The following is a 56,004-nucleotide window of genomic DNA, read 5'->3' on the forward strand; positions in this document are numbered from 1 at the left end:
CTCCTGGGCGGTGTCCGTGGCCACCCGGACCCTGGGGTCCGTCACCCAGGGCTCGCCGGCGGTCTCGGGCCCGTCGGCGTACTCGTCGTCGTAGTAACGCTCGTCGTTGTCCTCGACGAGTCCCAGCCAGGCACTCGCCTTGCGCACCGATCCCATGGACGCCTCCTTTCAGCGCGGTCACTTGTGGTTCCGCAATCCCTATCGTCCTTCATGATGCGGATCGCGCGCCAAGTGGATAGTCGGCGCGCAGGGGTTTCGTGACGGTACTGGTGCACAACGTGAGGCCCGATTTCTGGCGATACGTCAGGAAACTTGCGGTCTGCGGGGCCTGACGGAGTGGTCCGCAACTTAAAATATGAAAGTCGGGCCAGAAGGGTGACACTGGGCGCGTACGGGTGAACGAAACGGCTCGCTACGATGCCGTCACGCCGCACGACGGCGCTGCGCACGGCTCACGGGGGGCACTTCATGTTCGGCATCGTCAGACCCTGCACGCACCGGCTCACCGAAGGCCTCAAGACCGCGTGGATGGCCCACCTCTGCGGCCTCTGCCTGGCACTTCGCGCCGACCACGGCCAGTTCGCCCGGGTCGTCACCAACTACGACGGGCTCATCGTCTCGGTCCTGACGGAGGCTCAGACCGGGGTGACCGAGGCCGGGCGGCGCACGGCGGGACCCTGCGCGCTCCGCGCCCTGCGGACCGCGCCCGTCGCCCGCGGCGAGGGCGCCCGCCTCGCCGCCGCCGTCTCCCTCGTCCTCGCCTCGGCGAAGGTGCGCGACCACGTCGCCGACCGGGACGGCCTGTTGGCCCTGGGGCCGGTCGCCGCCGCGGCCCGCCGGGTCGCCCGCTCCTGGGACAGGGCCGGGGCCAGGACCGGCGCCGTGCTCGGCTTCGACACCGCCGTCCTCGTCGACGCCGTCGACCGCCAGGCCGGCATCGAGTCCCTCGCCGGAATCGGTACGCCCCTGCTCACGGTCACCGAGCCGACCGAGACCGCGACCGCCGCCGCCTTCGCGCACACCGCCGTCCTCGCCGGACGCCCGGACAACGCGGAGCCGCTCGCCGAGGCCGGCCGGCTCTTCGGCCGTCTCGCCCACCTCCTCGACGCCGTCGAGGACCAGGCCGCCGACGCGGCGGCGGGCGCCTGGAACCCGCTCACCGTGACCGGCACCTCCCGCGAGGAGGCCCGCAGGCTCGCCGACGACGCGCTCCACGGCATCCGCCTCGCGCTGAAGGACGCCGAGTTCGCCGACGGCCGGCTCGTCCACGTCCTCCTCGCCCACGAACTCCGCACCTCGGTCGACCGCGCCTTCGGCACGACGAGCTGCGCGCACGGCACGCACGCGTCGGGGCAGGGGCCGGTGCCCGGGAACCCGTACGCCACCCCCGGAGGCCCGCCGCCCGGCAACCCCTTCGCGAACCCCGGCGGTCCCGGCGGCCCCGGCGGGCCGTTCCCGCCCGAGCCGCCCAACCGCCGCGGCCTGCTCGCCGGGTGCGCCCTCTGGGTCGGCATGGCCTGCACCTGCCAGATGTGCTGCGGCACGTTCGAGGACCCCTGGAGCAGGCAGCGCCGCGAAGGGCTCTGCGGCCAGTGCGACCCCGGCAGCTGCTGCGACGGCTGCGAGTGCTGCTCCTCCTGCTGCGGCGACGGGGGCTGCTGCGGAGACGACGGCTGCTGCGGCGACTGCGGGTGCGGCTGCGACTGCAGCTGCTGACGCCGCGTCACGGCCGACCGGCCCGGCGCCGCTACTTCGTCGGCGCCGGGATCTCCGGCGGGGAGATCCGCGACCGCTCGATGCCCGAGGCCGTCACCCCCCACTTCCGCAGGATCCGGTCGTACGTCCCGTCGGCCTTCAGGCCGTTCACCGCCGCCTGGAAGGCGGGCGCGAGCGGGGTGCCCTTCCTGAAGGCGAAGCCCACGTCGAGCCGCCGGTACTCGTTCAGGAACCTCACGTTCTTCTGCTGCGTCACCGCGTACCGCACGCCGTTGATCGTGCTCATCACGACGTCGCTGCGCCCCTGCTGGAGCGACATCCACACCGCGCCCGTCTCGCTGAAGACGTTCACCTCGTACGGCTGCTTCCCGGCCTCCGCGCACCGGCCCCTGTGCTGCTCCAGGGTCCGTTCGAAGGTGGTGCCCGCGCCCGTCGCCACCTTCAGGCCGCACAGCTGTGTCAGCTCCGTGACCGCCTTCAGCGGCGAGTCGGCACGGGTGGCGAAGCCCTGGCCGTCGTTGACGTACGTGACGAAGTCGATGGTCTTGCGCCGCTCCTCTGTCACCCCGAAGTTGCCCGTGCCGACCTCGTACTTGCCGCTGCCGAGCGCGGGCAGGATCGCCTCGAAGCCGGCCACCTCGCGCTTCGCCCTCAGCCCGAGCGCCTTCGCGACGGCGTCCGCGAAGTCGATGTCCACCCCGGCGAGCGTCGTCCCGTCGGGCAGGTAGGCCGAGCTGGGCGGGGCACCCACCGCGGAGGCGATCGTGAAGGAGCCGCGCTGCCGCACCTCGGCGGGGAGCAGCTTCGCCGCGGCCTCGTTCTTCCGCACCTGCGTCACCACGTCCTCGGTGGGGAGGGTGCCCTTCGCCCCGCCGGAAGCGCCGGAAGCGCCCGGCGCCGCGGCCCCGGCCGGCTTCGTCGCCGGCTCGCCTCCGGCGCAGGCGGTGAGGGCGAGCGCGGCCGTGGTGATCAGGGCGAAGGCGAGGGTCGTGCGGGTGGTGCCGGAGCTCGTGCGTGTGCTCATGGTTTCGGGGTCTCCAGGAGTTTCTCGAACGGCAGCGGGCCGATCGACTCGGGATCGGCGGACACGTCGAAGAGCGGCCGGTAGCCGGTCGCCAGGTAGAGGCCCCTGGCCTCGGGCTGGCGCGGCCCGGTCGTGAGGTAGAGCCGGGAGTAGCCGCGGGCGGCGGCCTCCCGTTCGAGCACGGTGAGGACGCGGCGGGCCAGCCCGCGCCGGCGGTGGGCCGAGTGGGTCCAGATCCGCTTGAGTTCCGCGGTGTGCTCGTCGTACCGGCGGTAGGCGCCGCCCGCGACGGGCCTGCCCTGCTCCAGGAGGAGCAGGAAGGCGCCGTGCGGCGGGGTGAACTCCTCGGCCGGGTAGCGGCTCAGGTCGTCGGCGGTGCCGTAGCGGGTCGTGTACTCGTGTGCCAGCTCGTCGAGGAGCGGGCGGGCCAGGGGATCGGTGGTCGTGGTCCGGCGTACGGACAACGCGAAGGTCATGACGGCCCTTCGGGAGGAGAGAGGGCGGGGGCGACGCGGGGCATGCGCCCAGGGCAGTGCAGTGCGGTGCAGGGCAGTGCAGTGCGGTGCGGTGCAGGCAGGGCAGGGCAGGGCAAAACAGAGCAGGGCAGGAACAGGAACAGGCAGGACAGGGCGAGGGGAGGGATGAGCTCAGCGCTCGGGAACCCGCGAGGGGTACGCGTGTGAAGGCACCGCGGCGGACAGGGCGCGGTCAGGTCCCGAAAGGCCCGAAAGGCCCGAAAGGCGCGGAGGGCGCGAAAGGCGCGATGGGCACGAGGAACAGGGCGGACCGGTCAGGAGGGACCGGGGCAGCGCAGGGGTCGGCTCAACAGGAAGAGGACCACACGCGACCGAAGTCGATGTGGGAGCGCGTGACCAGCTGCTGCGGATGCATGGCCCCAGTGGAACAGGCATCCGATCCCGCGTCAACCACGATGAGACGCACGACTCACACTCTGGACACCCTTGACAGCGAACGGTGTTGACCGCATAGCCTCGAAGGGTGGACAGGGCTGAGGGGCCCGGTTCCGCGGCTCAGCTCTGTGCGCGTGAAGGCGCATCCCGTGTTCGATCCGTCGTCTTCCGGCATCCACGGAGCCTTCGCATGTCCGCGACCACCCTCGTCGAAACCGCCTCCACGGCCCCGCCCGTCGAACCGCCGCCCCGCGTCGTCCCCACCCGCCGCGCGGGCCAGTGGACCGCCGCCGGCGTCGTCCTCGTCCTCCTCGGGCTCGGCCTCGTCTCCGTCGTCCGCAACAAGGCCTTCCAGTGGGACGTCGTCGCCGAGTACTTCACCTCCGCGTCCGTCCTGCGCGGCCTCGGCCTCACCCTGTGGCTGACGGCCGTCGTCATGGCCCTCGGCTTCGTCCTCGGGACCCTGCTCGCCGTCCTCCGCATGTCCGCCAACCCGGTTCTCCGCGCGGTCAGTTGGGGGTACGTGTGGTTCTTCCGCTCCACGCCGATCCTGGTCCAGCTGCTCTTCTGGTTCAACGTCGGCGCGCTCTACCCGACCGTCCTCGGCGTCCACACCGTCAACCTCCTCGGCCCGGTCTCCGTCGCCGTCATCGGACTCACGCTGCACGAGGCCGCGTACGCCGCCGAGGTCGTCCGCGGCGGCATCCTCTCCGTCGACCGCGGCCAGATCGAGGCCGCCCACTCCCTCGGCCTCGGCCGGTGGCGCCGGCTCGGCCGGATCGTGCTGCCGCAGGCGATGCGCGCGATCGTCCCGCCCGCCGGGAACATGCTGATCGGCACCCTCAAGGGCACCTCCATCGTCTCCGTCATCGCCGTGCAGGACCTGCTCTACTCGACCCAGCTCGTCTACCACCGCACGTACGAGGTCATCCCGCTGCTCCTCGTCGCCACCCTCTGGTACGTCGCCGTGACCTCCGTCCTCAGCCTCGGACAGCACTACGTCGAGCGGTACTACGCCCGCGGGGCGGGGGATGCGCGATGAGCGGGCCCGCGACGGACACCGCCTCGGTCGTCATCGTCGGCGCCGGGCCGCGCGGCACCGGGTTCCTCGAACGGCTCGCCGCCAACCTGCCCGAGCTGTACGGGGACGAGCCCCTCGACCTCCACCTCGTCGACCCCTACCCGCCGGGCCCCGGCCGGATCTGGCGCACGGCACAGTCCCCGCTGCTCTGGATGAACTCCCGGGCCGAGGACGTCACCATGTTCACCGACGAGACCGTCCGCCTCGACGGCCCCGTCCGCCCGGGCCCCACCCTCGCCGACTGGGCCGGCATCGAGGGCCGCGGCTTCCCCACCCGTCCCCGCCAGGGCGCCTACCTCCGCTGGGTCTACGAACGGGCCCTCGCCGCCCTGCCCGACACCGTCACCGTCCACGAGCACCGCACCAGCGCGCTGCGGATCGGCGGCCCCCGCGACGGACGCCAGCGCGTGTGGCTGGAGACCGGCGCCGAACCGCTCCACGCCGACGTCGTCGTCCTCACCGTCGGCCACCTCGGCGCCGAACCCGACCCGGAGCAGCGGTCGCTCACCGCCTTCGCCGCCCGCCACCGGCTCCTCCACATCCCGCCCGGCTTCACCGCCGACACCGACCTCTCCGCCCTGCCCGCCGGCGAGCCCGTCCTCGTCCGCGGCTTCGGCCTCGCCTTCGTCGACCTGGCGGTCCTCCTCACCGAGGGCCGCGGCGGGCGGTACGAGGAGCGGGGCGGCGACCTCGTCTACGTACCCTCGGGGCGGGAGCCGGTGCTGTACGTCGGATCGCGGCGTGGCGTCCCGTACCACGCGAAGATCGGGTACGTCCTCGACGGCGAAGCGCCCCCGCTGCCGCGGTTCTTCGGGTCCGAGCAGACCGACGCGCTCCTCGGCCGGGACGGTCCGCTCGACCTGCGCCGCGACCTGTGGCCGCACATCCGCAAGGAGCTCGGCTGGGCCCACTACCACCGGCTCTTCACCGCCCACCCCGAGCGGACCTCCCTCCCGTGGGACGCCTTCGAGAAGGCGTACGCGCAGGCATCGCCGCACGGTCCCGAGATCGCCGCACTCGTCGCCGACGCCGTCCCCGACACCGCCGACCGGATCGACCCCGACGCCCTCGACCACCCCCTCGACGGAGTCCGGTACGGCTCGGCCCAGGAGCTCCAGGACGGCCTGCGCGACTACATCGCCGAGGACCTGACCCGCCGCAACGACCCCGACCGCAGCCCCGACGCCGCCGTCTTCGCCGCCCTCCTCTCCGTCTACGGACAGCTCGCGCGACTCGGCGACCGCGTCGACACCGACGGCTGGTGGCACGGCTTCTTCAGCTACCTCGCCTCCGGGCCGCCGGGACCCCGGCTGCGCCAGCTCCTCGCGCTCTCCCGCGCCGGGATCGTCCGCTTCCTCGGCCCCCGGGTCACCGTCGAGGCCGACGAGGGGCGCGGGGTCTTCCGGGCCGCTTCCGCCGCCCTGCCGGGGGAGTGGACCGAGGCCCGCGCCCTCGTCGAGGCCCGCCTCCCCGACCCCACCGTCGAGCACACCGACAGCCCGCTGCTGCGCGCGCTCCACGAGGACGGCGCACTGGCCACCGCCGGCGGACTCCTCGTCGTCGACCCCGCCGACGGCCGGGTCGTCGAGCGGGAGGAGGGCCCGCACCCGCGGCGCTTCGCGCTCGGCCCGCACACCACCGCGCGGGCCGGAGCGGCCTTCACCCGGCCCCGTACGGGCGGACTCGCCTTCGGCCAGAACGACGCCGCGGCGCGGGCGGCACTCGCCTTCCTCCGGGAGGGGAGCTGTCGTCTCCCCGTCCCCCTGAGCGCCTGACCCCCGCCCTCCTCCTCCCGACCCGCTTCCGAGGAACCGCCATGTCTCTCACCAGCGATCCGCCCGTCACCCGCCCGGTGACGAGAGCCGAACCGGAGACGCTCGTCGTCGTCCCCGTCCGCCACCCCTGGCGCTGGGTCGCCGTCGTCGTCACCGCCGTGCTGCTCGCCCAGTTCGTCCACGGCCTCGCCACCAACCCCGGCTGGGAGTGGGACGTCTTCGCCGCCTTCTTCACCACCGAGACGATCCTGCACGCCGTCCTGATCACCCTCCAGCTCACCCTGTACGGCACCGTCCTCGGCTTCGCGCTCGGCGTCGTCCTCGCCTTCATGCGGCTCTCGGCCAGCCCGTTCCTGCGCACGGTCGCCTTCGGCTACATCTGGGCCTTCCGCTCCATCCCGCTCATCGTCCAGCTCCTCTTCTGGTTCAACCTCGCCTACCTCTACAAAGAGATCAGCATCGGCATCCCCTTCGGTCCCGGCTTCTTCGCCTTCGACACGATGGGGCTCGTCGGCGAGATGAGCGCGGCCGTCCTCGGACTGGCCCTGCACCAGGCGGCGTACGCGGCGGAGATCGTCCGGGGCGGTGTCCTCTCCGTCGACGAGGGTCAGTTGGAGGCGGCCTCGTCCCTCGGCATCCCGAAGATCCGCCGGTTGCGCCGGATCGTCCTGCCGCAGGCGATGCGGTCGATCCTGCCCAACGCCGCCAACGAGATCATCTCGCTCTTCAAGGGGACCTCGATCGTCTCCGTCATGGCGATCGGCGAACTCTTCTACCAGGTCCAGGTGATCTACGGCCGCAACGGCCGGGTCGTCCCCCTCCTGATGGTCGCCACCGCCTGGTACGTCCTGCTCACCACCGCGCTCTCCGTCGTCCAGCACTACGTGGAACGCCACTACGCGAAGGGGAGCACCCGATGAGCTCCGCCGCCACCACGACCGCCACGACCGCCAAGGTCGAGATCCGCTCCGTCCACAAGCACTTCGGCCAGCTCCACGTCCTGCGCGGCATCGACCTCGACGTCCGCGCCGGCGAGGTCACCGTCGTCCTCGGCCCCTCGGGCTCCGGCAAGTCCACCCTCCTGCGGACCGTCAACCACCTGGAGAAGGTCGACAGCGGCACGGTCAGCGTCGACGGCGTCCTCGTCGGCTACCGCCGCTCCGGGAACAAGCTGTACGAGCTCCGCGAGCGCGAGATCCTCAAGCAGCGCACCCGGATCGGCTTCGTCTTCCAGAACTTCCACCTCTTCCCGCACCTCACGGTCCTCGCCAACATCGTCGAGGCGCCCGTCTCCGCCCTGGGGCGCCCCCGCAAGGAGGCAGAGGCCGCCGCCCGCGCCCTCCTCGAACGGGTCGGGCTCGCCGACAAGGCGGACGCGTACCCCAAGCAGCTCTCCGGCGGACAGCAGCAGCGGGTGGCCATCGCCCGCGCGCTCGCCCTCGAACCGGCGCTGCTCCTCTTCGACGAGCCGACGTCCGCGCTCGACCCCGAACTGGTCGGCGAGGTCCTCGACGTCATCAAGGACCTGGCGGCCTCCGGTACGACGATGATCGTCGTCACCCACGAGATCGGCTTCGCGCGCGAGGTCGCCGACACGGTGGTCTTCATGGACGAGGGCCGGATCGTCGAGCAGGGCCCGCCGGCCGAGGTCCTCGACAGCCCGCGCCACGAGCGCACCCGCGCCTTCCTCTCCAAGGTCCTCTGACCTTTCCGTTTCCCGCCCTTCCCCCTCACGTACAGGAGCATGGTCATGACGACCCGCCGCACCCTCCTCACCGCCCTCGCCTCGCTCACCGCCCTCGGGCTCCTCACCGCCTGCGGAGAAGGGGACGCCTCCAGCGCCATCACGTCCGGGACCTCCGACCAGAAGAAGGAGGGCGGCCTCAACCTGGGTCCGGAGCAGAACCGCGTCCGCACCGCCAAGGTCGACGCCCTCGCTGCCGAGCTGCCCGAGGCCGTCCGCAAGAGAGGGACGCTCGTCCTCGGCGTCTCCTCGGGCGGCGCCGCGCCACTGGCCTTCCGCGCCACCGACGACAAGACGCTCATCGGCGTCGAGCTCGACCTCGCCTCCCTGGTCGCCGACGCCCTCGGCCTGAAGCCCGAGTTCAACGCGGTCTCCTGGGAGAACCTCTTCGTCGGTCTCGACAGCGGCAAGTACGACGGGGTCTTCTCCAACGTGACGGTCACCGAGGAGCGCAAGGACAAGTACGACTTCGCCACCTACCGTCTCGACGACCTGGCCTTCGAGGCGAAGAAGGGCTCCGGCTGGAAGGTGAAGGGCCCCGGGGACGTGGCCGGGAAGACGATCGCCGTCGACTCCGGCACCAACCAGGAGAAGATCCTCGTCGACTGGTCCGCGCAGAACGAGAAGGCCGGCCGCGAGCCCGTGGACATCAAGTACTTCCAGACGCCCTCGGACTACTACCTGGCGCTCCAGTCCGGCCGGATCGACGCCTACCTCGGCCCGAACCCGGTCGCCGCCTACCACGTGCTCTCGGCCGGGCAGAGCGAGATCGTCGGCAAGCTCTCCGGCGCGGGCGACAAGCTCCAGGGCAAGATCGCGGCCACCACGAAGAAGGACAGCGGTCTCGTCGAGGCCTACGCGGGGGCGATCGACCACATCGTCGGGAACGGGACGTACGCGCAGGTCCTCAAGCGCTGGGGTCTTGACAGCGAGGCGGTGCCGAAGTCGGAGATCAACCCGCCCGGCCTGCCCCGTACCCGGAACTGACGCACCGTCGCACGCAGGGCTCCCCGCGCCCGTATGGAAAGGTGAAAACCATGAGCACGGATCCCCAGCAGGACTGGCAGCACTGGCACGAGCAGCGTGAGGCCGCGGTCGCCTCGTCGTACGGCCCGCTCTCCCTCACGGGCACCCACTGGCTCGCGGACCACCCGGGGGGTCGCGTTCCCGCCATTCCCGGTGAGTGGCGGGAGGACGGGGACGAGGTGGTCCTGACGGCGGGTGCCGAGGAAGCGATCACCGTCGACGGCAAGCCGCTGATCGGCACGGTCCGGCTGACCGCCGACCACGGCCCGATCCACGAGTCCCGGGTGGAGTCCGCCGGGCGGCGGCTCGTCGTCCTGAGCCGCGAAGGCCTCTGGGCGGTAAGGGACTTCGACCCCGACTCGACCGCGCGGCGCGCCTTCGCGGGCATCGACGCCACCCCGTACGACGCGCGCTGGGTCGTCCCCGGCGTCTACCGGCCGTACGGGGAGCGGCGCAGCGTGCGCGTCGAGAACGCGGACGGCAAGGAGCGCGGACTCGGGCTCGCCGGGGAGCTGGCCTTCGAGCTGAACGGCGGTGAGCACACGCTCCAGGTGGCCGTCGAGGACGACGGTTCGCTGTGGGCGGTCTTCGCGGACGCCACCAGCGGCCGGGGCAGCTACCGCTTCCGCTTCCTGCGGCCCGCGGCGCCCGCGGCGGACGGCTCGGTGACGGTGGACTTCAACCGCGCGCTGCTGCCGCCGTGCGCCTTCGCGGAGCACTTCATCTGCCCGTTCCCGCCGCCGGGGAACACGCTCGACACCGCCGTCCCGGCGGGGGAGCGGCTCCTCAACCCCATCTGAGCTGGTTCTTCCCCGTGGACGTGCGGGTGACGGGCGCCCCCGGCCTTCGTGGCCGGGGGCGCCCGTCCGTGCGGCGGTCTTGTGCGTGAGGGGCGGGAGGGTCACTATCACTGGCGGCGCATGTCAGGAACACGTCACCGAATGCGTCGCGGGCCCGACATCCACGGGCCCCTCCGCTTTTCGAAGGGAGCACTGTGAGGAACATTCGCACGCGCCTGCTCGCCGTCGCCGCCGGCATCGCCGCCGTCACGGCCCTCGGACTCCCCGGCGCCCAGGCGGCCCCCGCCCCCGGCCCGGCCGCGGCCGCCCAGCTGGCCCGCGCCGACGCCGCCGTCGACGCCGCCGGAGTCGGCGGCACCGCCTGGTACGTGGACAAGGCGGCGGGCAAGGTCGTCGTCACCGCCGACTCCACCGTCACGGAGGCGGGGATGGCGAAGATCCGCGCGGCGGCCGGTGCCGACGCCGGTGCCCTCCGCGTCCAGCGCACGCCCGGCGTCTTCAAGCCCCTGCTCTCGGCCGGCGACGCCATCTACGGCGGCGGCTACCGCTGCTCGCTCGGCTTCAACGTGCGCAGCGGCTCCACGTACTACTTCCTCACCGCGGGCCACTGCGGCAACGCGGTGAGCACCTGGTACACCAACTCGGCGCAGTCGACGCTCATCGGCGCCACCGTCGGTTCCAGCTTCCCGGGCAACGACTACGCCCTGGTCCGCTACGACAACACCTCGCTCTCCCACACCGGCGGCTTCACCGCGGCCGACGCGTACGTGGGCGAGTCCGTCAAGCGCTCCGGCTCCACCACCGGCACCCGCGGCGGTACGGTCACGGGCCTCAACGCCACCGTCCGCTACTCCGGCGGCGGCACGGTCAAGGGCATGATCCAGACCAACGTCTGCGCCGAGCCCGGCGACTCCGGCGGCGCGCTCTACGACGGCACGAAGGCGCTCGGACTCACCTCCGGCGGCAGCGGCAACTGCTCCACCGGCGGCACGACCTTCTACCAGCCGGTGCCCGAGGCCCTCGCCAAGTACAACGTCACCCTGCTCTGACCTTCCCCCCGTCCTCCCCAGCCACCCCCCACGCCAGGAGGAGCACGAAGTGAAGACCACGAAGAAGTTACGGCTGCTCGCCCTCACCGCCGGCCTCGTCGCCGCCGCCGCGACGCTCGGCGTCCCGTCCGCCAGCGCCGACCCCGCGGGCTCCGGCGCCGCGGGGACGTACGGCGCCACCGCGCTCACCGCCGCGAGCGACGCCGTCCTCGCCGCCGACGTCGCCGGTACCGCCTGGCGCGTGGACGGCGCCACGGGCCGGGTCGTCGTCACGGTCGACTCCCGGGTCTCCCCGGCCGACATCGCGAAGATCAAGCGCCAGGCGGGCGCCCAGGCCGGTGCGCTGCGCATCGAGCGCACCCCCGGCCGGTTCAACAAGCTGATCTCGGGCGGCGACGCCATCTACGCGAGCGGCTGGCGCTGCTCGCTGGGCTTCAACGTCAGGGACGGCGCGGGCAACTACTACTTCCTGACCGCCGGGCACTGCACCGACGGCGCCGGAACGTGGTGGTCCAACTCGGCGCGCACGACCGTGCTCGGTTCCACGGCCGGGTCGAGCTTCCCGACCAACGACTACGGCATCGTGCGCTACACGAACAGCTCGGTGACCAAGTCCGGCAGCGTCGGCAGCGTCGACATCACCAGTGCCGCCAACGCCACCGTCGGGATGTCCGTCACCCGCCGGGGCTCCACCACCGGCACCCACAGCGGCTCGGTGACCGGTCTGAACGCCACCGTGAACTACGGCGGCGGCGACATCGTCTACGGCATGATCCAGACGAACGTCTGCGCCGAGCCGGGCGACTCCGGCGGCCCGCTCTACTCCGGCAGCAGGGCGATCGGCCTCACCTCCGGCGGCAGCGGCAACTGCTCCTCCGGCGGGACGACCTTCTTCCAGCCGGTGACCGAGGCGCTGAGCGCGTACGGCGTGAACGTCTTCTAAACCCCCTCCGCGCGCGGGGAAGTCTCTTTGTGAATGCATTCACAAAGGGACTTCCGGCCCCTCCCCGCAGGCCCTTTTCCGATCCTTTCCGCAGCTCATCGGGTGTCGAATGGAGACATCAGAGACATAGGGATCCGATAAAAGGAGAGCCTGCGATGGACGCCAAGGAGATGGTCGACGGACTGGTCGAAAGGGCCCTCGCGGCGCTCACCCGGTTCGAGACCCTCGACCAGGAGCAGGTCGACCACATCGTCAAGAAGGCGTCGCTCGCCGCGCTGAGCGCCCACGGCGAGCTGGCGAAGCTCGCCGTCGAGGAGACCGGCCGCGGCCTCTTCGAGGACAAGGCCGTCAAGAACCTCTTCGCCTGCGAGCACGTCACGAACTCGATGGCCGGTCTCAGGACCGCCGGAGTCATCCGCCGCGACGAGCTGAACGGCATCACCGAGATCGCCGAGCCCGTCGGCGTCGTCTGCGCGATGACCCCGGTCACCAACCCCACCTCGACGACGGTCTTCAAGGCGCTGATCGCCCTGAAGACCCGCAACCCCATCGTCTTCGCCTTCCACCCCTCCGCGCAGCACTGCTCCGCCGAGGCCGCCCGGATCGTCCGTGACGCCGCCGTCGCCGCCGGCGCCCCCGCGGACTGCGTGCAGTGGGTCGAGGAGCCCTCCATGGAGGCCACCGGCCTCCTCATGAACCACGAGGGCGTCTCCACCATCCTCGCCACCGGCGGAAACGCGATGGTCCGCGCCGCCTACTCGTGCGGCAAGCCCGCCCTCGGCGTCGGCGCCGGCAACGTCCCCGCGTACGTCACCAAGAGCGGCAAGCTCCAGCGCGCGATCCACGACATCGTGCTCTCCAAGGCCTTCGACAACGGCATGATCTGCGCCTCCGAACAGGCCGTCATCCTCGACGAGGAGGTGTACGAGGAGGGCATCGCCGAGTTCGAGCGGCTCGGCGCCCACGTCGTCACCGCCGCCGAGAAGACCAAGCTGGAGGAGTACGTCTTCGGCGCCACGGCCTACGGCAGCAACTGCGGCGGCGCCAAGCTCAACGCGGCCGTCGTCGGCAAGTCCCCCCGGTGGATCGCCGAGCAGGCCGGCTTCGAGGTCCCCGAGAACACCTCCATCCTCCTCGCCGAGTGCGCCGAGGTCGGCGAGGCCGAGCCGCTCACCCGCGAGAAGCTCTCCCCGATCCTGGCCGCCCTCAAGGCGGAGTCGACCGAGCACGGCCTCGAACTCTCCGCCGCCATGGTCGAGTTCCACGGCCTCGGCCACAGCGCCGCCATCCACACCGAGGACGAGGAGCTCGCCGAGGAGTTCGGCAAGCGGGTCAAGGCGATCCGCGTCATCGTCAACGCCCCCTCCACCTTCGGCGGCATCGGCGACGTCTACAACTCCTTCCTCCCCTCGCTCACGCTCGGCTGCGGCTCGTACGGACACAACTCCGTCTCCAACAACGTCACCGCGGTCAACATGATCAACGTCAAGCGGATCGGACGGCGCAACAACAACATGCAGTGGTACAAGATCCCGCCGAAGATCTACTTCGAGCGCAACGCCATCCGCTACCTCGGCGAGATGGACGACGTCCACCGGGTCACGATCGTCACCGACAAGACCATGGGCGCCATCGGCTTCGTCCAGAAGGTCACGGACATCCTCAACGGGCGCCAGGAGCCGGTCACCATCCAGGTCATCGACAACGTCGAGCCCAACCCGGAGCTCTCCACCGTCCAGGCCGGCGCCGCCGCCATGCGGGACTTCCGCCCGGACACCATCGTCGCCCTCGGCGGCGGCTCCCCGATGGACGCGGCCAAGATCATGTGGCTGATGTACGAGCGGCCCGAGGTCGAGTTCGCGGACACGAAGGAGAAGTTCTTCGACATCCGCAAGCGCGCCTACCGCTTCCCGCAGCTCGGCGAGAAGGCCAAGCTCGTCGCCGTCCCGACCACCTCGGGCACGGGCAGCGAGGTCACCCCCTTCGCGGTGATCTCCGACCCCGAGGCCGCGCAGAAGTACCCGCTCGCCGACTACGCGCTCACCCCGAACGTCGCCATCGTCGACCCGGTCCTCCCGCTCCACCTCCCGGCCACGGTCACCGCCGACTCCGGCTTCGACGCCCTGACCCACGCCACCGAGGCGTACGTCTCCGCCTACGCCAACGACTTCACCGACGGCCAGTGCCTCCAGGCCATCAAGCTGATCTTCGAGAACCTGGAGACCTGCGTGAAGGAGGGCGGCAAGGCGCCCGAGGCCCGCGAGAAGATGCACAACGCGTCCACCATCGCCGGCATGGCCTTCGCCAACGCCTTCCTCGGCCTGGTCCACGCCATGGCCCACACCCTCGGCAACACCTTCCACGTCGCCCACGGCCGCACCAACGCGCTGCTGCTCCCGCACGTGATCCGCCACAACGGCACCGTGACCCACAAGGCCGTGCCGTGGCCGAAGGCCGAGGTCTACAAGGCCCCGGAGCGCTTCCAGGAGATCGCGCGGATGCTCGGTCTGCCGGCCGCGACCCCGGAGGAGGGCGTGGAGTCCTACGCCCGCGCTGTCGAGGAGCTCCGCACCCGCTGCGGCATCCCGGCCTCCTTCCAGGAGGAGGGCGTCGACGAGGCGGCCTTCCTGGAGGCCCTCCCGCAGCAGGCGATGAACGCCTACGCCGACCAGTGCGCGCCCGCCAACCCGCGGATGCCGATGATCGACGACATGAAGGCGCTGATGACCCGGGCGTACTACGGCAAGTAGGCCGCACGAGGTCCGTACGGGACGCGGAGAGGGCCCCCACGGCCGGTGGGGGCCCTCTCCGCGTACGCGCTCGTTCCTACGCCTTGACCTCGCCCACCTCGGCGGCGAGCGCGCTCTCCTCGGACTTGGGCTTCAACGAGGACATCACGAGGGTCACGGCGGTGCCGACCACCGCCCAGGCCGAGAGGACCAGCATCGAGGCGGTCATGTCGTTGCCCTTGAAGTACGCGATCGAGCGCGCCGCCCAGGTGCCCGCGCCCGGCGGCAGGTAGGGGCCGATCGCCTTCCAGAACGGCGGGAGCATCGGCAGCGGGAAGGCGCCGCCGGCACTCGGGTTGCCCGCGACGACGATCAGCAGGATCGCGAGGCCGATGCCGACGATCCCGAAGACCGACTGGAGGGCCAGGGTCGCGGCGCCGACGGCGAAGACCACCAGGGTGCCCAGGCCCCACAGCGCGGCGATGCTGCCCGGCAGGGCGTTGAGGATCGGGCCGACGATGATCGCGCCGCCGAGGCCGCCGAGGGCGGAGTAGAGCGCCAGGACGCCGAGGCGGATGACCGCGCGCTCGCGGTTCGCGGGCCGGGAGCCGGCGCTGATCGCCAGGATGGCGGCGCAGATGTAACCGCCGACGCACCAGCCGACGACGAGGTAGAAGGCGGAGAGCCCGTCGAAGTCCTCCGGCGAGGCGGGCGCCACGTCGACGGTCCTCACGGTCCGCTGCTGGGTCGCCTCCACCTTCGTGAAGATCGTCTCCAGAGCGCTGGAGAGCACGGTTCCGCCGCCGGAGGCGACGAGCAGGGTGTCGGTACGGCCCGTCGGGTCGACGATCAGGGCGCCGTCGATGTCCCGGTTCAGGATCTGCTCCCGCGCCTCGGCCTCGTCGGTGACCGTCCGGGTGTCGAGCGGGTCGCCCGGGAGCTTCTCCAGCTGTCCGACGAGCTGCGCCGAGACCCGCTGCGGGGCGACGACGCCGAAGGGCACGTCGGTCGGCTTCGGATGGTGCAGAGCCCCGACGTACGAGGTGATGAACAGCAGCTGGAGGGCGAAGACGCCGACCACGAGCAGGGCGGCCCGGGGTGTGACGGCGCTTTTCAGTTCATCGACGAGGCTCATGCCCCCCAGGTTCCGGGGGAGGGGGCGTTTCCGCAGGTGGGAGGGGTCCGAACGGGTTATCGCACGAACGTTCGAAGTTAAGCTACGCTGGGTTCCGGGGGATGGGAACGTATGTACGAATACGAGAGCGGGAAGGCGGAGGTGGCCATGCCGGGATTCACGCACCTGCACACCGCCTCGGGTTTCTCCGTGCGGTACGGGGCCTCCCACCCCGAACGGCTGGCGACGCGCGCCGCCGAGCGGGGCATGGACGCACTCGCCCTGACCGACCGCGACACCCTCGCGGGCGCGGTCCGCTTCGCCCGCGCCTGCGCGAAGGAGGGCGTCCGCCCCCTCTTCGGCGTGGACCTGGCCTACGAGGAGACCCCCGCCCCCGACGGAACCCCGACACCCCGACACCCGTCGGGGCGGGGCTCGTCGGGCGGGGACGCGACCGGTACGGGCCGGCCCGGCGCGAGGCGTCCTGGCTCGGACCCTTCGGGCCGGGGCTCGTCCGGCCGGGGTTTCTCCGGCCGGGGTTTCTCCGGCTCGTCCTTGTCCGGCCCGGGCTCATCCGGTGCGGTCTCGTCCGGCCTTGGCCCGTCCGGCCTTGGCCCGTCCGGCCTTGGCTCATCCGAGCCGGGCTCGTCCGGTCGGGGTCTGTCGTCCGGGCGAGGCGCGGCCGGGCAGGGGTCCGCTCGGCGGGTGCCCGTGCGGGGCGGGGCCTTCGTGGACGAGTCCGCGCCCCGCGCCCTCTTCCTCGCCCGTTCCCGCGCCGGCTGGGCCACGCTCTGCGCGCTGGTCACCGCCGCCCATGCGGGGGGAGGGGAACGACCCGTGCTGTCCTGGCCGGCCCTGGACGGGGCCGGCGCCGACGGCGTGTTCGTCCTCCTCGGCCCCGACTCCGACGTCGGCCGCGCCCTCGCCGCCGGCCGCCCCGACCGGGCCGCCCGCCTGCTCGCCCCCTGGCGCGAGCGGTACGGCGACGCGCTGCGCCTGGAAGCCGTCCACCACGGATGCCCCGGCGCGGGCCCCGGCTCGCTGCGGCTCGCCGCCCGTACCGTCGGCTTCGCCGCCGAGCAGGGCGTCCGGCCCGTCCTCGCCCACGCCGTCCGCTACGCCGACCCCGGTCAGGGGCCCGTCGCCGACGTCCTCGACTCCGCCCGCCGCCTCGTCCCGATCGACCCCCGCAAGGGCCTCGACAGCGGAGAGGCCTGGCTCAAGGGCGCCGACGACATGCGGGCCGCGGCCGAGCGGATCGTCGAGGCCGCGGGCTTCGACCGGGGCGCCGCCCGCCACCTGCTCGAACAGACCGCGGCGGTCGCCGACGCCTGCCGCGTCGACCCCGAGGACGACCTCGGCATCGGCTCCGCGCACTTCCCGGAGCCGTACCTCGTCGGCGCCGAGCACCGCACCGCCCAACGCGTCCTCGCCTCGCGGGCCGCCGCCGGGATGATCCTCAAGGGGTACGAGAAGCGGCGCGCCTACTGGGACCGGATGCACCACGAGCTGGACATCATCGCCCACCACGGCTTCGCCACGTACTTCCTGACGGTCGCCCAGGTCGTCGACGACGTAAGGGGCATGGGGATCCGGGTCGCCGCCCGCGGCTCGGGCGCCGGCTCCCTCGTCAACCACCTCCTCGGCATCGCCCACGCCGACCCGGTCGAGCACGGCCTGCTCATGGAGCGCTTCCTCTCCAAGCGCCGCACCGCCCTGCCCGACATCGACATCGACGTGGAGTCCGCCCGCCGCCTGGAGGTCTACCGGGCGATCATCGACCGCTTCGGCACCGAGCGGGTCGCCACCGTCGCCATGCCCGAGACCTACCGGGTCCGTCACGCCGTACGGGACGTGGGCGCCGCCCTCTCCCTGGACCCGGCCGAGATCGGCCGGATCGCCAAGGCCTTCCCGCACATCCGCGCCCGGGACGCGCTCGCCGCCCTCGACGAACTCCCCGAGCTGCGCGAACTCGCGGGGGAGCGGGAGAGGTACGGACGCCTCTGGGAGCTGGTCGAGGCGCTCGACGCGCTGCCCCGCGGCACCGCCATGCACCCCTGCGGGGTCCTCCTCTCGGACGCCTCGCTGCTCACCCGTACCCCCGTGGTGCCCACCAGCGGCGAGGGGTTCCCCATGTCCCAGTTCGACAAGGACGACGTGGAGGAGCTCGGGCTGCTCAAGCTCGACGTCCTCGGCGTGCGGATGCAGTCCGCGATGGCCCACGCCGTCGCCGAGGTCGAACGCGCCACCGGCACCCGGCCGGACGTCGACGCGGTCCCGGACGGCGACCCCGAGACGTACCGGCTCATCCAGTCCACCGAGACCCTCGGCTGCTTCCAGATCGAGTCGCCCGGCCAGCGCGACCTCGTCGGACGCCTCCAGCCCGCGACCTTCCATGACCTCGTCGTCGACATCTCGCTCTTCCGGCCGGGCCCGGTCGCCGCCGACATGGTCCGCCCCTTCATCGAGGCCCGGCACGGCCGCGCCCCCGTCCGCTACCCGCACCCCGACCTGGAGGAGGCGCTGCGGGAGACGTACGGCGTGGTCGTCTTCCACGAGCAGATCATCGAGATCGTCCGGATCATGACCGGCTGCGACCGGGCGGAGGCCGACCAGGTGCGGCGCGGGCTCTCCGACCCCGGGTCGCAGGGCCGGATCGAGGTCTGGTTCGCGCGGCGGGCGGCGGAGCGCGGTTACGGCGCCGAGGTCGTCGCCCGTGCGTGGGAGATCGTCGCGGCCTTCGGTTCGTACGGCTTCTGCAAGGCGCACGCCGTGGCCTTCGCCGTGCCCACCTACCAGTCGGCCTGGCTCAAGGCGCACCACCCGGCGGCCTTCTACGCGGGGCTGCTCACCCACGACCCGGGCATGTACCCCAAGCGGCTGCTGCTCGCGGACGCGCGGCGGCGCGGGGTGCCGGTGCTGCCGCTGGACGTGAACCGCTCGGCGGTCGCCCATCGCATCGAACTGGTGTCCGAAAAGCCTGACGGCTCGCCGCTCTGGGGTCTCCGCCTCGGCCTGACCGACGTCCACGGCATCGGCGAGACCGAGAGCGCCCGCATCGAGGCCGGACAGCCCTACGCCTCCCTGCTCGACTTCTGGGAACGGGCCCGCCCCCGCACCCCCGTCGCCGAACGCCTCGCCCAGGTCGGTGCCCTCGACGCCTTCGGCGCCAACCGCCGCGACCTGCTGCTCCACCTCACCGAACTCCGCCGCATCCACCGGGGAGCCGCCTCCCACGGCGCCCAACTCCCGCTCGCCCAGGGCGGGAAGACGGCCCCCGTCGGCCTGCCCGACCTCGACGAGAGCGAACGCCTCAGCGCCGAGCTCGGCGTCCTCGGCATGGACGCCTCCCGCCACCTCATGGAGGACCACCACGCCTTCCTCCGCGAGCTCGGCGTCGTCTCCGCCCAGCGGCTGCGCTCCGCCGCCCACGGCCAGACCGTCCTCGTCGCGGGCGCCAAGGCCGCCACCCAGACCCCGCCGATCCGCTCCGGGAAACGGGTCATCTTCAGCACCCTCGACGACGGTACGGGCCTGGTCGACCTCGCCTTCTTCGACGACGCCCACGAGGCCTGCGCCCACACCGTCTTCCACTCCTGGCTGCTCCTGGTCAGGGGCGTGGTCCAGCGGCGCGGCCCGCGCAGCCTCAGCGTGGTCGGCTCGGCCGCCTGGAACCTCGCCGAACTCGTCGAACTGCGGTCGTCCGGGGGCCTGGAGGCGGTGGGCGAGCGGCTGGCCGCTTCCAGGCCGCCCACCGCGGGGAACACCGACCCCGGCCGCCGGATCACGATGCCCACCGGCTACGAGATGAACCCCTGGGCCGACCTCAGGCCGGCCGGGGAAGGCGCCGCGACGCCGTCGCGGAAGCTCTGGCACAGCAGCCCGGGGAGCGCGGGATGATCCTCTGCGTACGGTTCGACGTCGACCCGGCGGGAGAGCCCGCCCTGCCCTCGGCCCCGTCCTCGGTCCTGCCCCGACTGGTCGCCCTCCTCGGCGAGTTCACGCCGACGGTCGAGGCCGCTCCGCCCGGCGAGCTGCTCGCCGACGTGCGCGGCGCGCTGCGCTACTTCGGCCGGAGCCCGGCCGGGCTCGCCGCCGTGATCCGGGTCCGCGCCCTCGCCCTGTACGGCGTCGACTGCGTCATCGGCGCCGGACCCAACCCGATGCTGGCCCGGATGGCGGCCCGCGAGGCCAGGCCCGGTGTCACCCTGGTCGTCGACGACCCGGCCGCCTTCCTGCGGGACCGGCCGGTCGTCGCGCTCGACGGCGTCGGCCGCGCCACCGCCCGCACCCTCTGCGGGTACGGGCTCGACTCCGTCGGCCGCGTCGCCGAAGCGCCGCTCGCCGTGCTCCAGCGGCTCGTCGGCGCGAAGACCGGCCGCGAGCTGTGGGAACGGGCGCGGGGCGTCGACCGCACCCCCGTCGTCCCGAACGCGGCCTCGCGCTCGACGGCGGCGGAGCGCTCCTTCCCGTACGACGAGACCGACCGCACCGAGCAGCGCCGGGCGCTGCTCTCCCTCGCGGACGAACTCGGCGCCCGGCTGCGGTCGGAGGAGCAGGTGTGCCGGGGACTCGCGCTCACCGTGCGGTACGCGGACCGGAGCACGACGACCCGCACGCGTACCCTGCCCGAACCGACCGCCCACTCGGCCGCGTTGACCTCCCTCGCGTACGCGCTCCACGACGCCCTCGGCCTCCAGCGGGCCCGGGTCCGGGGCATCGCGCTCCGCGCCGAGGGGCTGACGGGCGCCGAGGGCTCCGCCCACCAGCTGTCCTTCGACCCGGCGGACGAGAAGGCGCGGCGGATCGAGGCGGTGGCGGACCGGGCGCGGGCGAGGTTCGGCCCGCGGGCGGTGGTGCCGGGGGCGCTGGCGGGTGCGTCGACGGGCCACACGCCGGGGCCCTCGCGCGGCCCCTCGGCCGGGCCCGTGGCCGCCTGACGGCGACACGACACTTTTTACCGACGCGTAACTTCCCCCCGAAGCTACCGCTGCGTAGCTTGGCTGGAGCGCGGCCCCACCGCGCATCCCCACTTGTGGTCCGGACCGCAGGGCACAGCACCCCCACCTTCCCCTTGAGCCGCAAGGAGATCGCCCGATGCTGCCCTGGAAGTCCCGCACGTCACGCGCCGTCAGAGCCCTGTCCGTCCTGGCACTGGCCGCCGTGGCGACACTCGCCCCCACCGCCTCCGCCTCGGCCCGGACCGACACCCTCGCCTCGACGAGCCGCGGCTGGAACGACTGGACCTGCAAGCCCTCCGCCGCGCACCCCCGCCCGGTCGTCCTCGTCCACGGCACCTTCGGGAACTCCGTCGACAACTGGCTCGTCCTCGCGCCCTACCTGGTCAACCGCGGGTACTGCGTCTTCTCGCTCGACTACGGCCAACTGCCCGGCGTGCCGCTCTTCCACGGCCTCGGCCCGATCGCCGCGTCCGCCGGACAGCTCGACGCGTACGTCGACCGGGTCCTCGCCGCGACCGGTGCGCCCGAGGTGGACCTCGTCGGGCACTCGCAGGGCGGCATGATGCCGCGCTGGTACCTCAAGTTCCTCGGAGGCGCCGCCAAGGTGAACGCGCTCGTCGGGATCGCGCCCGACAACCACGGCACCACCCTCCTCGGCCTCACCAAGCTCCTGCCGCACTTCCCCGGCGCCGAGGACCTCATCAGCGCCACGACGCCGGGCCTCGCCGACCAGATCGCCGGCTCGGCCTTCATCACGAAGCTCAACGAGGGCGGTGACACGGTCCCCGGCGTCCGCTACCACGTCATCGCCACCCAGTACGACGAGGTGGTCACCCCGTACCGCTCGCAGTTCCTCGTCGGCCCGAACGTCACCAACGTCCTCATCCAGGACAAGTGCGCGCTCGACCTCTCCGAGCACGTGGCCATCGGCACGGTGGACCGGGTCGCCTTCCACGAGGTCGAGAACGCCCTCGACCCGGCCCACGCCACCCCGACCACCTGTCTGTCGGTGATCGGCTAGCCCTCAGCCCCGGGCCCGCCGCCGGGCGGCCCCGAAGAACAGCGCGGCACCGAGAGACAGCACGGCGGCGCCCCCGACGGCGAAGTGGGCCCGGGAGGCGCCGCCCCCGGTCTCGGCGAGCACGACGGCGGGCGCGGCGGGAGCGGGGGTGTCGGTGGCCTCCGAACCACCGGCGGGAGAAGGCGCGTTGGGCGCACCGTCGCCCTCCGCCTTGCTCCCCTCGCTCCCCTCGCTCCCCTCGCTCTTCTCGCTCTCCTCCGGCTCCGGCGCGGCGGACGTCCCCGAGTGGTCGTGCTCGGCGGAAGGTTCCCCGCTCGGCTGCTCGTTCGGCGCGGAGGCGGTCGGCGTGGGGGTCGTACCGGCGCCGCCCTCGCCTCCGAACACCACGTCCGAGCAGGAGTAGAACGCCTCGGGGGAGTCGGAGCGCTGCCAGATCGCGTAGATCAGGTGGCGCCCGGACTTGGCGGGAACGGTCCCGTCGAAGACGTAGTCACCGTTCTCCATCCTCGGGTCGGTCGCGGTGGCGAAGGGCTCGCCCTCCAGGTCCGACCAGGCGAGCGGCTTCGTCGGGTCGTACCCGTCCTTCGTCACGTACAGCGCGAAGGCGCCCTTGTGCGGCGCGGTCCCCCGGTAACGGAAGGTGCGGGAGCCGGAGTTCATCCGGCCGGCGGGCCAGTCGGCCCGCGCGAGGTCGAGCCCCCGGTACTTGTCGTTGCCCGCGCTGCACAGCTTGCCGTCCGGGATCAACTGCCGGTGCTGACCGGCCGCGTTGGCGATGTTCACCGCGTTCCAGTCGTAGAACGCCTGCGGCCCGCTCGCCGCCACGGCCGCCCGACAGGCGGCCGACCTCGGCGCCTCGGGCCCCTCCGCGTAACAGGCGGCGACCCTGCTCACGGGATCGGTCATCGACCCGTGCGCGTGCGCGGGCGAGACGGCGAGCCCGGACAGACCGAGCAGGGCGGTGACGACCGGGGCCGTACGACGAGAGGTCATGGGGGGACAACTCCTTCACGAGGGTGGGGGTGTGGGGGGTTGTCCAGAAGCTAGCCCGCCGGCTCCGCGAAAAGGCCGCGGACGAGCGACAGACGGCGATCCTTAGGACCGCTTTAAGGCGCGTCTAAGCGGCGCCTGAGGAACTGTCGCCCGGGGTCGTGGCCGGGAGACGTCGTACCGTGGCGGTATGACAGACGTACTGATCCGCCCCGCGGTCGCCGCCGACGTGCCCGTCGTGAAGGGTGTCGTCGACGCGGCCTTCCATCACTACATCGAGCGGATCGGGCTCGTGCCGTCGCCCATGGAGGGGGACCACGCGGCGAACGTCGACGGGGGACTCGTGTTCGTCGCCGAGGTCGGGGGAGTCGTGCGGGGGGTCGTGGTCGTGCTCTCCGAGGCCGACCACCTGTATCTCGACGCCATCGCCGTCCACCCCGACGCCCAGGGCACCGGCGTCGGGCGGGCCCTCATGGTGTGGGTGGAGGGGCGGGCGCGGGAGCTCGGGGTCGGGGAGGTGCGGCTGCTGACCAACGCGATGATGTGGGAGAACCAGAAGCTGTACGAGCGGTACGGCTACGAGGTCGTCGAGCGGCGGCTCGACGGTGCGTACGACCGTGTCCATTATCGGAAGGTCCTGCCGGAGGCGCTCAACTCGCCCGCGATGGGGTGAGTTTCGGACATCGGGCGGCTTGATCCGGTATCCCTGGCGGGCAGCACCACACACCCCCCACCCCGAAGGGACCCCCGTCCATGCGCGTCCGTACCGCCCTCGCCGCAGGCGTCCTGCTCGCCGCCGCCCTCGCCCCCCTCGCGCACGCGGGAGAGGGCGACGGGCTCTCCGTCGACGGGCACGGCACCGTCGCGGCCGACAGCACGGTCACCCTCTCCGGCCAGTACCGCTGCTTCGACGACAGCCAGGGCCCCGTCTTCGTCAGCTCCACGCTCGTCCAGGGGGAACGTTCCACCGGAATCGGCGGCACCCGGGCCGTCTGTGACGGGCAGGTCCACGAGTGGGTCAACAGCGCCGTCGTGAAGGACCCCGCCTTCACGCCCGGCGCCGCCCACGTCCAGGCCGGCCTCATGCAGCTCACGGCCACCGGCGAGATGGGGCTGCCGACGCCCGGCTTCCTCGCCCGCGAGGAAGCCGACGTCGAGCTGCACTGACCCCGCGGGGCCAGTGGCTCAGGACAGCAGGTCGCGCAGGCCCTCCCGGCCCAGCGCCTCCAGCTCGTCGAGCGCCACGACGGCCCGGGCCGCCGCCTCCGGATCGGAGGCGGCGAGACCGCTCGCCGCGAACTCGTCCTCGTCGAGGCGCAGCACCTCGCTGCCGTCCGCCGACACCCACAGGTCCAGGTCCAGGTCCTCGACGACCACCCCGGCCCCGCCGATCTCGGCCGGCCGGGTGATGTCGCAGTACCAGCCCTTCAGCGTGGCGTCGGCGGACCACACCTCCTTGACCGTGTACCAGCGGTCGGCCCAGTAGTGCTCCACGAAGACGTCCCCCGGCTCGAACCGCACGAAGCCGAAGTCCCGTACCCCCTCCGCCGCCCACGGCGCGCGGACCGACAGCCGGTCGCCCCGCTCCACGAGGACCTCCGCCGGGTAACGGATCTTCGTACGGCCCGCCTTTCTCAGGGTGACCTCAACCGATCGTCCGGACATGCCGCACCTCCGTCGCCGCGATCTCGTACCCGAACCACTTGTTGACCGCCAGCATCGGCCCGTTGTCCGCGTCGTTCCCCGTGAACGCCACCGTGTGGCCCGCCTCGCGCGCCCGGTGCAGCGACGCGGTCTTCACCAGCTTCGCGAGCCCGCGGCCGCGGAACGCGGGAGCGGTGCCCGTCATCCCCGTGCGGTACCGGCCCAGGCGGTCCGACTGCGCCGCCGTGAACGCCGCCGGCACGCCGTCCACCAGCGCGACCGTCGTCAGCGACGGGTCGTGGAACGGGTGGTCCCAGGTGGTCGCCCGCCAGTGGTCGAAGTCGTCCAGGTCGAAGCTCAGGTCGCCCGGCTCGTCGGCGGTCGTCAGCGCGTCCAGCTCGAAGAGCGGCCGCGGGTCCGCCGCGAAGTCCTCGCCCGTCCGCAGCTCCACGCCGTCCGGCAGCACGCCGAGCGGCGGCAGGTCGGCGCCGGCCAGGTCGAGCCGGAGGTAGTACGCGGAACGGCTCGGCGCGTACCCGCGCCGCTCGGCCCACGAGCGGTTCGACGGCTCGTCGAGGACCCAGCTGAACAGGGTGTGCGCGCCGTGCGAGGCGAGGTGTTCCTCGGCCGCGCCCAGCAGCGCCGCCCCCGCGCCGAGGCCCCGACGGGCCGGGTCCACGTACACGTTGACGAAGCCGACGCCGGGCTCGGTCGCGTCGTGCGCGATCCCCACCTGTGCGGTCCCGGCGACCGTCCCGTCCTCCGTCACGGCGATGAGCGGCCGGTAGTGGCCGTCCGGATGGGTGTGCGCCCAGTCGAAGGCGAGCTGTTCGGCGGTCACGAGGATGAACGGCAGTACGGCCCGACGAGCCCGGGCGAACGCCTCGGCGTCCCCGGCCTCCGCGGCACGGATGATCAGAGTCATATGCACGGACGCTACGGGCGGAGGACCGACCCGCGCCTCCCATTTTCCGGTGAGGTGAGGGCAGAATCGGAGGGGTGACACTCACCATCGCCGTGGACCATGGATCCACCACCGCTCCGTACGAACAGCTGCGCGCCCAGATCTCGGAGCGGGCCCGGTCGGGCAGACTGCCGGTCGGATACAAGCTGCCGACGGTACGGGGACTCGCGGAGCAGCTGGGGCTCGCCGCGAACACCGTCGCCAAGGCGTACAAGGCGCTGGAGTCCGACGGGGTGATCGAGACCCGCGGGCGCCACGGGACCTTCGTCGCGGCGGCCGGCGACGCGGCCACCCGCCGGGCCGCCACCGCCGCCGCGCAGTACGCCGAGGAGGCCCGCCGCCTCGGCCTCAGCCGCGAGGCGGCCGAGGCCGCGATGAACGAGGCACTGCGGGCGGCGTACGACGCTCCCAGCTAGGGCGTGCGTCGAAAGTGGTGCCTGCCCGGCGGCGCCCGGCACACGCCCTGAGGACCTGCCCGGCGGACCGGGGCCGGACAGGCCCTCACGGGGCGGTGCCCTACAGGTAGAGCCCCGCCCCCGCCGTGCGGGGCTCCGGAAGGTCCGCCGGGGGCGTGCCGCGGCGCAGCGCGAAGAGCTCCGCCAGCGTCGCGCCCTCGTGCGGCACGTCCGTCTCGCGGCCGAGCCACGCCACCGACTCGGCCCGCGTCAGCGGTCCGACCTCGATACGGGCCAGGCAGCGCCCGGGCCTGACCACGGCCGGGTGCAGCCGCTCCAGGTCCTCGTTGGTGGTGACGCCCACGAGGACGTTGCGTCCCTGTCCGAGCAGTCCGTCGGTCAGGTTGAGCAGCCGGGACAGGGCCTGTCCCGCCGTGTGCTTGGCCTCGCCGCGGATCAGCTCGTCGCAGTCCTCGAGCAGCAGGAGCCGCCAGCGGCCCTTCGCCGAGCCCTCGTCCTCGCCGATGGCGATGTCCATCAGGTACCCGACGTCGTTGAAGAGCCGCTCCGGGTCGAGGACGCAGTCCACCTGGCACCAGTCGCGCCAGGACCGGGCCAGCGTCCGCAGCGCCGAGGTCTTGCCCGTGCCGGGCGGCCCGTGCAGCAGCAGGAGCCGGCCCGCGATGTCCTCCGGGGTCACCTTCATCAGCCGGTCCATGGACGCGGCCACCGGCGCCGAGTAGTTGGGCCGCACCTCGTCCCAGGTCCCGGCGCTGATCTGACGGGTCGTGCGGTGCGGGCCGCGCCGGGGCGACACGTACCAGAACCCCATCGTCACGTTCTCCGGCTGCGGCTCCGGCTCGTCCTTCGCCCCGTCGGTCGCCTCCTTGAGGATCCGCTCGGCGAGTTCGGCGTCGGCGGCCGTCACGGTGACGTCCGCGCCCCGGTTCCAGCGGGAGATCAGGAGCGTCCACCCCTCGCCCTCGGCCAGTACGGCGCTGCGGTCGTCGTCCTTCGCGGCGCGCAGGATCCGCGCGTCCGCCGGGAGGAGCGTCGCGTCGGGCCTGACCCGGTCCAGGGTGGTGCTGTGCGCGTGCGGCTGCTCGCCGGTCGCGAAGCGGCCGAGGAAGAGCGCGTCGACGACGTCCGAAGGGGAGTCGCTGTCGTCGAGGTTGAGCCGGATCGGCAGTGCGCGCTGAGGCTCGGACGGAGCCGGTACCGGTGCCGGTGGGGTGTCAGCCATGGCGCCCATGATCCGGCAACGGGGCAGGCCGCGCACGGTGTTTTGCCCGGGGTGTTCCCTGGCCTGAAATCGACGGTGGAAGTGGGAGTTTCGGCGACACCCACCCCTAGTTTTGTCATGGACACTTCCGATCGCGCGGATCCGCTGCTACTACCTGGTAACGCAGAGATCCTGCTACAGGGAGGTTCCATGAGACTGTCCCGCTTCGCGGCCCTTTCGTCCTCGCTCATGCTCGGCGCCGTCCTCGCCCTCACCGGGGCGAGCGCCGCCCAGGCGGCCGAGACCGCCGCCCTCGACTACGTGGCGCTGGGGGACTCGTACTCCTCGGGTGTCGGCGCCGGCAGCTACGACAGCGCCAGCGGCGACTGCAAGCGCTCCACGAAGGCCTACCCGGTGCTCTGGAAGAACGCGAACGCCCCCTCCTCGTTCGCGTTCACCGCCTGCTCGGGCGCCCGAACGGGTGATGTGACCGCCAATCAGCTCGGCCCCCTGTCAGCCGCCACCGACCTGGTCTCCCTCACGATCGGGGGAAATGACGCCGGATTCGCCGACGTCATGACGACCTGTGTGCTCCAGTCCGAATCCACCTGCATCAACCGCGTGAATCAGGCCAAGGCGTACGTCGACTCCACGCTCCCCGGCAAGCTAGACGCCGTCTACACCGCCATCCGCAACAAGGCCCCCGCCGCCCGCGTCGTCGTCCTCGGCTACCCGCGCTTCTACAAGCTCGACGGGAACTGCATCGCCGGCCTGAGCGAAGCCGAGCGCAGTGCCATCAACGGCGCCTCCGACTACCTCAACGCCGCCATCGCCAAGCGCGCGGCCAACCACGGCTACGCCTTCGCCAGCGTCGTCCCGCCCTTCACCGGCCACGAGATCTGCTCCGGCTCGGCCTGGCTGCACAGCGTCAACTGGCTCAACATCGGGGAGTCGTACCACCCGACCGCCTCCGGACAGTCCGGCGGCTACCTGCCCTCCCTCAAGGGAGCGGTGTAGCGGACGACCCTCCGCTCCCGGACGGGGTGACGGTGCTCGTGACCCCGCCCCGCCCGGGACCGGTGTCCGCGTCCCCCTCCCGCACGTACTCGTACGTCAACGCCCCCGCGAGCAGCACGGCCCCGACGATCCCGGCCAGCAGGACGGGACCCCGACGGGGCCGCGCCGAACGCCGGGGCGGCCGCGCGCCCCGGCCCACCGGGCCCGGGCCGACCGCCCCCGGGCGCGCGGACGCGTCCTCCTCGGCCCCCGCCCGTACGGACGCGGGCGGAGGCGACGACGCGCCCCGCTTCGCCTCGCCCCTCGGTCCGTCCGAGGCCAACCGCCGCAGCAAGCCCTCCAGCTGATCGGCCGTCGGGGAAGCGTCCCCGCGGAGCCCGTCCAGGACGGGACCCAGCGCGCCGACCGCGCCGCCCTCCGTCGCCGCGCCGAGGAGCGCACCGAGGTCCCGCAGTTCGGCCTCCGGGGCGGGGGCTCCGTCGCCCGCGCCGGGCTCCGTGCCGGGCCCCGCGCCGAGTGCCGCGCCGGGCTCCGTGCCAGGCCCCGCGCCGAAGCCCGTGACGACGACCCGGCCGTCGTTGGCGAGCAGGACGTGCCCGGGGCGCACGCCCCGGTGCGGCGCGCCCGCCGCCCGTGCCGCCCGCAGCGCGGCGAGCACCTCGGCGCCGACCCGCGCGGCCTCGGCGGGCGGCAGCGGGCCGCCGGCCTCCAGGGTCTCGGCGAGGGTGAGTCCGCGGACCAGCTCCATGACCACCCACGGCCGGCCGTCCTCGGTGACCACGCCGTGCACGGTCACCACCGAGGGGTGCGAGACGCGGGCAGCGGCGCGCGCCCCGCGCTCCAGGCGCGCGTACAGGAGGGGGAGTTCGTCGGCGGGCAGCCCGTCGGGCGCGCGGAACTCCTTGAGGGCCACCTCGTGGACGCGCGTCTCGTCGAGAGCGCGCCAGACGGTCCCCGTCGCCCCTTCCGCGAGGACGTCCAGAAGCCGGTAACGACCCGCGATCACCGTCATGGATCCACGGTAGCCGAGCGGCCGCCTCCTGGCTCCGGCGCGTGCGGGACGCGCACGGGAACGATCATGGTGGCGGAGATCACATCATCCTCCGTACGGCGAGGTCGGGGCTCTGGGTGCAGGATGGTTCATGACGGTTCGGCAGGTGTTCGAGCCCTGTCCAACTCGCCCTGGAATCAGATGGATTCGCACGGTGACCGTCAACCCTCGTACGGGTGCGGTGAATCCCGACGGTGGGATACACGGGTGTGACAGTGGAGCGATAGGGTTAACCTGCCCGGGCCGGGTGCCCTCGTACGGGTGGGGAGTGACATGGAACAGATAGCAATGCGCAGCAGGCCGCGAGTGCCTGCCATCACCTGCGGGAGCAGCGCGACCAGTTCGCGGCTGGACCGCCATCTCGCGGTGCTCGGCGGACCCGCCGTGCCCCAGCGCGAGGTGGCCGAGGCGACCCTGCTGATGCGGGAGCTGACGACACGTCCGCGCGAGGTGCCGGTGCACAGCCACCGCAGCCGCAGCGCGCGGGTCTCGCTCTTCGCCCCGCTCCGCCGCCTGCGCCGCTCGCTCTTCGGCACCCGCCGCTAGGAGACCGGGAGACCGGCGCCGGGGCCGCGCACCCCGAGGCCACCCGCCCGCTTCCGCCCGGCGGCCCCGGTCTCCCGTACGACTCCGCAGACGAGAACGCCGGACGTGTCCCCGCCCGTCCGGCGTTTCGTCGTGCCCGTGCGCGGCTTCCGCCCCTGCCGCCGCCTCCTGACCGTCTCCTGCCCGTCTGCCGGGCGTCTCCTGCGGAGGCGTCAGGCCACCACGCCCGCGCTCCTGAGCTCCTTGGCCTCCGCCTCCGGCACTCCGAGCTCGCCGAGGATCCCGTCCGTGTCCTGGCCCAGGGCGGGGATCCGCCCCATCCTCGGCTCCGGCCCGTCGGGGAAGACGATCGGCGGCAGGAGCGAACGCAGCGGACCCGCCGGCGAGTCCACCATCCGCCACCGGTCGCGGGCCGCCAGCTGTGGATGGTCCGCGAGCTCGGCGACCGAGTTGAGCCGGGCGCAGGCGATGCCGGCCGCGTCGAGCCGGGCCAGCGCCTCCGGAGCCGTCAGCGGTGCCAGGGCCTCCGCCACCGCCGCGTCCGTCGCCGCCCGCCCCGCCACCCGGGCCGCGTTCGTGGCGAAGGCCGGGTCGTCGGCGAGGCCGGGCCGCCCGAGCACCCGCTCGGCGAGCCGCCGCCACTCGCGGTCGTTCTGCACGGAGAGCAGCACGAGGCCGCCGTCGGCCGTCGGATAGGCGTCGTACGGCGCGATCACCGCGTGCGCGAGCCCCGTACGCGCCGGGGGCGTGCCGCCGTGCGACCCGTGGTGCAGCGGGTGCCCCATCCACTCGGCGAGGGCGTCGAGGAGCGAGACCTCCACCGGGCCGCCCAGCCCGGTGGTGCCGCGCCGGACCAGTGCGGCGAGGACGCCCGAGAACGCGTACATCCCGGCCGCGATGTCGGCGGCCGGGATGCCGGACTTGACCGGCCGCTCCGGGGTGCCGGTCACCGACACGAGTCCGGCCTCGCACTGGACGAGCATGTCGTAGGCCCGCTTGTGCGCGTACGGCCCGTCCGGCCCGTACCCCGAGACGTCCACGGCGATCAGGCGCGGGTGCGCGGCGCACAGGGTGGCGGCGTCGAGGCCGAGCCGGGCGGCGGCGCCCTGCGCCAGGTTCTGGACGAAGACGTCGGCGCCGGCCACCAAGCGCCGGACGAGTGCCATGCCCCGGCGGTCCTTCAGGTCGACCGCGATCGACTCCTTGCCGCGGTTGCACCACACGAAGTGCGAGGCGAGGCCGCGTGCGGCGGTGTCGTAGTCCCGGGCGAAGTCGCCCCCGTCGGGGCGTTCGACCTTCACGACGCGGGCGCCGAGGTCGGCGAGCTGCCGGGTGGCGAAGGGGGCGGCGACGGCCTGCTCGACGGCGACGACCGTGATCCCTTCGAGGGGAAGGGGCCGGGCGTCGTGGGGGTGGGGCTGGAGGCTCATGACCCCTGTGCCTACCGTGCCGGTGGGCGTCCTGTCATCAGGGTCTGCGTCACGCCGGTGCGTCACCCGCGCGCGTACCGGCGCACCGCGAGCGGGGCGAAGACGGCGACCAGGCCGAGCGACCAGAGGAGCGCGCCCGCCACCGGGTGGGCCACCGGCCAGGCCGCGTCCGCGGGGACGGGCGCGTTGCCGAAGCGGATGCCCACCCAGGTCGTCGCGGAGCGGAAGAGGAGCAGCAGGCCGAAGGCGGCCAGCGCCTCGGAAAGCGTGCCCTCGATCCGCCAGCCCATGGCGAGGCCGACGAGGAGCAGCGGGACCGTGCCGACGGCGCTCGCGAGGAGGTCGGCGAGGACCTGCCCGAGGGGGACGGCGGCCCGGCTCACCGGCATGGTCCTGAACCGGTCCATGACGCCCCGGTGGGAGTCCTGCGCGGCCTGGAACATGCCGGTCATCAGGCCGCCGGCGGCCGTGGCGACGAGCACAACGGCACGGTCATGGCGACCGTCGCCAACGAGCAGGCCTTCGCCGAGCGGGCCCGCGCGCTGCCCTGGACCGAGGCGGAGGAGCAGGCCGTGCGCGGGTCCCACCTCAAGGGGCAGCTGGCGAGCGGCCGTTACCCGCACCTCGCGGGACTGCTCGCCGAGGCGCCCGCCGCGCCCGTGGACGCGGAGGAGACCTTCGCGATGACGATCGCCCGCCTCCTCGACTCCTTCGAGCCGCCCGCCGCGGGGAGCGGGGACGCCCCTCACAGGAGCATGAACTGGCCCTCCGGGCCCTCCTCCTGGTGGTCGAGCACGGACGCCGGGCGGCGCGCCCGGTCCGGTACGGGCAGGACGCCGGCCCCCCGCAGCTCCTCCCGGCCCGCGGCGGGTACGGAGGCGAAGGCGGCGCGCTCCCGCTCGCGCGCGCCGAGCAGCGCGAGGACCGTGACCAGGTCGAGGAGCTCCGAGGTCCACTCCTGCGGCCAGGCGGCCGGGCCGATCGCCTCCAGCGAGCCGGGCTCCGCCCGGGCGGTCCGGTGCGCGAACCACTGCTCCAGGACCCGCACCCCGCCGACCCGGTACTCCCAGGCCTCCGCCGGTACGGGCGAGACACGGCCCTCGCCGACGGCCAGGACCTCGTCGTCGGCCTCGTACACCAGCTCCCCGGGGCGCGCGGGGACCGCCGCCCGTACGTAGGGCCGGCGGCCGCCCGGCAGCCTCGGCTTCGTCCCGCTCCGCGCGCCCCGCAGCTGCACGTCGGCGAGGTCCCGGCCGAGCGCCACGCCCGTCGCCCAGACCTCCGGGTCGGCGGGGAGGGGGACGCGGCAGCCGGCGGGGGAGGGGCGGGCGGCGGCGAGGGTCCAGGCGAGCCACTCCCGGGCGTCGACCTCGTGCCCGTAGCGCCCGGAGAGGAAGGGCAGGAGCCCGGGGGCGAGGTTGGGCTCCTGGCCGCCCGGGCGCCGGAACAGCGGGCGGATCCGGCCCGGGCGCCCGGCGGGCGAGCGGCCTTCGGGGAGCGCCGCCGTCACCAGGAGGGCGGGTCCCCCGGCGCCGGGGACGTACCCCTGCTCGACGGCGAAGAGCTGCGAGTCGTCGGCGACCCGCCACAGTTCGGGCCGGGCGGTGTCGATGAGCCGGTGGTCGGGGAGGAGCCACTGCTCGTCGAACGGTCCGAGCGCGACCCGCACCGGCGCGGGGCACGGGCCCGCCTCGCGGGCGAAGCGGCCGGTCCCCGTGCGCTGCCCCGGCAGGGCGGCCACGGCGCTCGACGGGGTACGGGCCCGGCTCGGCCGGAACAGGGCCTCGCGCTCGGCGCCCTCGGCGGCGGTCAGCCGGTCCCAGCGGGCCCGCAGCGTACGGGGATCGGGCGCCACGACCCAGGACCGGCCGAAGCGCAGCGGCGCGACGGACCAGGGCATGAGCTCGTCGAGGAGCGGCGCGTCGTCGATGCTTCCGGGAGCTTCCGTCACGCCCCGCATGCTAACGACCGCCCGCTGTCAGCGGGCCTCCACCACCACTCGGTGGGCCTCCAGTGCCACTCGGTGGGCCTGCGCCGCCGCTCGGTGGACCTCACCACCACTCAGTGGGCCTCCACCGTCACCGTGAAGGAGAAGCGGTCGCCGCGGTACCGGATGCGGGCGACGTCGACGACCCGGCCGTCCTCGTCGTACGTCACGCCGGTGTAGTGGAGGATCGGCGAGAGCAGCGGGACCTGGAGCAGGCCGGCCGTCTCGGGGTCGGCGAGGCGGGCCTCGACCGTGTCCGTGATGCGGCTGATCCGGACGCCGACCACGTCCCGCAGCACCTTCGTCATCGGCCAGCGCTCCAGGTCCGCCGGGTCGATGGCGGCGGCGAGCTCGGGACGCACCGCGTTCTCCACCCAGTTCGTCGGCTCACCGGTCTCGCCGTCGCGGCGCAGCCGCCGGTACGTGACGACCTCCGGCGCGTCGGGGAAGTACTCCAGGAGCTCGCCCGGCACCGGCTCGGCGCCGTGGCCGAGGACCGTCGTCCGCTCGCCCGACTGCTGGGCCACGATCGCGTCGATCGAGCCGAGCAGCCGGCGAGGGGTGGAGCGCCGGGCGCCGGGCTCGATGAAGGTGCCGCGCCGCCGGTGGCGGCTGATCAGCCCCTCCTCCTCCAGCTCCTTGAGGGCCTGGCGCATGGTCAGCACGCTCACGCCGTAGTGGGCGGCGAGCTGCTCCTCGGTGGGCAGCCGCAGCGAGGCGTCGGGCGTGCGGCCCAGTATCGAGGCGCGCAGCGACTGCGAGACCTGATACCAGAGCGGCAGCTTGCGGTTCAGGACCAGCGAGTCCGGTGCGAAGGCGGTCACGGGTTCTCCGTACGAAGGCGGTCAGGCCCTGGGGCCGGTCCGGCGGAGGTCGGACGGGACCCAGGGGCGTACGGCCGAGACATTACGGCCGGAAGTGGCGCTCCAGACCCTGCCATACGTCGTCGTATCCCCGCTGAAGGTGGTCGGCGTCCCGCGCCTGGGGGGTCAGGGACACCGGCCAGCGGGTCTCGAACATGAAGGCTAGCCCGTCGTCGATCTTCTGCGGCTTCAGCTCGGCGGCGCTCGCCTTGTCGAAGGTCTCCCGGTCGGGGCCGTGCGCCGACATCATGTTGTGCAGCGAGCCGCCGCCCGGGACGAAGCCTTCCGCCTTCGCGTCGTACGCGCCCTCGATGAGGCCCATGTACTCGCTCATCACGTTCCGGTGGAAGTACGGCGGACGGAAGGTGTCCTCGCCGACGAGCCAGCGCGGGGCGAAGACGACGAAGTCGACGCCGGCGAGGCCCGGGGTGTCGGAGGGCGCCGTGAGGACGGTGAAGATCGACGGGTCGGGGTGGTCGTAGGAGATCGTCCCGATGACGTTGAAGCGGCGCAGGTCGTAGACGTACGGCGTGTGGTTGCCGTGCCAGGCGACGACGTCCAGCGGCGAGTGGCCGTACGTCGCCGACCAGAGGTGGCCGCAGTACTTGTTGACGACCTCGACCGGGCCCTCGACGTCCTCGTAGGCGGCGACGGGGGCGCGGAAGTCCCGGGCGTTGGCCAGGCCGTTGGCGCCGATCGGGCCGAGGTCGGGGAGCTGGAAGGGCGCGCCGTAGTTCTCGCAGACGTAACCGCGGGCCGACTCGTCGAGGAGCTCCACACGGAAGCGGACCCCGCGCGGGATCAGCGCGACCTCGCCGGGGCGCGCCGCGAGCAGGCCGAGTTCGGTGCGCAGGAGGAGACCGCCGCGCTCGGGGACGATGAGGAGCTCGCCGTCGGAGTCGCCGAAGACCCGCTCCATCGAGGCGTTCGCATGGTAGAGGTGCACGGCCATGCCGGTGCGCTGGGTCGCGTCGCCGTTGCCGCCGAGGGTCCACAGGCCGGCGAGCCAGTCCGTACCCGGCGCCGGTTCGGGCAGCGGGTTCCAGCGGAGGCGGTTGGGGTCGGGGACGGTCTCGGCGAAGGGCGCGCCGCGCAGCGCGCCGTCGTCGAGGCGGGTGAACGGCGGGTGCGCGGCCGAGGGGCGGATCCGGTAGAGCCAGGAGCGGCGGTTGTGGGCGCGCGGCTCGGTGAAGGCGCTGCCGCTCAGCTGCTCCGCGTACAGCCCGAGGGGTGCGCGCTGCGGCGAGTTGCGGCCGTCCGGCAGCGCGCCGGGGACCGCCTCCGAGCTGTGCTCGTTGCCGAATCCGGTGCTGTAGGTGAGCGCCTCGGCCGTCTTCCGGGCCTGCTCCGTGGTCATCCGCCCGCTCCTGTCCTGGGCCCGCACGGGGTGTGCGCGGGGTGTGTACGGGGTGTACGGGGTTCCGCGAGGAATCCTATGGATGACCGTAGGATTCCGCGCCCCTCCCGTCAACGGGGACGGACCGCGCGAGCCGGACCAAAGGGTGAGGAGTCGACGCCGCGGGGAGGGTGCCGGACGGTCGGAATCGATACCGGCTCGATACCTGCACGAGGGGGTCGAGAAAGATGAACAATGCTCTACTCTCTCGCGCATGTCCTGGTCCCGAAGACTCCTCCTCGCGCTCTCGGCCGTGCTCGCGGCCCTTGCCGCCACCCTGGTCACCGCCCCCGGGGCCCAGGCCCACGAGGAGCGGCCCGTCACCTTCCCCGACGGCTCGGGCAGCGTCCCGAAGCTCCGCTCCGGCGAGCCCGACCTCCTCGTCTGCAAGACCGACCGCGCCGACTTCGCGCGCCGGATCTCCGCCTTCCCCGACGCCCTCAGGACCCGGAACCTCGCGCTCCTCGACCGCTGCGCGCGCGAGGGATACCGCCACCTCCAGGAGGCCGTCGACGCCGTCGACCGGCCCGGGATGACGATCGCGATCCTCCCCGGCCTCTACGAGGAGGAGCCCTCACTCCCCGAACCCACCGGGAAGTGCGCCTCGCTCAAGGCGCCGAACTCCTCGCTCGGCTACCAGATCCTCAGCTACGAGCAGCAGGCCGAGTGCCCGCACAACCAGAACCTCGTCGCGATCCTCGGCAAGAAGGACCTCCAGGTCGAAGGCACCGGCGCCAGCCGCCTCGACGTGATCATCGACGCCAAGTACCAGAAGCTGAACGGCATCAGGGCCGACGGCTCCGACGGCATCTACTTCCGCAACTTCACCGCCCAGCGGACCACGTTCAACTCGCTGTACGTCCTCGCCGCCGACGGCTTCGTCATCGACGACGTCCTCACCCGCTGGAACGACGAGTACGGCTTCCTCACCTTCGCCTCGGACCACGGCCTCTACAAGAACTGCGAGTCCTACGGCAACGGCGACTCGGGCATCTACCCCGGCTCGGCCTCGAACATCAACGACGGCCGCGGCTACGACGTCCCCCGCTACTCCATCGAGATCACCAACTGCCGCAGCCACCACAACATGGTCGGCTACTCGGGCACCGCCGGTGACTCCGTCTACGTCCACGACAACGAGTTCGACCACAACATGGGCGGCGCGTCCATGGACTCCGCCTTCCCCGGCCACCCCGGACTGCCCCAGAACCACGCCCGCTTCGAGCGGAACCTCATCCACGACAACAACGCCGACTACTACCCGTACGTCGCCGACGGCACCTGCGCCAAGCCGCCCGTCGAGCGCGGCTACGAGCGCGGCGTCGTCTGCCCCCAGATCTCCATGCCGCCCGGCTCCGGCATCATCACCGCCGGAGGCAACTGGAACCTGTACGAGGACAACTGGATCTACGGCCACCAGCGCACCGCCTTCTACCTGAACGCCGTCCCCGCCTTCATCCGCGGCGAGTCCGCCTGGGCCAAGCAGTTCGACACCTCCCACGACAACCGCTACGCCGGCAACCGCCTCGGCGTCGACAAGGCGGGCAACTCCCGCCCCAACCGCACCGACGTCTCCTGGGACGGCCAGGGCAGCGGCAACTGCTGGCAGGCCGACGCGGGCGCGTCCAGCCCTGGCGCCCTGCCCGAGTGCGGCTCCCGGCGCGGCGACGTCTCCGGCGACGTCGACCGGATCGTCGGCGAACCCGTCAAGCTCGCCCAGCTCCTCGTCTGCGCCGACTACAGCGTCCAGGCCCGCCGCCTCCCGGCCGGCTGCGACTGGTACGGCGCCCGCGGCCTCCAGCGCGTCGAGACCCAGATCGCCCTCGGCACCGCGCTCGTCCTCGCCCTCACCGGCTTCGCCCTCTGGTGGCGCCGCCTGCGCGGCAACCGGATCGCGGGCCTCGCCACCCTCGCCGGCCTCGCCGGCCTGACCCTCGACGTGGCCGGCTCGACCCTCGCCCTCACCCCGACCGTCGTCCCGGCCCTCGGCCTGCTGCTCACCGGCGTGTGGTGGACCGTCATCGGCCTCGCCCTCCGTCCCTCCCGTCCCGTCTTCGCCTGGACCACCGTGGTCCTCGGCGCCCTCACCCTCCTCGACGCCTTCGACAAGGCCGTCCTGATGGTCCCGGGCATCCCCGTCAGCCCCGCCTGGTTCCGCCTCGTGCTCGGCGTCGTCTGGGTGCTCTGGGCGGTGATCGCCGCGGGCGCCCGCACCCAGGAGCCCACGGACCCGGCCACGGACCCGGCCACCGACCCGGCCGCCGACCCGGCCGCCGACGCCGACGCCGACGCCGACGCCGAACCGGACCCCGACCCCAAGTCTCAGTCCGAGTCCGAGTCCGAGTCCGACTCCAGGGCCGAGGCCCCGGCGGGTGACACGCGGGCGCGTGAGGAGGGAACGGCGTGACCGGGCCGACCCGTCCGACCCGTCCGCTCCGGGGGGCGCCCCTCGTCTCCCTGGCGCTCGTCCTGGCCGCCGCGCTGCCCCTCGCGGGCTGCGGCGGCCGGGCCGCCACCCACCACAAGCCCGGCACCAGCCACGAGCAGGCCACCGGAACCAGCGGCACCCTGCTCGACGCCCGCGACGAGACCGGCCACCGCCTCCGGGAGCTCCCCGCGGCGACCGCGCCCACCGTCCGGGTCGAGACCCGCCCCGACACGGAAGGCGGCTGGAACGTCCACCTCACGGTGGAGAGGTTCCGCTTCACCCCCGACAGCACCGGGGGAGCCGCCCTCCCCGGGCGCGGCCACGCCCGCCTCCTCGCCGACGGCAAGGAGATCTCCCGCCTGTACGGCAACTGGGGCTACGTACCCCCCGGCGTCCGCACCCTGACCGTCCGCCTCCACGCGGACGACCACACCGTCTGGGCCGTCGCCGGCGCCCCCGTCCAGGCAGCCGTCCGCCTGGGCGCCCCCGCCACCGCCCCGGCTGCCGCGACTCCCACGGCCACCGCCACGGCCACGGACGCAGGCACCGCTCCCGCCACCAAGGCCCCGCCCCCGACCCCGACCCCGACGCCGTCCCCGACCGCCGACACCGGACGGACCGTCACCCTCTCCATCACCGGCAAGACCGTCCAACCACCCCCGTCCCGCATCGAACTGAAGAAGGGTGAGCGCCTCACCCTCCGTATCACCGGAGACCGCGCCGACACGGTCCACGTCCACGGCTACGACCGCGAAGTCCCCCTCTCTCCCGGCACCCCCGCCTCCCTCACCCTCACCGCCGACCGCACCGGCCTCTTCGAGGTCGAGACCCACGGGTCCGGACTCCTCCTGACCCAACTGGTCGTCCGGTGACCGGCGTCCCGGCCCCGGGTCTCGGCCTCCCCCTCGCCCACGGCGTGGGCTCCCGCCACGACCTCCCCCTCTCGCCCTTCTACGCCTACGCGGGCGCCTTCGCCGCGCTCCTCGTCTCCTTCCTCGCCCTCGGCCTGCTCTGGTCCTCGTCCCGCTTCCGCGGCGACGAGGCGGGGCGGCCCCTCCCGACGTCCGTCCAGCGGGTGGCCGACGCGCCGGCCACCCGCACGGCCCTCCGCCTCCTCGGCGCCGCCGTCGCCCTCTTCTTCCTGCTCCACCTCCTCCTCGGCCCCGACGACCCCGACCGCAACCCCGCGGCCGGCGCCCTCTACGTCCTCCTCTGGGTCGGACTCGTCCCCGCCTCCCTTCTCCTCGGCCCCGTCTGGCGCCTCCTCAACCCGCTCCGCACCCTCTACGCGCTCCGTCCGCCACGGAACCCGCGCCCGCTGCCCGCCGCCGTCGGCATCCGCCCCGCGGCCGCCGGTCTCCTCCTCTTCACCTGGCTCGAACTCGTCGCCCCCGACAACACCGCCACCACCACCCTCCTCGCCGCCCTCGCCGTCCACCTGGGCGTCCAACTCCTCGGAGCCGCCCGCCACGGCGACCGCTGGTTCGCCCACGCCGACCCCTTCGAGGTCTACTCCTCCCTCCTCGCCCGTCTCTCACCCCTCGGCCGCCGCGCCGACGGCCGTCTCGTCCTGCGCTCCCCCTTCCACGGCCTCGACTCCACCCCGCAGACCCCCGGCCTCGTCGCCACCGTCTGCGTCCTCCTCGGCTCCACCGCCTACGACGGCCTCTCCGACAACCCCCGCTGGATCACCACCCTCCAGACCTCCTCCCTCGGCCCCACCGCCACGGCCACCCTCGGCCTCCTCGCCGTCACCGCACTCGCCGCCGCCTGCTACGGGCTCTGCGCCGGCGCCCTCCGCCTCATGGACCGGTCCCTCGCCACGCCCCTCACCTCCTTCGCTCACTCCCTCCTCCCCATCGCCCTCGGCTACCTCGTCGCCCACTACTTCTCGCTCTTCGTCACCGAAGGACCACGCACAGTCATCATGGCAGGGGGCACTGACAACGCCCTCGCGCCCGCCTCGCCCCTGGGTCCCGGCGGCCTCGCGACCCTCCAGGTCGCGGCGATCGTCACCGGTCACGTCCTCGGGGTCGTCGCCGCGCACGACCGGTCCGTCCGCCTCTTCCCGCCGGCCCGGGCCGTCGCGGGCCAACTCCCGCTGTTCGTGCTGATGATCGCGTACACCCTCGGAGGCATCGGCCTGCTCATCGCCTGACCCGACCGGAGCGGCATCATGGTCCTCGTGCCCCACAACAGTCCCCACAGCAGTCAGCGCAGCGGTCCGCCCAGCAGCCCCGGCGAAAGCCCCGGTGGCGGCCCCCGTTCGGTCCCGGCGCTCCGCCGCGCCCCCGTGCAGCAGCGCAGCGCCGAGCGGCTCGCCCGGATCCTGGACGCCTGCGCCGCGCAGCTCGACGAGACGGGCTACGAGCAGCTCAGCACCCGTGCCGTCGCCGCCCGCGCCGGAGTCCCCATCGGCTCCGTCTACCGGTTCTTCGGCAACAAGCGGGCGATGGTCGCCGCGCTCGCCCACCGCAATCTCGACCGGTACACGGAGCGGATCTCCGCCCGCTTCGCGCGGTCGCCGCAGCTCGACGCGTACGGGGCCATCGACGGCGTCCTCGACGAGTTCATCGCGATGAAGCGGACCGTCCCGGGCTTCGCGCTCGTCGACTTCGGCGTACCGACCGCGACGCCCGGGGAACCGTCGGAACCGCCGTCCGATGAGCCGTCGGAACCGCCGTCCGGTGAGCCGTCGGAACCGCCGTCCGGACCGCCGTCGGGAGCCGCTCCGGAGGCGGGGGACACCACGGCCGCGCCGGACGACGCCGCCATGGACGACCCCAACCTCCTCGTCGCGGAACGGATCTGCGGCCTGCTCGCCGTCCACCTGGGCCACGCCGCCGACGAGACCCTGCGCCGCAAGGTCCGCGTCGGCGTCGAGACCGCCGACACGCTGGTCCGCCTCGCCTTCCGCGCGGACCCGGAGGGCGACCCGGCCCTCGTCGACGAGACCCGCCAGCTGCTGTACGCCTACCTCGCGCCCGCCCTCACGGGCGCGTCGCCGCTGCCGTCACCGTAGTCCTGACCTGGGCTTTTGCTCGTATTGCTCACGCGTCAACATCTTGTTAAGGCCGAAAGGGGGCACCTAGCGTCATCCGCACCGCCGCTCGGCGGGAGTTCAAGGGTGAACGTGAGGTGTCCTCCATGCTGACCGTCCTCGGCTTCGCCATGATCGCGACCTTCCTGGTCCTGATCATGACGAAGAAGATGTCGCCGATCGCGGCGCTCGTACTGATTCCCGCGCTCTTCTGTGTCGCGGTCGGGCAGGGAGCCCAGCTCGGCGACTACGTCATCGAGGGGGTCGGCAAGCTCGCGCCGACCGCCGCGATGCTGATGTTCGCGATCGTCTACTTCGGCGTCATGATCGACGTCGGCCTCTTCGACCCGATCGTCCGGGGCATCCTGCGCTTCTGCAAGGCCGACCCGGTCCGCGTCGTCGTCGGCACGGCGGTGCTCGCCGCGATCGTCTCCCTGGACGGGGACGGCTCGACCACCTTCATGATCACCGTCTCGGCGATGTACCCGCTGTACAAGCGGCTCGGTCTGAGCCTCGTCGTCCTGACCGGTGTCGCCGCCACCGCCAACGGCGTCATGAACACCCTGCCCTGGGGCGGCCCCACCGCCCGCGCCGCGACCGCGCTGAAGCTGGACGCCGCCGACATCTTCGTACCGATGATCCCCGCGCTCGGCGTCGGCCTGCTCTTCGTCTTCGCCCTCGCGTACGTCCTGGGCCGCCGTGAGCGCAAGCGGCTCGGCTTCCTCACCCTCGACGAGGCGCTCGAACCGGGGGCCGAGACCGTCCTGGTCGCGGCGGGGGGCGCGGGAAGCCCTGGCACCGGCACGGGCACGGGCAAGGGTGGGGTCACGGTCACGGTCACGGGCACGGGCACGGGCACGGTCGGGGTCACGGGTACGGGTGCGGGCGCCGGCTCCGGAACCCCGGTCGCCGACGACGGCTTCCAGGGCCTCGACCCGAACCGCGCGACGCTGCGCCCCGGGCTGTACTGGTTCAACGCAGGCCTCACGGTCCTGCTCCTGGCCGCGATGATCCTCGAACTGCTGCCGATCCCGGTCCTGTTCCTCCTCGGCGCCGCGCTTGCGCTCACCGTCAACTACCCCGACATGGCCGAGCAGAAGGCCCGTCTCGCCGCCCACGCGGACAACGTCCTCAACGTCTCCGGCATGGTCTTCGCGGCCGCCGTCTTCACCGGCGTCCTCACGGGTACCGGCATGGTCAAGCACATGGCCGACTGGCTCGTCGGCGCGATCCCGGCGGGCATGGGTCCCCACATGGCCGTGGTCACCGGCGTCCTGAGCCTCCCGCTCACGTACTTCATGTCGAACGACGGCTTCTACTTCGGTGTGCTGCCGGTCCTCGCCGAGGCGGGCGCGGCGCACGGGGTCTCGCCGCTGGAGATCGCGCGGGCCTCGCTGGTCGGCCAGGCGCTGCACATGTCGAGTCCGCTGGTCCCGGCCGTGTACGTGCTCGTGGGCATGGCGAAGGTGGAGTTCGGCGACCACACCCGGTTCACCGTGAAGTGGGCGGCGCTGACCTCGCTGGTGGTTCTCGCCGCCGGGATCCTCTTCGGGATCATCTGACCGCCGGGTCTGCGCCGGACGGGCGACTTCGGAGGGTGGTGACGCATGTCGCCACCCTTCGTGTCCATTCCGTGACAGATAGTCGCATTATCGCTTTAATCGCCCGCCGCGCTTCCTTCGGAGGAACCCCGCATGGCCGCACGCATCGTTCGCTCCCTCGCCGCCACCGCCGCCACCACCCTGGCCTTCGGCGGTCTCGCCCTCACGGGCGCGCCCTCGGCCTTCGCCGCCCCCGGTGACAACGGCGACGTAAAGATCCACAAGTCCGGTACCGACCCCGACGACCAGCGGGACGAGCCGAAGGTCTGCGAGTTCTACCTCGCCGCCTTCAACTTCGACACCCTCCAGGAAGTCGACTGGTCGATCACCCCGCAGCCACCCAAGGCCGACGACCCCAACCTCAGCGGCCACATCACCCTGACCTCCGGCAAGGGCCACACGGAGGACCTCGCGCTGCCGGACGGCATGTACAAGCTCGTGTGGACCTTCGAGGGCGAGAACGGGGCCGGCAAGCAGAAGGTCTTCAAGGTCGACTGCCCCGACACCAACCCCACCCCGACCCCCACGCCCACCAACGGCAACGGTGGTCCCGGCGGAGGCCCCGGCGGCCACGGCAAGCCCCCGCACGGCCCGGTCGGCGCGGGCGGCGGCGGCAGCGCGCCGATCGCGGCGGAGGACTCCTCGGCCTTCGGCATCGGGGCCGCCGTCGCGGCGGGCCTCGCCGGTACGGCCGGACTGGTCCTGATCCGTCGCTCGCGCCGCCGCGACAATGGCGCCGCGTAGGTCCCGCCTCACGACCGGGCCCCGTCCCACGCCCGCGCTCCGCCCCGCGCCGCGATCCCGTCTCGCGCGCCGGCGGCGACGGCTCCTCCGGCTCGCCAGGACCGTCACGGCGACGTGCGTCCTGGTGGCCGGGGTGGCCTGGTGGGCAGGCGACGGGGAACCGGCCGGTCCGCCGCTCGCCGCCGGTCAGGCCGCGGTGGGAGCGGCGGCCGGCGCCCCGGCCGCCGTCGACCACAAGGCCGGCGGCCTGCGGACCGACGGCGCCGAGGGCGTGTCGCGGGCGCTCGCGAAACCCGAGCCCCCGCCCAAGCCGCCGCCCCCGCCCGCACCTCTGGGGCGCTCGCGCCCCACGGTGCTCGCCGTCCCGGCCATCACCATCGAGGCCCCGGTCACCACGCTCGGACTGGACGGCGAAGGCCGGCTCGCCACCCCGCCCGTCGACGACCCGCGGATCGTCGGCTGGTACGGGAAGGGCGCCACGCCCGGGGAGCGCGGCACGGCCGTGGTCGTCGGCCACCGTGACACGCGCAGCGGCCCCGCCGTCTTCCTGAACCTCGACTCGCTCAGCGCCGGGAACACCGTGCGCGTCGCGCGCGCGGACGGCAAGGTCGCCGTCTTCACCGTCGACCGGGTCAAGACGTACGCGAAGGACGCGTTCCCCGACAAGGAGGTGTACGGCCCCACCGGGCGGCCCGAACTACGGCTGCTCACCTGCGGCGGGACGTTCGACCGCAAGAAGGGGTACGAGGCGAACATCGTCGTCTTCGCCCACCTCACCGACGTCGACCGGGAGATCTGACGGTCGCACCGACGGGAGGGCGGCGGGAGCGGCGGGGCCCAGCCGCCCCCGCCGCCCCGGCCGCCCTCCGCCCGCTCCTCCCGATTCCCTTTCTCAGCGCCCCTCGCGGGCGTCGGCGACCCGGCGCGCACCCGCCGGGTACGGCAGTTCCGCCGACAGGGCCGCCGCCCGGTCGAAGCCCTCGGCCGCCTCCCCTTCGCGGCCGAGGGCCGCGAGCGCGGCGGCCCGGACCGTACGGGCCTCGACCTCCGCGAGCCGCTCCCCGGCCCGCCCCGCCCGGCCGGCCTCGGCCTCCGCCGCCTCGGCGGACTCCTCGGCCCGCCCGCAGGCCAGCAGCGCCCAGGCCCGCAGGTGGGCCGTCCCGGCCTCCCGGTAACCGGCGAGCAGCGTCAGCGCCTCCTCGGGGCGGCCTTCCCGTACCGCCAGTTCGGCGCGGGCCGACCTGACCTCGTACACGGCCTGGTGGTCGCCCTGGGCCACGGCCGTCCGCTCGGCCGGTTCGAGGAGCTCGCCCCCGCCCGGCTCCCCCTCCCGCATGTGCACGCGCGCGCGTGCCACGAGCGCGTAGGGCGCGCACCAGGCCGTCGGCGGCTCCGTGTCCCGTACGGCCGTCTCGGCGAGCTCGCGGGCCTCCGCCACCTCCTCCACCAGGAGGTGGAGCTCGGCCAGGTTGGCCCGCTCGAAGACCGTCGCCGTCGGATCTCCCGAGCGCTCGGCGAGCGCGAGGGCCCGACGGCCCGTCGCGATCGCCTCGCGCAGGCGCCCGCTGCGCCGGGACGTCTCCCGGAGGACCGAGAGGACCGAGCCGAGCAGTTGGGGATCGCCGTACGCCTCCGCGTGCGGAAGCGCGCGGTCCGCGACCGGACGCGCCTCCCCGAAGCGGCCCGCGAGCCCCAGCGAGGTCGCCCGCAGGGCCAGCGCCCTGGCGAGCAGCCCGCGCCGCTCCGGACCCGTCACGGTCCGGGCCGTGCCCTCCGCTGCCCGGGCGGCGGCGACCCCCTCCTCGTAACGTCCCGTCACGAAGCACAGCACCGCGCGGGCCAGGTGGTGCGCGCTCGCCACGGCGGCCGGGGTGTCGGGCCCCGGCGGCCAGGAGTCGAGGATCCGGAAGCCGGGCTCCGTGCCGCGGGTCTTCGGCAGCATCTCCGCGAGCCGCGCCGCCGCCAGGACCCGGCCGTCGGCGTCCCCGCGCCGGCCCAGCTCCTCCAGGGCCTCGTCGAGCAGCCGCGCCGCCTCCTCGAAGCGGCCGAGGCGGCGCAGGACCGCGCTGCGGTCGATCCGGGCCCGCGCGGACTCGGCGGCGAGCGCGTCGAGCCGGTCGGTGAGTTCGGCGTAGTAGCGGTCGGCCGTGTCGTTCGCGTACAGCGCGGCGGCGCGCTCGGCGGCCTGGCGGAGGTAGTCGGTGGCCCGGGGGTCGTCCGCCCTGGTCAGATGGGCGGCGAGGGTGTCGACGGCGTCGGGCCGACGGCGCAGCACGGTCTCCGCGTAGGCCGAGTGCAGCAGTCGGCGGCGGGCGGCCGACAGGCCGTCGTAGCAGGTCAGCCGCACCAGCGGGTGGCGGAACGCGAGCCCGGCGACGGGTCGGCCCTCGCTGACCACCGGCCGCTCCTCGACGACCGAGGCGGCGACCGCGGCCTCCACGCCCTCCGTCGCCTCGGCCGCCGAGAGCCGCGGGTGCCCGCCGCGACGGGCGACGTCGAGGACCTCGCCGAGGGCGGCGTCCTGCCCGGCGACCGCGACCGCGTCGACCACCCGGCGGGCCGCGGGACCCAGCCGGGCCAGGCGCTCGGCGACCAACTGCCGCACGCCCTCCGGAGCGCCGGGGCGCTCCTCGCCGTCGCGTACCGCCCGGGCCAGTTCGAGCGCGAAGAGCGGATTGCCGAGCGACAGCTCCCACACCCGCTCCGGTACGGCTCCGTCGGCGCCCACCACGTCCGCCGTGAGGGCGAGACAGGCCTCCCGGGAGAGCCGGGGCAAGTCGACCCAGGCGGCAAGGGACTGGCGGAGCAGCAGGTCGAGGGCCTGACGGCGGGGGTCGGACGCGGGAAGTTCCTCGGGGCGCACGGTGGCGAGAAGTCGCCAGGGCCTTCCGCCCTCCCTCGCCCGTCGCGCAAGATGGCTGAGGAGCTGGAACGAGCCCGCGTCCGCGGCGTGGAGGTCGTCCAGCACCACCATCACGGGCCGCTCCGCCGCCAGTTCCCCGAGCAGCCCCGCCGTCGCCCGGAACAGCCGGTCCCGCTCCTCCTCGGGACTCCGCCCGCTCTCCGGACGCACCCGCCCCAAGGACGGCAGAAGCGTCGCCAGTTCGGGATACTCCGCTCCCGCCCTGGCCCGCTCCGCGGTCGGCCGGTCCGCCAGCCAGCCGTCCAGCGCCTCGGCGAACGGGCCGTACGGCGTGTGCCCCTCCGCGTCGTGGCCCGCACCCCACAGCACGGCCGTTCCCTCGGCGGCCGCCCGCCGGGCGGCCTCCCCGGCAAGGCGCGTCTTGCCGAGGCCCGCCTCGCCCGTGAGGAGGAGGACGGGCGGGGAGCCGGCGTCGAGCAGCCGGGCGAGGAGGTCGTCCCGGCCGCGCAGCGGGGCGGAGGGCGGCTGCCGCACCACCGCCGGCAGCGCCGGCCCCACGGAGCGGGGGGCCGGGACGGGCGCCGCGAGGGCCGCGCGGTGCAGCCGCTCGGTCTCCCGGTCCGGGCGGACGCCGAACTCCGCCTCCAGGGCCTCACGGCACAGGTGGTACTGGGCGACCGCGCGGCGCCGCAGCCCCTGGCGTACGTAGGCCCCGATGAGGATCCGGTGCGCCTCCTCCTCGGCGGGGGACGCCGCGAGGACCTGCTCGGCCGCCGGGATCGCCTCCTCCGGGGCGCCCGCCGCCAGGTGGGCGGAGGCGAGGGCGAGCAGGGTGCGCTCGCGGAGTGCGGTCAGCCGTTCGCGGCGGGGCTGGGCCCAGGGGGCGTAGCGGTCCTCGGGGAGCAGCTCGCCCGTGAAGGCGGCCAGGGCGGCGGCGAGTTCGGTGCGCCCGCCGAGGGCCAGCGCCGCCTCGGCGAGGCGCTCGGCCTCGTCGGCGTCGATCCGTACCGTCCGCGGATCGAGGCGGAGAAGAGATCCCTCACTGGTCAGGTAGGAGGAGGTGGAGCGGGGAGCCAGTTCGGGTTCGATCGCCCGGCGGGCGGCGTGCAGCGCCACCCGCAGGCTGCCGAGGGCTGCCTGCGGATCGGCGGCCGGCCAGCAGATCTCCATGGCCTGCTCGCGGTGGAGGCTGTGGCCGGGGGCGACCGCGAGCAGCTTCACCAGCGTCCGGGCGCTCGGACGCGGCCACCGCTCGGAGAGCGGCGGCCCGCCGTCCCGGTCGATCCGGAACCCGCCGAAGAGTCGCACGCGCAGCGTCGTCGCCGCGCTCGTCGGTATGTCTGCGCTCATGAGGGCGCCCACTGTAATCGGTGCCCTGAGCAACTGAATGGCCCGGTCCGAGTCGGGAGACGCGGGAGCCGGTCGGTCCCGCTCCCGGGTGTTCCTGGTTCTGCCGCCGGCTCCGGGAGGAGGGCGAAGCCGACGCCCCGCCACCCCGTGCGGGTGGCCCGGGGGAAGGGCCCGGAGGGCGGGGCGGGCCTGGTCGGCGAGACTAGGGCGGCGCCGTTACCGGGGCATTACCGAGAGGCGAGGGGCCTGGGGCGAGCGGGGCAAGGGGTCTCGGTCGGCTCCGGGGCGGTGCGCCTGCACGGAGGCCCGGAGGCATGTCGGCACAAGGCGCGATGGGCTGCGCGGACCCGTGCCGTCCGTTCCGGCCGCACGAGACCCAGGGCACTCCGGAGGGCCCTGGCGCCGAAAAACTAACGGCGCTAGTTTGGGTGCGGACGACGAACCCGTCGGTAATGTGAGGAGACAGCGGATGAAGGCCCACGACGCGATGTACATCGGCGGGGAGTGGCGTCCCGCCTCCTCGGCGGAGACCATCCCCGTGATCAACCCGGCCGACGAGCAGGTCATCGGCCACGTCCCGGCCGGCACGGCCGAGGACGTCGACGCCGCCGTACGCGCCGCCCGCGCCGCCCTCCCGGCCTGGGCCACCACCCCGCCCGCCGAGCGCGCCGCCCGCATCGCCGCGCTCCGCGACGCGCTCGCCGCCCGCGCCGACGAGATCGCCGCCACCGTCACCGCCGAGCTCGGCGCCCCGCCGCAGCTCGCCGCCGCCGTCCACGCCGGACTGCCGATCGCCGTCGCCGGCACGTACGCCGAACTCGCCGCCACCCACCCCTTCGAGGAGAAGGTCGGCAACTCCACCGTCTACGCCGAGCCGGTCGGCGTCGTCGCCGCGATCACCCCCTGGAACTACCCGCTCCACCAGATCGTCGCCAAGGTCGCCCCCGCGCTCGCCGCCGGCTGCACCACCGTCCTCAAGCCCGCCGAGGACACCCCGCTCACCGCCCAGCTCTTCGCCGAGGCCGCCCACGAGGCCGGCCTGCCCGCCGGCGTCTTCAACCTCGTCACCGGCCTCGGGCCGGTCGCCGGCCAGGCGCTCGCCGAGCACCCGGACGTCGACCTCGTCTCCTTCACCGGCTCCACCGCCGTCGGCCGCCGCATAGGCGCCCTCGCGGGCGGCGCGGTCAAGCGGGTCGCCCTCGAACTCGGCGGCAAGTCCGCCAACGTCATCCTGCCGAGCGCCGACCTCCCCAAGGCCGTCGCCGTCGGCGTCGCCAACGTCATGTCCAACTCCGGCCAGACGTGCAGCGCCTGGACCCGGATGCTCGTCCCCGCCGAGCGCTACGAGGAGGCCGTGGCGCTCGCCGCCGAGGCCGTCGCCAAGTACGTCCCCGGGGAGCGCGTCGGGCCGCTCGTCAACGCCAAGCAGCAGCAGCGCGTCCGCGGCTACATCGAGAAGGGCCTCGAAGAGGGCGCCCGCCTCGTCGCCGGCGGCCCCGAGGCCCCCCGCGAGACCGGCTACTTCGTCTCCCCGACCGTCTTCGCCGACGTCACCCCCGAGATGACCGTCGCCCGCGAGGAGATCTTCGGCCCGGTCGTCTCGATCATCCGGTACGAGGACGAGGCCGACGCCCTGGCCATCGCCAACGGCACCGAGTACGGACTCGCCGGAGCCGTCTGGGGCGAGCCCGAGGCGGCCGTCGCCTTCGCCCGCCGCATGGAGACCGGCCAGGTCGACATCAACGGCGGCCGCTTCAACCCGCTCGCGCCCTTCGGCGGCTGGAAGCAGTCGGGCGTGGGCCGCGAGCTCGGCGTCCACGGTCTCGCCGAGTACCTCCAGACGAAGTCCCTGCAGTTCTGAGGGTCCTGTCAGTCCCTGACGGTCCTTGTCAGTCCCTGACGGTCCTGTCACGTCTGACGGTCCCGTCCGTTTCCGAACGGCCTGTCAGTTCCGAGTCACGAGGAGCACCGCACGTGAGCCTGATCCGCGCCGCCGTCCTGCCCGCCGTCGGCTCCCCCCTGGAGATCACCGGCATCGAACTCCCCGAGCCCGGCCCCGGCCAGGTCCGGGTCCGGCTCGCCGCCGCCGGGGTCTGCCACTCCGACCTGTCGCTCTCCAACGGCACCATGCGCGTGCCGGTCCCGGCCGTCCTCGGCCACGAGGGCGCCGGGACGGTCGTCTCCGTCGGCGAGGGCGTCACGCACGTCTCCGTCGGCGACGGCGTCGTCCTCAACTGGGCGCCGTCCTGCGGCGCATGCCACCCCTGCTCGCTCGGCGAGGTCTGGCTCTGTGCCGACGCCCTCGCCGGGGCGGCGAACATCCACGCCCGCACCGAGGACGGCACCGAGCTCCACCCGGGCCTCAACGTCGCCGCCTTCGCCGAGGAGACGGTCGTCGCCGCGAACTGCGTCCTGCCCGCCCCCGACGGCGTCCCGCTCACCGACGCGGCCCTCCTCGGCTGCGCCGTCCTCACCGGCTGGGGCGCGGTCCACCACTCCGCCCGCGTCCGCGAGGGCGAGACGGTCGCCGTCTTCGGTGTCGGCGGCGTGGGCCTGGCCACGCTCCAGGCTGCCCGGATCGCGGGGGCCTCGACGATCGTCGCGGTCGACGTCTCCCCGGAGAAGGAGGCCCTGGCGAGGGCGGCGGGCGCCACCGAGTACGTCGTCGCCTCCGGCACGACGGCCAAGGAGATCAGGAAGCTGACGGGCGGGCACGGCGTCGACGTGGCCGTGGAGTGCGTCGGCCGCGCCGTGACCATCCGCACGGCCTGGGAGTCCACCCGGCGCGGCGGCCGGACCACGGTCGTCGGCATCGGCGGCAAGGACCAGCAGGTGAGCTTCCACGCGCTGGAGCTCTTCCACTGGGGCCGTACGCTCTCCGGCTGCGTCTACGGCAACTCCGACCCGGCCGTCGACCTGCCGGTCCTCGCCGACCACATCAGGGCCGGACGCTTCGACCTCGGCGCGCTCGTCACCGAGCGGATCACCCTCGACGGCATCCCGGGCGCCTTCGAGAACATGCTCGCGGGCAAGGGCGGCCGGGCGCTGGTCGTCTTCCCGTAGTCACGCGTGGGCCGTGCCGCCCGCGGGTGGCACGGCCCACGCGCGCTCATGGCGTGCTCATGGCGTGCTCATGGCGTGCTCATGGCGTGCTCATGGCGTGCTCATCGTGCCGTCTCGGGCGCCTCGGGTGTCTCGGCCGCCGCGGCCCGCGGACGCGACCGCGACACGGCCACACCGGCCAGGCACAGCGCGCCCCCGACGAGGGTCAGCGCCCCCGGCAGCTCGCCCAGGAACACCCAGGCCAGCAGCACGACCAGGGCCGGTACGGCGTAGGTCGTCGCGCCCATCCGTCCCGCGGTCGTACGGGCCAGGGCATAGGCCCAGGTGGTGAACGCGAGCGCGGTCGGGAACACGCCCAGGTAGATCATGTTCAGGGTCGCGCTCAGCGGCGCCCGGCCCGCCTCCTCGACCAGCTGCCCCGCGAACGGCAGGCAGGCCGCGGCGCCCACCAGGCAGCCGAAGGTCGTCACCTGGAGCGCGCTGCCGTGGGCGAGCGCCGGCTTCTGGGCGACGACTCCGCCCGCGTACGCCACCGCCGCGACCAGGCAGAGCAGGACGCCGAGCACGGAGGCGTGTCCCTCGCCGGACATCGACAGGCCGACCGTGACCGCGCCCGCGAAGGAGACGGCCATGCCCGCGAGCAGCCGGGGCGGCAGCGACTCCTTCAGGAACCGGGCGCCGAGCAGGGCGATGAGGATCGGGCCGATGTTCACGATCATCGCCGCCGTGCCCGCGTCGACCTCCTGCTCGCCCCAGTTGAGGACCACCATGTAGACCCCGAACCAGAGCAGCCCGGAGATCAGGATCCCGGGCCAGGCCGCCCGGGGCGGGACGCCCTCACGGCGGACGACGAGGAAGACGGCGAGGACCAGAGCCCCGGCGAGCAGTCGCCCGAGGGCGAGCGCGCCGGGGGAGTAGGCTGCCCCGGCGCTGCGGATGGACACGAAGGCGGAGGCCCACAGGACGACGGTGACACCGGCGGCGGCGAGGGCGAGGCGCGAGGATCGGTTCGGCATGTCCCGACGGTAGGGCGAGAACCCTTCGGCGCTCACCGCAATATTCCGCACCCCGGGACCAGCCGCGGCGAACGGCAGAGCTAGCGCAGAGCCCCCGCCTCGATCCCCAGCGTCTCCCGCAGCGCCCGCTCGCCCTCGGCCGTCACCCTCACCGCCCGCTCCGACCCGATCCGTACGCACCAGCCGGCCTCCAGCGCGTGTGCGCAGAGCGCCGCGCCCGCGACCCCCGCCAGGTGCGGCCTGCGCTCGGTCCAGTCGAGGCAGGCCCGCGCGAGGGGCCGGCGGCCCTTCGGCACGAGGGCGACGCCGAGGTCCTCGAACCAGCCGAGGCCCCGGTCCGTGAGCGCGAAGCCCGTGTCCTGGCGCAGGAGTCCGCGCGCGGTCATGGCGTCGGTGACGGCGATGCCGAGCCGCCCGGCGAGGTGGTCGTAGCAGGTACGGCCCCGAGCCATCGCCGCCCCCGCGCCGGCGGCCCGCAGCGAGCGGGGCGGCGCGGGTGTCGCGGGCTCGGAGCGGGCGGCCAGGTCCTCGACGAGGTGGGCGACCCCGGGGTCGGCGAGGCGCACGTACCGGTGCCGGCCCTGCCGTTCCTCCGTGAGCACCCCGCCCGCGACGAGCTTCCCGAGGTGCTCGCTCGCGGTGGAGGGCGCCACGCGCGCGTGGCGGGCGAGTTCCCCGGCGGTCCAGGCGCGCCCGTCGAGCAGGGCGAGGGCGAACGCGGCACGGGTCTCGTCCGCGAAGAGCGCCGCGAGGGCGGCGAGGTCACTGGCTGCCATGCGCCAAGCCTGCCGCACTCACCGTTCGGCGGCGGCCGAACCGTCGCGGCGGGGGAACTGCGCCGCGAGCCCGTCGAGCAGCGCCCGCAGCCCGGTGTCGAAGGCCCGGTCGTCGACCTTCTGCCGGTGTTCCGCGAGGAGGTGGGCCTGGCCGAGGTGGGGGTAGTCGGCGGGGTCGTACGCCGTCTCGTCGTCGACGAAGCCGCGGGCGAAGGAGCCGAGGGCGGAACCGGTGATGAAGTACCGCATGAGCGCGCCGATCGAGGTGGCCTGGGCCGGGGGCCAGCCCGCGCGGACCATCGCGCCGAAGACGGCGTCGGCGACCCTGAGGCCCGCCGGGCGGCGGCCGGGGCCCTGGGCGAGGACCGGGACGATGTGCGGGTGGTCGGCGAGGGCCGCGCGGTAGGAGACCGCCCAGTCGTGCAGCGCCGTGCGCCAGTCGCGCCCGTCGGCCTCGTCGAACATCGTCAGGTCGATCTTCGCGCTCACCGCGTCCGCCACCGCGTCGAGGATCTCGTCCTTGGTGCGGAAGTGGTTGTAGAGCGAGGGCCCGCTGACCCCGAGTTCGGCCGCGAGCCGTCGGGTGGAGAGCGCGGCGAGCCCTTCCGCGTCGACGAGTGCACCCGCCGTCCCGACGATGCGGTCACGGCTGAGCAGGGGCTTGCGCGGTCGGGCCATGGCGCACATAGTAGGCACGGCAGATAAAACTAGCAGTGGTAATTAAAAGCGAGTGGGGTGGCACCGGCGTGAATCTGGAGCTGAGCGAGGAGCAGGAGGCCGTGCGGCGGCTCGCCGAGGAGTTCGTGGCCCGCGAGGTCACCCCGCACTCCACCGCCTGGGACCGCGCCGAGGAGGTCGACCGCTCGATCGTGAAGAAGCTCGGCGCCGTCGGCTTCCTCGGGCTCACCGTCCCCGAGGAGTACGGGGGTTCGGGCGGCGACCACCTCGCGTACTGCCTCGTCACCGAGGAGCTGGGCCGCGGCGACTCCTCGGTGCGCGGCATCGTCTCCGTCTCCCTCGGCCTGGTCGCCAAGACCCTCGCGAGCTGGGGCACCGAGGAGCAGAAGCGCGAGTGGCTGCCCCGCCTCACCTCCGGTGACGCGCTCGGCTGCTTCGGCCTCACCGAGCCCGGCACCGGCTCCGACGCGGGCAACCTGACCACCCGCGCGGTCCGCGACGGCGACTCCGGTGACTACGTCGTCAACGGCACCAAGATGTTCATCACGAACGGCACCTGGGCCGACCTGGTGCTGCTCTTCGCCCGTACCGACGACACCCCCGGCCACAGGGGCGTCTCCGCCTTCCTCGTCCCCACCGACACCCCCGGGCTCACCCGCCGTCCCATCCACGGCAAGCTCGGCCTGCGCGGCCAGGCCACCGCCGAACTGGTCCTGGAGGACGTCCGCGTCCCGGCCTCCGCGATGCTCGGCCCCGAGGGCAAGGGCTTCGCCGTCGCCATGTCCGCGCTCGCCAAGGGCCGCATGTCGGTCGCCGCCGGCTGCGTGGGCATCGCGCAGGCAGCCCTCGACGCGGCCGTCCGGTACGCGGGGGAGCGCGAGCAGTTCGGCAAGCCCATCGCCTCGTACCAGCTCGTGCAGGAGCTGATCAGCGACATCGCCGTCGACGTGGACGCGGCCCGGCTGCTCACCTGGCGGGTCGCCGACCTGATCGACCGGGGCCAGGACTTCGCCACCGCCGCCTCCAAGGCGAAGCTGTACGCCTCCGAGGCCGCCGTCCGCGCCGCGAACAACGCCCTCCAGGTCTTCGGCGGTTACGGCTACATCGACGAGTACCCCGTCGGCAAGCTGGTCCGCGACGCCCGCGTCATGACGCTGTACGAGGGCACCAGCCAGATACAGAAGCTCATCATCGGCCGCGCGCTGACGGGGGTCTCCGCCTTCTGAGCCCCGTGGCGCATGCGCGGGGCCGTCTGAGTACGCGTCTGAGTATCCGGGCGGATGTGGCGGGGGCCACATCCGCCCGATGCTGTCGTCCATGAGCGACACACCGGTCAAGCAGCAGAACACCGCCGCGTACTACACGCAGGCCGTCATCTCCTTCGGCATCGCCCTCGCGGCCGTGGCCGTCGGCATCTACCAGCTCGAAGCCAGCGGCTGGGTGCGGGCCTTCCTCGCCATCGCGGTCCTGTACCTCACGACCTCGGCCTTCACGCTCGCCAAGGTCATCCGCGACCGGCAGGAGGCCGGCCAGATCGTCAGCCGGGTCGACCAGGCCCGCCTGGAGAAGCTCCTCGCCGAGCACGACCCCTTCCACAAGATCTAAGCGCTTGCTCACCCTCGATGTATGGTGTTCGTCCGGACGGGGTCGAGAAGGAGTGTGGGATGAGCGCGGCGGAGGAGACGCCCGGGCGCGAGGACGTGCCCTGGGCCGAGGTCACGCCCGAGGCGGCCAGACGGCTGCTCGTGGCCGCCGTCGAAGCGTTCGCCGAACGCGGCTACCACGCGACCACCACCCGTGACATCGCCGGCCGCGCCGGCATGAGCCCGGCCGCGCTCTACATCCACTACAAGACCAAGGAAGAGCTGCTCCACCGGATCAGCCGCATCGGTCACCGCCGCGCCCTGGAGATCCTCAGTGCCGGGGCCGACGGGGACGGCACCGCCGCCGAGCGGCTCGCCGACGCCGTCCACTCCTTCGTCCGCTGGCACGCCGAGGGCCACGCCACCGCGCGCATCGTCCAGTACGAGCTGGACGCCCTCAGCCCCGAGCACCGGGCCGAGATCGTCGAGCTCCGCAAGGAGTCCGACGCCGCCGTGCGGCGGATCATCGAGGAGGGCGTCGCGGCGGGCGAGTTCGACGTGCCCGACGTCCCCGGCACCACCGTCGCCGTGCTCTCGCTCTGCATCGACGTCTCGCGCTGGTTCACCACGCAGGGCCGCAGGACGGCCGACGAGGTCGGCGCGCTCTACGCCGACCTCGTCCTCCGCATGGTCGGCGGGGCTCAGAAGTAGTAGCGGGAGACCGACTCGGCGAAGCAGACGGGCTTCTCGGAGCCCTCGCGCTCGACGGTCACCGCCGCCGTGACCTGCACGCCGCCGCCGGCCTCCTCGACCTTCGTCAGGACGGCCGTGGCACGCAGCCGCGAGCCGACCGGCACGGGGGAGGGGAAGCGGACCTTCTCGGTGCCGTAGTTCAGGCCCATCTTCATGCCCTCGACCCGCAGGACCTGCGGGACGAACAGCGGCAGCAGCGAGAGGGTCAGGTAGCCGTGCGCGATCGTCGCGCCGAAGGGGCCGTCGGCCGCGCGCTCCGGGTCGACGTGGATCCACTGGTGGTCGCCGGTGGCGTCGGCGAAGAGGTCGATGCGCTTCTGGTCGATCTCCAGCCAGTCGCTGTACCCCAGCTGCTCGCCGACCCCCGCGCGCAGCTCGTCGGCGGAGGTGAAGATCCTCGGCTCGGCCATGTTCCCGCTCCCTCAGATGGACTCGTGTACTACCAGGACTAAGCGCTTGCTCAGCATTGTGGTGAGGGCGGCGTCCTGTCAACGGAGATGGGTAGGGTTCGGGGAGTGGCGCAGCTTCCAGAGAAGATCAACGAACTCACCGTCGGCCAGCTCTCGGCCCGTAGCGGGGCCGCCGTCTCCGCCCTGCACTTCTACGAGGCCAAGGGGCTCATCCGCAGCCGTCGCACCTCGGGCAACCAGCGCCGCTACAGCCGTGACGCCCTCCGCCGGGTCGCCTTCGTCCGGGCCGCGCAGCGCGTC

49 protein-coding genes and 1 pseudogene (2 of these 50 running past the window's edge) are annotated in these 56,004 nt (G+C 73.5%); 31 read left to right on the top strand and 19 right to left on the bottom strand.

All coding sequences use genetic code 11. The features are described from left to right. Window positions 1-156 carry the 5' portion of a cell division protein SepF gene (gene sepF, locus AB0G79_RS17390; RefSeq protein WP_360807169.1) on the bottom strand. 282 nt of this gene lie to the left of the window's left edge, so only the first 156 of its 438 coding nucleotides appear in the window; the start codon lies at window positions 154-156; the stop codon falls past the left edge of the window. A gap of 312 nt (window positions 157-468) precedes the next feature. On the opposite strand from sepF, the gene AB0G79_RS17395 reads away from it, so the two are divergent. Beyond that, the gene (locus AB0G79_RS17395; protein WP_360807171.1) at window positions 469-1,716 is read left to right on the top strand and encodes a DUF5685 family protein; all 1,248 of its coding nucleotides are present in this window, start codon (window positions 469-471) and stop codon (window positions 1,714-1,716) included. A gap of 31 nt (window positions 1,717-1,747) precedes the next feature. Here AB0G79_RS17395 and AB0G79_RS17400 read toward each other — a convergent pair whose 3' ends face one another. After that, window positions 1,748-2,740, bottom strand: coding sequence for an ABC transporter substrate-binding protein (locus tag AB0G79_RS17400; RefSeq protein ID WP_360807173.1), 993 nt, complete (start codon window positions 2,738-2,740; stop codon window positions 1,748-1,750). Then, window positions 2,737-3,216, bottom strand: a complete 480-nt coding sequence (locus AB0G79_RS17405) for a GNAT family N-acetyltransferase (RefSeq protein WP_360807175.1) — start codon at window positions 3,214-3,216, stop codon at window positions 2,737-2,739. Before AB0G79_RS17405 ends, AB0G79_RS17400 begins: the two co-directional genes overlap by 4 nt. A gap of 625 nt (window positions 3,217-3,841) precedes the next feature. Here AB0G79_RS17405 and AB0G79_RS17410 point away from each other — a divergent pair. From AB0G79_RS17410 to adhE, 9 genes are all read left to right on the top strand, one after another. After that, a complete protein-coding gene (locus AB0G79_RS17410) occupies window positions 3,842-4,693 on the top strand; it encodes an amino acid ABC transporter permease (protein ID WP_360807177.1) in 852 nt (283 codons plus the stop codon). Further along, the gene (locus AB0G79_RS17415; RefSeq protein ID WP_360807179.1) at window positions 4,690-6,507 is read left to right on the top strand and encodes an FAD/NAD(P)-binding protein; all 1,818 of its coding nucleotides are present in this window, start codon (window positions 4,690-4,692) and stop codon (window positions 6,505-6,507) included. The genes AB0G79_RS17410 and AB0G79_RS17415 overlap by 4 nt, the downstream gene beginning before the upstream one ends. A 41-nt stretch (window positions 6,508-6,548) precedes the next feature. After that, entirely contained in the window at window positions 6,549-7,427 is an 879-nt protein-coding gene (locus AB0G79_RS17420; protein ID WP_360807181.1) for an amino acid ABC transporter permease, read from the top strand. Then, entirely contained in the window at window positions 7,424-8,212 is a 789-nt protein-coding gene (locus tag AB0G79_RS17425; RefSeq protein ID WP_360807183.1) for an amino acid ABC transporter ATP-binding protein, read from the top strand. Before AB0G79_RS17420 ends, AB0G79_RS17425 begins: the two co-directional genes overlap by 4 nt. Window positions 8,213-8,257: 45 nt before the next feature. Further along, the gene (locus tag AB0G79_RS17430; RefSeq protein ID WP_360807185.1) at window positions 8,258-9,238 is read left to right on the top strand and encodes an ABC transporter substrate-binding protein; all 981 of its coding nucleotides are present in this window, start codon (window positions 8,258-8,260) and stop codon (window positions 9,236-9,238) included. Window positions 9,239-9,288: 50 nt separating this feature from the next. Continuing rightward, window positions 9,289-10,077: a DUF1684 domain-containing protein gene (locus tag AB0G79_RS17435; protein ID WP_360807187.1), complete on the top strand. Its 789-nt coding sequence runs from the start codon at window positions 9,289-9,291 to the stop codon at window positions 10,075-10,077. Between the two features lie 194 nt (window positions 10,078-10,271). Continuing rightward, entirely contained in the window at window positions 10,272-11,126 is an 855-nt protein-coding gene (locus AB0G79_RS17440; RefSeq protein ID WP_360807189.1) for a S1 family peptidase, read from the top strand. A 49-nt stretch (window positions 11,127-11,175) separates the two neighbouring features. Next, window positions 11,176-12,069 (top strand): S1 family peptidase, encoded by an 894-nt coding sequence (locus AB0G79_RS17445; protein WP_360807191.1) that lies wholly within the window; start codon window positions 11,176-11,178, stop codon window positions 12,067-12,069. A gap of 155 nt (window positions 12,070-12,224) precedes the next feature. After that, window positions 12,225-14,819, top strand: coding sequence for a bifunctional acetaldehyde-CoA/alcohol dehydrogenase (gene adhE, locus AB0G79_RS17450; protein ID WP_360807193.1), 2,595 nt, complete (start codon window positions 12,225-12,227; stop codon window positions 14,817-14,819). Between the two features lie 76 nt (window positions 14,820-14,895). Here the strand turns inward: adhE and AB0G79_RS17455 are convergent, their stop codons facing one another. After that, window positions 14,896-15,933 carry a DUF3533 domain-containing protein gene (locus AB0G79_RS17455; RefSeq protein WP_360807195.1) on the bottom strand — a complete coding sequence of 346 codons (1,038 nt, stop codon included), beginning with the start codon at window positions 15,931-15,933 and terminating at the stop codon, window positions 14,896-14,898. Window positions 15,934-16,080: 147 nt separating this feature from the next. Here AB0G79_RS17455 and dnaE point away from each other — a divergent pair, with 147 nt between their 5' ends. The 3 genes from dnaE (at window position 16,081) to AB0G79_RS17470 (ending at window position 21,894) form a co-directional block, all read left to right on the top strand. Further along, complete coding sequence (gene dnaE / locus AB0G79_RS17460; protein WP_360807417.1) at window positions 16,081-19,812, top strand: DNA polymerase III subunit alpha; 3,732 nt, start codon at window positions 16,081-16,083, stop codon at window positions 19,810-19,812. Continuing rightward, complete coding sequence (locus tag AB0G79_RS17465; protein ID WP_360807197.1) at window positions 19,809-20,852, top strand: hypothetical protein; 1,044 nt, start codon at window positions 19,809-19,811, stop codon at window positions 20,850-20,852. Before dnaE ends, AB0G79_RS17465 begins: the two co-directional genes overlap by 4 nt. Window positions 20,853-21,009: 157 nt before the next feature. Beyond that, on the top strand, window positions 21,010-21,894 hold the full coding sequence (locus AB0G79_RS17470) for an alpha/beta fold hydrolase (protein WP_360807199.1): 885 nt from the start codon (window positions 21,010-21,012) through the stop codon (window positions 21,892-21,894). 3 nt (window positions 21,895-21,897) lie between these two features. Here the strand turns inward: AB0G79_RS17470 and AB0G79_RS17475 are convergent, their stop codons facing one another. After that, window positions 21,898-22,887, bottom strand: a complete 990-nt coding sequence (locus tag AB0G79_RS17475) for a lytic polysaccharide monooxygenase (RefSeq protein ID WP_360807200.1) — start codon at window positions 22,885-22,887, stop codon at window positions 21,898-21,900. A gap of 187 nt (window positions 22,888-23,074) precedes the next feature. Between AB0G79_RS17475 and AB0G79_RS17480 the strand changes: the two genes are divergently transcribed. Next, window positions 23,075-23,557, top strand: coding sequence for a GNAT family N-acetyltransferase (locus AB0G79_RS17480; RefSeq protein WP_360807202.1), 483 nt, complete (start codon window positions 23,075-23,077; stop codon window positions 23,555-23,557). An 80-nt stretch (window positions 23,558-23,637) separates the two neighbouring features. Further along, window positions 23,638-24,051: a DUF6299 family protein gene (locus AB0G79_RS17485; RefSeq protein ID WP_360807204.1), complete on the top strand. Its 414-nt coding sequence runs from the start codon at window positions 23,638-23,640 to the stop codon at window positions 24,049-24,051. Window positions 24,052-24,069: 18 nt separating this feature from the next. Here the strand turns inward: AB0G79_RS17485 and AB0G79_RS17490 are convergent, their stop codons facing one another. Together AB0G79_RS17490 and AB0G79_RS17495 are read right to left on the bottom strand one after the other, a co-directional pair. Then, complete coding sequence (locus AB0G79_RS17490; RefSeq protein WP_360807206.1) at window positions 24,070-24,549, bottom strand: DUF402 domain-containing protein; 480 nt, start codon at window positions 24,547-24,549, stop codon at window positions 24,070-24,072. Beyond that, window positions 24,530-25,453: a GNAT family N-acetyltransferase gene (locus AB0G79_RS17495; RefSeq protein ID WP_360807208.1), complete on the bottom strand. Its 924-nt coding sequence runs from the start codon at window positions 25,451-25,453 to the stop codon at window positions 24,530-24,532. The genes AB0G79_RS17490 and AB0G79_RS17495 overlap by 20 nt, the downstream gene beginning before the upstream one ends. 74 nt (window positions 25,454-25,527) lie before the next feature. Here AB0G79_RS17495 and AB0G79_RS17500 point away from each other — a divergent pair, with 74 nt between their 5' ends. Then, window positions 25,528-25,908 carry a GntR family transcriptional regulator gene (locus tag AB0G79_RS17500; protein ID WP_360807210.1) on the top strand — a complete coding sequence of 127 codons (381 nt, stop codon included), beginning with the start codon at window positions 25,528-25,530 and terminating at the stop codon, window positions 25,906-25,908. Window positions 25,909-26,008: 100 nt separating this feature from the next. Here the strand turns inward: AB0G79_RS17500 and AB0G79_RS17505 are convergent, their stop codons facing one another. Next, window positions 26,009-27,139, bottom strand: coding sequence for a DUF5925 domain-containing protein (locus tag AB0G79_RS17505; protein ID WP_360807212.1), 1,131 nt, complete (start codon window positions 27,137-27,139; stop codon window positions 26,009-26,011). Window positions 27,140-27,319: 180 nt separating this feature from the next. Between AB0G79_RS17505 and AB0G79_RS17510 the strand changes: the two genes are divergently transcribed. Beyond that, a complete protein-coding gene (locus tag AB0G79_RS17510; RefSeq protein WP_360807214.1) occupies window positions 27,320-28,126 on the top strand; it encodes an SGNH/GDSL hydrolase family protein in 807 nt (268 codons plus the stop codon). Here AB0G79_RS17510 and AB0G79_RS17515 read toward each other — a convergent pair. Continuing rightward, window positions 28,110-29,138 (bottom strand): protein kinase, encoded by a 1,029-nt coding sequence (locus AB0G79_RS17515; RefSeq protein WP_360807216.1) that lies wholly within the window; start codon window positions 29,136-29,138, stop codon window positions 28,110-28,112. The genes AB0G79_RS17510 and AB0G79_RS17515 overlap by 17 nt on opposite strands. Window positions 29,139-29,450: 312 nt before the next feature. On the opposite strand from AB0G79_RS17515, the gene AB0G79_RS17520 reads away from it, so the two are divergent. After that, a complete protein-coding gene (locus AB0G79_RS17520; RefSeq protein WP_360807218.1) occupies window positions 29,451-29,723 on the top strand; it encodes a hypothetical protein in 273 nt (90 codons plus the stop codon). Window positions 29,724-29,935: 212 nt separating this feature from the next. Here the strand turns inward: AB0G79_RS17520 and AB0G79_RS17525 are convergent, their stop codons facing one another. From AB0G79_RS17525 to hmgA, 5 genes and pseudogenes are all read right to left on the bottom strand, one after another. Continuing rightward, window positions 29,936-31,153 carry a CaiB/BaiF CoA-transferase family protein gene (locus AB0G79_RS17525; RefSeq protein ID WP_360807220.1) on the bottom strand — a complete coding sequence of 406 codons (1,218 nt, stop codon included), beginning with the start codon at window positions 31,151-31,153 and terminating at the stop codon, window positions 29,936-29,938. A 62-nt stretch (window positions 31,154-31,215) separates the two neighbouring features. After that, window positions 31,216-31,635, bottom strand: a pseudogene (locus AB0G79_RS17530) (ABC transporter permease); the annotation flags it as partial. Window positions 31,636-31,898: 263 nt separating this feature from the next. After that, a complete protein-coding gene (locus AB0G79_RS17535) occupies window positions 31,899-33,113 on the bottom strand; it encodes a type ISP restriction/modification enzyme (protein WP_360807222.1) in 1,215 nt (404 codons plus the stop codon). Window positions 33,114-33,214: 101 nt separating this feature from the next. Continuing rightward, window positions 33,215-33,964, bottom strand: coding sequence for a GntR family transcriptional regulator (locus AB0G79_RS17540; protein WP_360807224.1), 750 nt, complete (start codon window positions 33,962-33,964; stop codon window positions 33,215-33,217). 82 nt (window positions 33,965-34,046) lie between these two features. Beyond that, window positions 34,047-35,360 (bottom strand): homogentisate 1,2-dioxygenase, encoded by a 1,314-nt coding sequence (gene hmgA / locus AB0G79_RS17545; RefSeq protein ID WP_360807226.1) that lies wholly within the window; start codon window positions 35,358-35,360, stop codon window positions 34,047-34,049. Window positions 35,361-35,613: 253 nt separating this feature from the next. Between hmgA and AB0G79_RS17550 the strand changes: the two genes are divergently transcribed. The 7 genes from AB0G79_RS17550 (at window position 35,614) to AB0G79_RS17580 (ending at window position 44,011) form a co-directional block, all read left to right on the top strand. Continuing rightward, the gene (locus AB0G79_RS17550) at window positions 35,614-37,806 is read left to right on the top strand and encodes a right-handed parallel beta-helix repeat-containing protein (RefSeq protein ID WP_360807228.1); all 2,193 of its coding nucleotides are present in this window, start codon (window positions 35,614-35,616) and stop codon (window positions 37,804-37,806) included. Window positions 37,807-37,856: 50 nt separating this feature from the next. Then, complete coding sequence (locus AB0G79_RS17555) at window positions 37,857-38,699, top strand: hypothetical protein (protein WP_360807419.1); 843 nt, start codon at window positions 37,857-37,859, stop codon at window positions 38,697-38,699. Next, window positions 38,696-39,985, top strand: coding sequence for a hypothetical protein (locus tag AB0G79_RS17560; protein WP_360807230.1), 1,290 nt, complete (start codon window positions 38,696-38,698; stop codon window positions 39,983-39,985). Before AB0G79_RS17555 ends, AB0G79_RS17560 begins: the two co-directional genes overlap by 4 nt. Before the next feature lie 135 nt (window positions 39,986-40,120). Continuing rightward, on the top strand, window positions 40,121-40,849 hold the full coding sequence (locus tag AB0G79_RS17565; RefSeq protein WP_360807421.1) for a TetR/AcrR family transcriptional regulator: 729 nt from the start codon (window positions 40,121-40,123) through the stop codon (window positions 40,847-40,849). A gap of 125 nt (window positions 40,850-40,974) precedes the next feature. Further along, complete coding sequence (locus tag AB0G79_RS17570) at window positions 40,975-42,429, top strand: citrate:proton symporter (RefSeq protein WP_360807232.1); 1,455 nt, start codon at window positions 40,975-40,977, stop codon at window positions 42,427-42,429. Window positions 42,430-42,561: 132 nt separating this feature from the next. Beyond that, window positions 42,562-43,212, top strand: a complete 651-nt coding sequence (locus AB0G79_RS17575; protein ID WP_360807234.1) for a hypothetical protein — start codon at window positions 42,562-42,564, stop codon at window positions 43,210-43,212. Window positions 43,213-43,345: 133 nt separating this feature from the next. Further along, on the top strand, window positions 43,346-44,011 hold the full coding sequence (locus tag AB0G79_RS17580) for a class F sortase (RefSeq protein ID WP_360807236.1): 666 nt from the start codon (window positions 43,346-43,348) through the stop codon (window positions 44,009-44,011). A gap of 93 nt (window positions 44,012-44,104) precedes the next feature. On the opposite strand, the gene AB0G79_RS17585 is transcribed toward AB0G79_RS17580, so the two are convergent. After that, window positions 44,105-47,425: an AAA family ATPase gene (locus AB0G79_RS17585; protein ID WP_360807238.1), complete on the bottom strand. Its 3,321-nt coding sequence runs from the start codon at window positions 47,423-47,425 to the stop codon at window positions 44,105-44,107. Window positions 47,426-47,894: 469 nt separating this feature from the next. Between AB0G79_RS17585 and AB0G79_RS17590 the strand changes: the two genes are divergently transcribed. Continuing rightward, window positions 47,895-49,286 (top strand): aldehyde dehydrogenase family protein, encoded by a 1,392-nt coding sequence (locus AB0G79_RS17590; protein WP_360807240.1) that lies wholly within the window; start codon window positions 47,895-47,897, stop codon window positions 49,284-49,286. A 119-nt stretch (window positions 49,287-49,405) separates the two neighbouring features. Then, window positions 49,406-50,488: a Zn-dependent alcohol dehydrogenase gene (locus AB0G79_RS17595; protein WP_360807423.1), complete on the top strand. Its 1,083-nt coding sequence runs from the start codon at window positions 49,406-49,408 to the stop codon at window positions 50,486-50,488. 101 nt (window positions 50,489-50,589) lie between these two features. Here AB0G79_RS17595 and AB0G79_RS17600 read toward each other — a convergent pair whose 3' ends face one another. The 3 genes from AB0G79_RS17600 to AB0G79_RS17610 all read right to left on the bottom strand — a co-directional run bounded on the left by AB0G79_RS17600 (window position 50,590) and on the right by AB0G79_RS17610 (window position 52,958). Beyond that, complete coding sequence (locus tag AB0G79_RS17600) at window positions 50,590-51,504, bottom strand: DMT family transporter (RefSeq protein ID WP_360807242.1); 915 nt, start codon at window positions 51,502-51,504, stop codon at window positions 50,590-50,592. Window positions 51,505-51,584: 80 nt separating this feature from the next. Further along, entirely contained in the window at window positions 51,585-52,280 is a 696-nt protein-coding gene (locus tag AB0G79_RS17605; protein WP_360807244.1) for a winged helix-turn-helix domain-containing protein, read from the bottom strand. 18 nt (window positions 52,281-52,298) lie between these two features. After that, window positions 52,299-52,958 (bottom strand): TetR/AcrR family transcriptional regulator, encoded by a 660-nt coding sequence (locus tag AB0G79_RS17610; protein WP_360807246.1) that lies wholly within the window; start codon window positions 52,956-52,958, stop codon window positions 52,299-52,301. A 68-nt stretch (window positions 52,959-53,026) separates the two neighbouring features. On the opposite strand from AB0G79_RS17610, the gene AB0G79_RS17615 reads away from it, so the two are divergent. The 3 genes from AB0G79_RS17615 (at window position 53,027) to AB0G79_RS17625 (ending at window position 55,252) form a co-directional block, all read left to right on the top strand. After that, a complete protein-coding gene (locus tag AB0G79_RS17615) occupies window positions 53,027-54,184 on the top strand; it encodes an acyl-CoA dehydrogenase family protein (protein ID WP_360807248.1) in 1,158 nt (385 codons plus the stop codon). Window positions 54,185-54,275: 91 nt separating this feature from the next. Next, on the top strand, window positions 54,276-54,563 hold the full coding sequence (locus tag AB0G79_RS17620; RefSeq protein ID WP_360807250.1) for a YiaA/YiaB family inner membrane protein: 288 nt from the start codon (window positions 54,276-54,278) through the stop codon (window positions 54,561-54,563). Window positions 54,564-54,622: 59 nt separating this feature from the next. Further along, entirely contained in the window at window positions 54,623-55,252 is a 630-nt protein-coding gene (locus AB0G79_RS17625) for a TetR/AcrR family transcriptional regulator (protein ID WP_360807252.1), read from the top strand. Here AB0G79_RS17625 and AB0G79_RS17630 read toward each other — a convergent pair. Then, entirely contained in the window at window positions 55,243-55,704 is a 462-nt protein-coding gene (locus AB0G79_RS17630) for a MaoC family dehydratase (RefSeq protein ID WP_360807254.1), read from the bottom strand. The two genes, AB0G79_RS17625 and AB0G79_RS17630, sit on opposite strands and share 10 nt — an antisense overlap. A 105-nt stretch (window positions 55,705-55,809) precedes the next feature. Here AB0G79_RS17630 and soxR point away from each other — a divergent pair, with 105 nt between their 5' ends. Beyond that, window positions 55,810-56,004, top strand: partial view of a redox-sensitive transcriptional activator SoxR gene (soxR, locus tag AB0G79_RS17635; protein WP_360807256.1) — the beginning only. It continues 285 nt past the right edge of the window; the window shows 195 of its 480 coding nt (coding positions 1-195); it begins with the start codon at window positions 55,810-55,812; the stop codon falls past the right edge of the window.

This window comes from Streptomyces sp. NPDC020807, assembly GCF_040641575.1.
Taxonomy (GTDB): domain Bacteria; phylum Actinomycetota; class Actinomycetes; order Streptomycetales; family Streptomycetaceae; genus Streptomyces.

Excerpts from the sequence above, each read along its gene's own strand:
- AB0G79_RS17395 (WP_360807171.1), top strand. The coding sequence starts at position 469 with ATGTTCGGCATCGTCAGACCCTGCACGCACCGGCTCACCGAAGGCCTC.
- AB0G79_RS17400 (WP_360807173.1), bottom strand. The coding sequence starts at position 2,740 with ATGAGCACACGCACGAGCTCCGGCACCACCCGCACGACCCTCGCCTTC.
- AB0G79_RS17405 (WP_360807175.1), bottom strand. The coding sequence starts at position 3,216 with ATGACCTTCGCGTTGTCCGTACGCCGGACCACGACCACCGATCCCCTG.
- AB0G79_RS17410 (WP_360807177.1), top strand. The coding sequence starts at position 3,842 with ATGTCCGCGACCACCCTCGTCGAAACCGCCTCCACGGCCCCGCCCGTC.
- AB0G79_RS17415 (WP_360807179.1), top strand. The coding sequence starts at position 4,690 with ATGAGCGGGCCCGCGACGGACACCGCCTCGGTCGTCATCGTCGGCGCC.
- AB0G79_RS17420 (WP_360807181.1), top strand. The coding sequence starts at position 6,549 with ATGTCTCTCACCAGCGATCCGCCCGTCACCCGCCCGGTGACGAGAGCC.
- AB0G79_RS17425 (WP_360807183.1), top strand. The coding sequence starts at position 7,424 with ATGAGCTCCGCCGCCACCACGACCGCCACGACCGCCAAGGTCGAGATC.
- AB0G79_RS17430 (WP_360807185.1), top strand. The coding sequence starts at position 8,258 with ATGACGACCCGCCGCACCCTCCTCACCGCCCTCGCCTCGCTCACCGCC.
- AB0G79_RS17435 (WP_360807187.1), top strand. The coding sequence starts at position 9,289 with ATGAGCACGGATCCCCAGCAGGACTGGCAGCACTGGCACGAGCAGCGT.
- adhE (WP_360807193.1), top strand. The coding sequence starts at position 12,225 with ATGGACGCCAAGGAGATGGTCGACGGACTGGTCGAAAGGGCCCTCGCG.
- AB0G79_RS17455 (WP_360807195.1), bottom strand. The coding sequence starts at position 15,933 with ATGAGCCTCGTCGATGAACTGAAAAGCGCCGTCACACCCCGGGCCGCC.
- dnaE (WP_360807417.1), top strand. The coding sequence starts at position 16,081 with ATGCCGGGATTCACGCACCTGCACACCGCCTCGGGTTTCTCCGTGCGG.
- AB0G79_RS17465 (WP_360807197.1), top strand. The coding sequence starts at position 19,809 with ATGATCCTCTGCGTACGGTTCGACGTCGACCCGGCGGGAGAGCCCGCC.
- AB0G79_RS17470 (WP_360807199.1), top strand. The coding sequence starts at position 21,010 with ATGCTGCCCTGGAAGTCCCGCACGTCACGCGCCGTCAGAGCCCTGTCC.
- AB0G79_RS17475 (WP_360807200.1), bottom strand. The coding sequence starts at position 22,887 with ATGACCTCTCGTCGTACGGCCCCGGTCGTCACCGCCCTGCTCGGTCTG.
- AB0G79_RS17480 (WP_360807202.1), top strand. The coding sequence starts at position 23,075 with ATGACAGACGTACTGATCCGCCCCGCGGTCGCCGCCGACGTGCCCGTC.
- AB0G79_RS17485 (WP_360807204.1), top strand. The coding sequence starts at position 23,638 with ATGCGCGTCCGTACCGCCCTCGCCGCAGGCGTCCTGCTCGCCGCCGCC.
- AB0G79_RS17490 (WP_360807206.1), bottom strand. The coding sequence starts at position 24,549 with ATGTCCGGACGATCGGTTGAGGTCACCCTGAGAAAGGCGGGCCGTACG.
- AB0G79_RS17495 (WP_360807208.1), bottom strand. The coding sequence starts at position 25,453 with ATGACTCTGATCATCCGTGCCGCGGAGGCCGGGGACGCCGAGGCGTTC.
- AB0G79_RS17505 (WP_360807212.1), bottom strand. The coding sequence starts at position 27,139 with ATGGGCGCCATGGCTGACACCCCACCGGCACCGGTACCGGCTCCGTCC.
- AB0G79_RS17510 (WP_360807214.1), top strand. The coding sequence starts at position 27,320 with ATGAGACTGTCCCGCTTCGCGGCCCTTTCGTCCTCGCTCATGCTCGGC.
- AB0G79_RS17515 (WP_360807216.1), bottom strand. The coding sequence starts at position 29,138 with ATGACGGTGATCGCGGGTCGTTACCGGCTTCTGGACGTCCTCGCGGAA.
- AB0G79_RS17520 (WP_360807218.1), top strand. The coding sequence starts at position 29,451 with ATGGAACAGATAGCAATGCGCAGCAGGCCGCGAGTGCCTGCCATCACC.
- AB0G79_RS17525 (WP_360807220.1), bottom strand. The coding sequence starts at position 31,153 with ATGAGCCTCCAGCCCCACCCCCACGACGCCCGGCCCCTTCCCCTCGAA.
- AB0G79_RS17535 (WP_360807222.1), bottom strand. The coding sequence starts at position 33,113 with ATGCGGGGCGTGACGGAAGCTCCCGGAAGCATCGACGACGCGCCGCTC.
- hmgA (WP_360807226.1), bottom strand. The coding sequence starts at position 35,360 with ATGACCACGGAGCAGGCCCGGAAGACGGCCGAGGCGCTCACCTACAGC.
- AB0G79_RS17550 (WP_360807228.1), top strand. The coding sequence starts at position 35,614 with ATGTCCTGGTCCCGAAGACTCCTCCTCGCGCTCTCGGCCGTGCTCGCG.
- AB0G79_RS17570 (WP_360807232.1), top strand. The coding sequence starts at position 40,975 with ATGCTGACCGTCCTCGGCTTCGCCATGATCGCGACCTTCCTGGTCCTG.
- AB0G79_RS17575 (WP_360807234.1), top strand. The coding sequence starts at position 42,562 with ATGGCCGCACGCATCGTTCGCTCCCTCGCCGCCACCGCCGCCACCACC.
- AB0G79_RS17585 (WP_360807238.1), bottom strand. The coding sequence starts at position 47,425 with ATGAGCGCAGACATACCGACGAGCGCGGCGACGACGCTGCGCGTGCGA.
- AB0G79_RS17590 (WP_360807240.1), top strand. The coding sequence starts at position 47,895 with ATGAAGGCCCACGACGCGATGTACATCGGCGGGGAGTGGCGTCCCGCC.
- AB0G79_RS17600 (WP_360807242.1), bottom strand. The coding sequence starts at position 51,504 with ATGCCGAACCGATCCTCGCGCCTCGCCCTCGCCGCCGCCGGTGTCACC.
- AB0G79_RS17605 (WP_360807244.1), bottom strand. The coding sequence starts at position 52,280 with ATGGCAGCCAGTGACCTCGCCGCCCTCGCGGCGCTCTTCGCGGACGAG.
- AB0G79_RS17610 (WP_360807246.1), bottom strand. The coding sequence starts at position 52,958 with ATGGCCCGACCGCGCAAGCCCCTGCTCAGCCGTGACCGCATCGTCGGG.
- AB0G79_RS17620 (WP_360807250.1), top strand. The coding sequence starts at position 54,276 with ATGAGCGACACACCGGTCAAGCAGCAGAACACCGCCGCGTACTACACG.
- AB0G79_RS17625 (WP_360807252.1), top strand. The coding sequence starts at position 54,623 with ATGAGCGCGGCGGAGGAGACGCCCGGGCGCGAGGACGTGCCCTGGGCC.
- AB0G79_RS17630 (WP_360807254.1), bottom strand. The coding sequence starts at position 55,704 with ATGGCCGAGCCGAGGATCTTCACCTCCGCCGACGAGCTGCGCGCGGGG.